The organism is Mycobacterium timonense (genome assembly GCF_025821985.1).
Classification (GTDB): domain Bacteria; phylum Actinomycetota; class Actinomycetes; order Mycobacteriales; family Mycobacteriaceae; genus Mycobacterium; species Mycobacterium avium.
This window is the reverse complement of sequence record NZ_JACKSY010000040.1, coordinates 1-56,842: the sequence shown is the minus strand read 5'-3', so window position 1 is coordinate 56,842 and position 56,842 is coordinate 1. Positions and strand designations below refer to the sequence as shown.

General features: G+C 68.2%; 49 protein-coding genes, 1 tRNA gene and 2 pseudogenes (1 of these 52 cut by a window edge). 20 read left to right on the top strand and 32 right to left on the bottom strand.

The genetic code is table 11. From position 1 onward, the window contains the following. From H7I87_RS11415 to H7I87_RS11395, 5 genes are all read right to left on the bottom strand, one after another. On the bottom strand, positions 1–486 hold the 5' portion of the coding sequence (locus H7I87_RS11415) for a class I SAM-dependent methyltransferase (RefSeq protein WP_033726793.1). It extends 153 nt beyond the left edge of the window; only the first 486 of its 639 coding nucleotides appear in the window; it begins with the start codon at positions 484–486; its stop codon lies beyond the left edge, outside the window. Continuing rightward, complete coding sequence (locus H7I87_RS11410) at positions 483–1,415, bottom strand: class I SAM-dependent methyltransferase (RefSeq protein WP_033719659.1); 933 nt, start codon at positions 1,413–1,415, stop codon at positions 483–485. The genes H7I87_RS11415 and H7I87_RS11410 overlap by 4 nt, the downstream gene beginning before the upstream one ends. A 131-nt stretch (positions 1,416–1,546) precedes the next feature. Then, positions 1,547–1,828, bottom strand: coding sequence for a hypothetical protein (locus tag H7I87_RS11405; RefSeq protein WP_215728668.1), 282 nt, complete (start codon positions 1,826–1,828; stop codon positions 1,547–1,549). Between the two features lie 232 nt (positions 1,829–2,060). Further along, complete coding sequence (locus tag H7I87_RS11400; protein ID WP_033726792.1) at positions 2,061–2,390, bottom strand: STAS domain-containing protein; 330 nt, start codon at positions 2,388–2,390, stop codon at positions 2,061–2,063. After that, on the bottom strand, positions 2,390–4,957 hold the full coding sequence (locus H7I87_RS11395) for a SpoIIE family protein phosphatase (RefSeq protein ID WP_031344075.1): 2,568 nt from the start codon (positions 4,955–4,957) through the stop codon (positions 2,390–2,392). Before H7I87_RS11395 ends, H7I87_RS11400 begins: the two co-directional genes overlap by 1 nt. 196 nt (positions 4,958–5,153) lie before the next feature. Between H7I87_RS11395 and H7I87_RS11390 the strand changes: the two genes are divergently transcribed. The 4 genes from H7I87_RS11390 (at position 5,154) to H7I87_RS11375 (ending at position 9,521) form a co-directional block, all read left to right on the top strand. Continuing rightward, on the top strand, positions 5,154–5,351 hold the full coding sequence (locus tag H7I87_RS11390; RefSeq protein ID WP_023871010.1) for a hypothetical protein: 198 nt from the start codon (positions 5,154–5,156) through the stop codon (positions 5,349–5,351). Beyond that, on the top strand, positions 5,348–6,043 hold the full coding sequence (locus H7I87_RS11385) for a Type 1 glutamine amidotransferase-like domain-containing protein (protein WP_023861420.1): 696 nt from the start codon (positions 5,348–5,350) through the stop codon (positions 6,041–6,043). The genes H7I87_RS11390 and H7I87_RS11385 overlap by 4 nt, the downstream gene beginning before the upstream one ends. 98 nt (positions 6,044–6,141) lie before the next feature. Beyond that, complete coding sequence (locus tag H7I87_RS11380; RefSeq protein ID WP_033719657.1) at positions 6,142–7,884, top strand: MFS transporter; 1,743 nt, start codon at positions 6,142–6,144, stop codon at positions 7,882–7,884. A 29-nt stretch (positions 7,885–7,913) separates the two neighbouring features. Further along, entirely contained in the window at positions 7,914–9,521 is a 1,608-nt protein-coding gene (locus H7I87_RS11375; protein ID WP_179151724.1) for a bifunctional aminoglycoside phosphotransferase/ATP-binding protein, read from the top strand. A gap of 69 nt (positions 9,522–9,590) precedes the next feature. Here the strand turns inward: H7I87_RS11375 and H7I87_RS11370 are convergent, their stop codons facing one another. Beyond that, the gene (locus H7I87_RS11370) at positions 9,591–10,505 is read right to left on the bottom strand and encodes a TPM domain-containing protein (RefSeq protein WP_033726791.1); all 915 of its coding nucleotides are present in this window, start codon (positions 10,503–10,505) and stop codon (positions 9,591–9,593) included. Positions 10,506–10,711: 206 nt separating this feature from the next. Here H7I87_RS11370 and H7I87_RS11365 point away from each other — a divergent pair, with 206 nt between their 5' ends. The 4 genes and pseudogenes from H7I87_RS11365 to H7I87_RS11350 form a co-directional block, all read left to right on the top strand. Beyond that, a complete protein-coding gene (locus H7I87_RS11365) occupies positions 10,712–12,118 on the top strand; it encodes an aldehyde dehydrogenase family protein (RefSeq protein ID WP_033725964.1) in 1,407 nt (468 codons plus the stop codon). Positions 12,119–12,191: 73 nt separating this feature from the next. After that, the gene (locus tag H7I87_RS11360) at positions 12,192–12,404 is read left to right on the top strand and encodes an antitoxin MazE family protein (protein WP_019684433.1); all 213 of its coding nucleotides are present in this window, start codon (positions 12,192–12,194) and stop codon (positions 12,402–12,404) included. A gap of 2 nt (positions 12,405–12,406) precedes the next feature. Continuing rightward, a pseudogene (locus H7I87_RS11355) lies at positions 12,407–12,619 on the top strand (type II toxin-antitoxin system PemK/MazF family toxin); the annotation flags it as partial. A gap of 2 nt (positions 12,620–12,621) precedes the next feature. After that, positions 12,622–12,804 (top strand): annotated as a pseudogene (locus H7I87_RS11350) (TetR/AcrR family transcriptional regulator); the annotation flags it as partial. Positions 12,805–12,950: 146 nt separating this feature from the next. Here H7I87_RS11350 and H7I87_RS11345 read toward each other — a convergent pair. From H7I87_RS11345 to H7I87_RS11320, 6 genes are all read right to left on the bottom strand, one after another. Next, positions 12,951–13,024: transfer RNA gene (locus H7I87_RS11345), tRNA-Ile, on the bottom strand. 78 nt (positions 13,025–13,102) lie between these two features. After that, a complete protein-coding gene (locus tag H7I87_RS11340) occupies positions 13,103–13,483 on the bottom strand; it encodes a DUF732 domain-containing protein (RefSeq protein ID WP_003878254.1) in 381 nt (126 codons plus the stop codon). Positions 13,484–13,765: 282 nt separating this feature from the next. Continuing rightward, positions 13,766–14,188, bottom strand: a complete 423-nt coding sequence (locus H7I87_RS11335) for a hypothetical protein (protein ID WP_009976328.1) — start codon at positions 14,186–14,188, stop codon at positions 13,766–13,768. Between the two features lie 254 nt (positions 14,189–14,442). Continuing rightward, positions 14,443–15,309 carry a carboxymuconolactone decarboxylase family protein gene (locus H7I87_RS11330; protein WP_033719651.1) on the bottom strand — a complete coding sequence of 289 codons (867 nt, stop codon included), beginning with the start codon at positions 15,307–15,309 and terminating at the stop codon, positions 14,443–14,445. A gap of 40 nt (positions 15,310–15,349) precedes the next feature. Continuing rightward, a complete protein-coding gene (locus H7I87_RS11325) occupies positions 15,350–16,723 on the bottom strand; it encodes a metallopeptidase TldD-related protein (protein WP_033725898.1) in 1,374 nt (457 codons plus the stop codon). Then, on the bottom strand, positions 16,720–18,237 hold the full coding sequence (locus H7I87_RS11320) for a TldD/PmbA family protein (protein ID WP_033725896.1): 1,518 nt from the start codon (positions 18,235–18,237) through the stop codon (positions 16,720–16,722). Before H7I87_RS11320 ends, H7I87_RS11325 begins: the two co-directional genes overlap by 4 nt. A 58-nt stretch (positions 18,238–18,295) precedes the next feature. On the opposite strand from H7I87_RS11320, the gene H7I87_RS11315 reads away from it, so the two are divergent. Genes H7I87_RS11315 through H7I87_RS11305 form a run of 3 tightly spaced genes read left to right on the top strand, consistent with a single transcriptional unit; the run spans position 18,296 to position 21,331 of the window. Then, positions 18,296–19,180, top strand: coding sequence for a carbohydrate ABC transporter permease (locus tag H7I87_RS11315; RefSeq protein ID WP_033726789.1), 885 nt, complete (start codon positions 18,296–18,298; stop codon positions 19,178–19,180). Then, positions 19,167–19,994, top strand: a complete 828-nt coding sequence (locus H7I87_RS11310; protein WP_011724590.1) for a carbohydrate ABC transporter permease — start codon at positions 19,167–19,169, stop codon at positions 19,992–19,994. The genes H7I87_RS11315 and H7I87_RS11310 overlap by 14 nt, the downstream gene beginning before the upstream one ends. Next, positions 19,991–21,331, top strand: coding sequence for an extracellular solute-binding protein (locus H7I87_RS11305; RefSeq protein WP_011724589.1), 1,341 nt, complete (start codon positions 19,991–19,993; stop codon positions 21,329–21,331). Before H7I87_RS11310 ends, H7I87_RS11305 begins: the two co-directional genes overlap by 4 nt. 5 nt (positions 21,332–21,336) lie before the next feature. On the opposite strand, the gene H7I87_RS11300 is transcribed toward H7I87_RS11305, so the two are convergent. From H7I87_RS11300 to ddaH, 3 genes are read right to left on the bottom strand one after another with little or no spacing between them, the layout of a single operon-like run. After that, positions 21,337–22,788 carry an amino acid permease gene (locus H7I87_RS11300; RefSeq protein ID WP_023861415.1) on the bottom strand — a complete coding sequence of 484 codons (1,452 nt, stop codon included), beginning with the start codon at positions 22,786–22,788 and terminating at the stop codon, positions 21,337–21,339. 28 nt (positions 22,789–22,816) lie between these two features. Further along, complete coding sequence (gene rocD, locus H7I87_RS11295) at positions 22,817–24,055, bottom strand: ornithine--oxo-acid transaminase (RefSeq protein ID WP_023865662.1); 1,239 nt, start codon at positions 24,053–24,055, stop codon at positions 22,817–22,819. Continuing rightward, the gene (gene ddaH / locus H7I87_RS11290) at positions 24,052–24,921 is read right to left on the bottom strand and encodes a dimethylargininase (protein WP_033726788.1); all 870 of its coding nucleotides are present in this window, start codon (positions 24,919–24,921) and stop codon (positions 24,052–24,054) included. The genes rocD and ddaH overlap by 4 nt, the downstream gene beginning before the upstream one ends. A 121-nt stretch (positions 24,922–25,042) precedes the next feature. Between ddaH and H7I87_RS11285 the strand changes: the two genes are divergently transcribed. After that, the gene (locus H7I87_RS11285) at positions 25,043–25,489 is read left to right on the top strand and encodes an Rv2324 family transcriptional regulator (protein ID WP_023881427.1); all 447 of its coding nucleotides are present in this window, start codon (positions 25,043–25,045) and stop codon (positions 25,487–25,489) included. Between the two features lie 24 nt (positions 25,490–25,513). On the opposite strand, the gene H7I87_RS11280 is transcribed toward H7I87_RS11285, so the two are convergent. Then, positions 25,514–26,368 carry a CbiQ family ECF transporter T component gene (locus tag H7I87_RS11280; protein ID WP_011724584.1) on the bottom strand — a complete coding sequence of 285 codons (855 nt, stop codon included), beginning with the start codon at positions 26,366–26,368 and terminating at the stop codon, positions 25,514–25,516. After that, entirely contained in the window at positions 26,365–28,398 is a 2,034-nt protein-coding gene (locus H7I87_RS11275) for an ABC transporter ATP-binding protein (protein WP_425270882.1), read from the bottom strand. Before H7I87_RS11275 ends, H7I87_RS11280 begins: the two co-directional genes overlap by 4 nt. A 109-nt stretch (positions 28,399–28,507) precedes the next feature. On the opposite strand from H7I87_RS11275, the gene H7I87_RS11270 reads away from it, so the two are divergent. The 3 genes from H7I87_RS11270 to H7I87_RS11260 all read left to right on the top strand — a co-directional run bounded on the left by H7I87_RS11270 (position 28,508) and on the right by H7I87_RS11260 (position 33,379). Then, entirely contained in the window at positions 28,508–28,996 is a 489-nt protein-coding gene (locus tag H7I87_RS11270; RefSeq protein WP_003872472.1) for a MarR family winged helix-turn-helix transcriptional regulator, read from the top strand. Between the two features lie 69 nt (positions 28,997–29,065). Beyond that, a complete protein-coding gene (locus H7I87_RS11265) occupies positions 29,066–31,378 on the top strand; it encodes an ATP-binding cassette domain-containing protein (protein WP_033726787.1) in 2,313 nt (770 codons plus the stop codon). 48 nt (positions 31,379–31,426) lie between these two features. Beyond that, a complete protein-coding gene (locus H7I87_RS11260) occupies positions 31,427–33,379 on the top strand; it encodes an acyl-CoA dehydrogenase family protein (RefSeq protein ID WP_023881352.1) in 1,953 nt (650 codons plus the stop codon). On the opposite strand, the gene H7I87_RS11255 is transcribed toward H7I87_RS11260, so the two are convergent. Together H7I87_RS11255 and H7I87_RS11250 are read right to left on the bottom strand one after the other, a co-directional pair. Beyond that, positions 33,369–34,787 carry a nitrate/nitrite transporter gene (locus H7I87_RS11255; RefSeq protein WP_033726822.1) on the bottom strand — a complete coding sequence of 473 codons (1,419 nt, stop codon included), beginning with the start codon at positions 34,785–34,787 and terminating at the stop codon, positions 33,369–33,371. The genes H7I87_RS11260 and H7I87_RS11255 overlap by 11 nt on opposite strands. 228 nt (positions 34,788–35,015) lie before the next feature. Next, positions 35,016–35,480 (bottom strand): LppP/LprE family lipoprotein, encoded by a 465-nt coding sequence (locus H7I87_RS11250; protein WP_003872476.1) that lies wholly within the window; start codon positions 35,478–35,480, stop codon positions 35,016–35,018. 332 nt (positions 35,481–35,812) lie between these two features. Here H7I87_RS11250 and H7I87_RS11245 point away from each other — a divergent pair, with 332 nt between their 5' ends. Continuing rightward, positions 35,813–40,030 (top strand): bifunctional nitrate reductase/sulfite reductase flavoprotein subunit alpha, encoded by a 4,218-nt coding sequence (locus H7I87_RS11245; RefSeq protein ID WP_033726786.1) that lies wholly within the window; start codon positions 35,813–35,815, stop codon positions 40,028–40,030. A 165-nt stretch (positions 40,031–40,195) separates the two neighbouring features. Then, positions 40,196–40,441 (top strand): hypothetical protein, encoded by a 246-nt coding sequence (locus tag H7I87_RS11240; RefSeq protein WP_009976307.1) that lies wholly within the window; start codon positions 40,196–40,198, stop codon positions 40,439–40,441. An 18-nt stretch (positions 40,442–40,459) separates the two neighbouring features. Here the strand turns inward: H7I87_RS11240 and H7I87_RS11235 are convergent, their stop codons facing one another. From H7I87_RS11235 to H7I87_RS11185, 11 genes are read right to left on the bottom strand one after another with little or no spacing between them, the layout of a single operon-like run. After that, positions 40,460–40,960 (bottom strand): CAP domain-containing protein, encoded by a 501-nt coding sequence (locus H7I87_RS11235; RefSeq protein WP_016705470.1) that lies wholly within the window; start codon positions 40,958–40,960, stop codon positions 40,460–40,462. 3 nt (positions 40,961–40,963) lie between these two features. Then, positions 40,964–41,539, bottom strand: a complete 576-nt coding sequence (locus tag H7I87_RS11230) for an Rv1363c family protein (protein ID WP_009976305.1) — start codon at positions 41,537–41,539, stop codon at positions 40,964–40,966. Further along, complete coding sequence (locus H7I87_RS11225) at positions 41,536–42,147, bottom strand: Rv1363c family protein (RefSeq protein WP_033726785.1); 612 nt, start codon at positions 42,145–42,147, stop codon at positions 41,536–41,538. Before H7I87_RS11225 ends, H7I87_RS11230 begins: the two co-directional genes overlap by 4 nt. A 14-nt stretch (positions 42,148–42,161) precedes the next feature. Beyond that, complete coding sequence (locus tag H7I87_RS11220) at positions 42,162–43,631, bottom strand: MCE family protein (protein WP_023881345.1); 1,470 nt, start codon at positions 43,629–43,631, stop codon at positions 42,162–42,164. Further along, positions 43,631–44,752: an MCE family protein gene (locus tag H7I87_RS11215; protein WP_019733921.1), complete on the bottom strand. Its 1,122-nt coding sequence runs from the start codon at positions 44,750–44,752 to the stop codon at positions 43,631–43,633. The genes H7I87_RS11220 and H7I87_RS11215 overlap by 1 nt, the downstream gene beginning before the upstream one ends. Continuing rightward, the gene (locus H7I87_RS11210; protein ID WP_019733922.1) at positions 44,749–46,083 is read right to left on the bottom strand and encodes an MCE family protein; all 1,335 of its coding nucleotides are present in this window, start codon (positions 46,081–46,083) and stop codon (positions 44,749–44,751) included. Before H7I87_RS11210 ends, H7I87_RS11215 begins: the two co-directional genes overlap by 4 nt. Then, complete coding sequence (locus tag H7I87_RS11205; RefSeq protein WP_023898581.1) at positions 46,080–47,258, bottom strand: MCE family protein; 1,179 nt, start codon at positions 47,256–47,258, stop codon at positions 46,080–46,082. The genes H7I87_RS11210 and H7I87_RS11205 overlap by 4 nt, the downstream gene beginning before the upstream one ends. Then, positions 47,255–48,283, bottom strand: a complete 1,029-nt coding sequence (locus H7I87_RS11200) for an MCE family protein (protein ID WP_019733923.1) — start codon at positions 48,281–48,283, stop codon at positions 47,255–47,257. The genes H7I87_RS11205 and H7I87_RS11200 overlap by 4 nt, the downstream gene beginning before the upstream one ends. Next, positions 48,280–49,548, bottom strand: coding sequence for an MCE family protein (locus H7I87_RS11195; RefSeq protein ID WP_023881340.1), 1,269 nt, complete (start codon positions 49,546–49,548; stop codon positions 48,280–48,282). The genes H7I87_RS11200 and H7I87_RS11195 overlap by 4 nt, the downstream gene beginning before the upstream one ends. Positions 49,549–49,551: 3 nt before the next feature. After that, positions 49,552–50,400 (bottom strand): ABC transporter permease, encoded by an 849-nt coding sequence (locus tag H7I87_RS11190; RefSeq protein ID WP_003872489.1) that lies wholly within the window; start codon positions 50,398–50,400, stop codon positions 49,552–49,554. Then, complete coding sequence (locus H7I87_RS11185; RefSeq protein ID WP_009976294.1) at positions 50,397–51,164, bottom strand: MlaE family ABC transporter permease; 768 nt, start codon at positions 51,162–51,164, stop codon at positions 50,397–50,399. The genes H7I87_RS11190 and H7I87_RS11185 overlap by 4 nt, the downstream gene beginning before the upstream one ends. Before the next feature lie 395 nt (positions 51,165–51,559). Here H7I87_RS11185 and stf0 point away from each other — a divergent pair, with 395 nt between their 5' ends. From stf0 to H7I87_RS11170, 3 genes are all read left to right on the top strand, one after another. After that, the gene (gene stf0, locus H7I87_RS11180) at positions 51,560–52,363 is read left to right on the top strand and encodes a trehalose 2-sulfotransferase (protein ID WP_003872491.1); all 804 of its coding nucleotides are present in this window, start codon (positions 51,560–51,562) and stop codon (positions 52,361–52,363) included. A 117-nt stretch (positions 52,364–52,480) separates the two neighbouring features. After that, positions 52,481–52,639, top strand: a complete 159-nt coding sequence (locus tag H7I87_RS11175) for a hypothetical protein (RefSeq protein WP_009976293.1) — start codon at positions 52,481–52,483, stop codon at positions 52,637–52,639. Continuing rightward, complete coding sequence (locus H7I87_RS11170) at positions 52,636–53,769, top strand: YeiH family protein (RefSeq protein WP_003872493.1); 1,134 nt, start codon at positions 52,636–52,638, stop codon at positions 53,767–53,769. The genes H7I87_RS11175 and H7I87_RS11170 overlap by 4 nt, the downstream gene beginning before the upstream one ends. Positions 53,770–53,792: 23 nt before the next feature. Here H7I87_RS11170 and H7I87_RS11165 read toward each other — a convergent pair whose 3' ends face one another. Next, positions 53,793–55,805: a family 2A encapsulin nanocompartment cargo protein cysteine desulfurase gene (locus tag H7I87_RS11165; protein WP_033726784.1), complete on the bottom strand. Its 2,013-nt coding sequence runs from the start codon at positions 55,803–55,805 to the stop codon at positions 53,793–53,795. Continuing rightward, on the bottom strand, positions 55,792–56,715 hold the full coding sequence (locus H7I87_RS11160; protein WP_003872495.1) for a family 2A encapsulin nanocompartment shell protein: 924 nt from the start codon (positions 56,713–56,715) through the stop codon (positions 55,792–55,794). Before H7I87_RS11160 ends, H7I87_RS11165 begins: the two co-directional genes overlap by 14 nt. Positions 56,716–56,842 lie beyond the last annotated feature (127 nt).

The window sequence follows — 56,842 nt, the reverse complement described above, 5'->3', positions numbered from 1 at the left end:
GCTGTCGGCGGATGCCTGCAGCAGCGGTCGCCGGGTACTGAGCGCCGAGACGGCCACCAACCCCCCGGGGGCCAGCACGCGATGGAATTCCCGCAACGCCGCCGGCTGGTCGAAGAAGTGAAACGCCGACGTCGTCACGACGGCGTCGAGCGCACCGTCGTGAAACGGGAGCTGTTCGGCCGGCGCCCGCAACCACTGCACCCGGTCCGATTTCGCCCGCGCCTGGTTGAGCATGCCATCGGACATGTCCACGCCGTAGATCTCGTCGGGATCCAGTTCGCGCTGGATCCGCTCGCTGAGTACCCCTGTGCCGCAAGCGATGTCGGCGATTCTGCGCGAACCGTGGTTGCGCAGCTGGGCTATCACCTCGTTGTGCGGAGGCCGGTACACCCACTGCTGCAGGAAGGGCAGGTCATACGCCGGCGCCAGGAAGCTCCACATCCGCGTGACGACGTCGTTCAGCCCTCGCCGCTGCGGTGCGGTCATTTGGCCAGCACCGAGCTGTAGTAGATGGTGTCGGCCACCGACACGGAGTCGTTGGTCTGCGGGATCGCCTCGAGTCCGGCGTCGGCCAACAGCTGACTCATCGGAACGCCGACCGACCGCCAGCCCAGGCCGTCCAGGTAGACGGCGACATCGTTGCGCTCGCCCTGATACCCCAGATCGCCGAATTCCAGGTCGAAGCCGTGCTCCCGCCATTTCGCGGTGGCCCTGCGCATCATCTCTTGAGCCTTCTCGGTGTCTACCTCTGACATGTCCGGAATAGCTTCGCACGCCAGCCGGCTGCCCTCGGCGCTGAGTGCGGTGATGTTGTCCAGCAGGCGGTCCTGGGCCTCCGGCGGCAAATAGCCGAACAGCCCCTCGGCGATCCATGCGGTGGGCTGGCCCTTGTCAAAACCCGCTTCCACCAAGGCTTTTGGCCAGTCATCGCGCAGGTCGACGGCGACGGTGCGCAGCGTGGCCTGCGGGGTCGCGCCCAGCTTTGCCAGCGTGGCGGTCTTGAATTCGATCACCTGAGGCTGGTCGATCTCGAACACCGTCGTACCGGCCGGCCAGGCCAACCGGTAGGCGCGCGCGTCGAGGCCGGAGGCCAGAATCACCGCCTGCCGAATCCCGGCCTGCGTCGCGCCCTGGAAGAAGGAGTCGAAGAAGCGGGTACGGGCGGCCATCGCCACGGGCATGTGCTCGAGCTTCCAACCGGAGTCGTGGTCGTCGACGTCGGCGGCGACGAGGTCGCCGGTGACCCAGCGGGTGAAGAAATCCACCCCGACGGCGCGAACCAGCGGTTCGGCGAATCGGTCCTCGATCAGCGGGTTGTCGGCGTTGGTCGCGATGGCGCGTGCGGCGGCCACCATCGTGGCGGTGGCGCCCACACTGGTGGAAAGGTCCCAGGTGTCGTTGTCTGTGCGTGGCATGCGGCTATTACCCCCTCGAGTCACCGGTTACTTAGCTGATATAACGACCGGCCGGCGCGATGAGTTCCCGCGCGCCGCCGACCAGCTATTTCGCCGGTCCGGGGTGGCGTTGCCGCAGCTGGGTGACGGTATCAGTGCGGGCCGGGATGCCCCGGGGCGCCCGGCCCCCCAGGTGCGCCGGGTCCGCCCGGTCCACCGGGCCCGCCCGGTCCCCCGGGTCCTCCCGGTCCGCCGGGTCCGTTCGCGGCCGGCAGCAGGAACACGCATTGATTCAGTTCGACGCTCCAGCCCCAGCCCGGGGCGCAGTCCCCGTCGGCGCGGCTGATCCCCGGCGTCGCGACCGCCGTCGCCGGCAACCCGATCGATACGAGGGCGAACGCGCCGACCAGGCAGCGCCGCAGGTGATCTCTCATCGCCGACTCCACTTCGTCTTCCGGGCGGGCGGTGATGACTCGTCGTAGGTCGGACCCGCGTAACTCATTGTGCGGCAATCGACCTGTCGGCGGGCCGGATTGGCGGGCCGAACGATCGTGCGGTGGTCCGCCCGCTGACGACCGAGTAGACCAAATCCCGCTCGGGCCGCGGCAATTCACACGGCGATCGCGGGCTTGGCGGATTCGCGGCCGCCTTGCGCTGCAACATGTTTCAACAAGGTGCCGGCGGCGAGGGTGCGGCTTCGACGGTGGTCAGCTCGGTCAAACCGCTGACCCTGAAGACGGGCATCAGGACCGGGTGCGCGACGAGCGCGATGTGGTCGGCGTGTGCGGCCAACGCATTGATGGCGGCGCTGTCCACATACTCCACGGCGCTGAGGTCGACGAGCACCGCGCCGTCACTCCCGGTGACCTCCGCGGTGGCGGTGGCCAGCGCCCGGTGGAATGCGTCAATGTTGCTCAGGTCGATTTCGCCCACTGCCACCAGCACCGGGTTGCCGTCGCTACCACGGCCGGTGTCCAGTGTCAGCGGGGTGACCATCAGGTGATCCTGGCGGAGAGCTGGACGGTGGTTCCGCCGGTGTCGGACCGAATGTCGACATCGTTCATCAGGCTTTTCATCAACGGGATGCCCCGCCCCCGATGCGGATAGGACGTCGCTTGGGGAACCTTCCATGTGCCGGTGTCGGTGATCGTCAACCGGACCTGATCGCCTAATGCGGTGGCGCCCAGCCGAATTGTGCCCTGCGGACTGTGCCGGTGTCCGTGTTCGATGGCGTTGGCGACGGCCTCCCCGGCGGCGACCAATACGTTCAATGTCTGCTCGGGGTCCAGCCGGACACGGCGCAGCCAGTTGCGCAACGCGGTGCGAGTGGGCGCCAGCTGGTTGACGTCGGCGGGGAAGTTCAGCTCCAGCGGCGCCGGATGCCGGTACAGCAGCAACACCACGTCGTCCTGGTAGCCGCCGCTCGGCGCGACGGCGGACATGATCCGGGTCGCCAACTCGTCGAGGGACGAGCCGCGGGCATCCTGCGCGACGGTGGCGACGCGGTAGATACCCCGATCCAGCGGGCTGCGGCGACGTTCGACCAGCCCGTCGGTGTACAACAGCAGGGTCGCGCGCGCCGGTATGGTCACCCGGGCCTCCGGGCGGGGCCAGTCCCGTCGGATGCCCAATGCGATGGTGTGGCCCTCGTCGAGTATCTGGGTGCTGCCGTCGCCGTGCACCACGATGGGCGGCGGGTGCCCGGCGCTGGAGTAGACCAGTTCCCCGGTGTCCGGGGTGAGCACCGCGCACACGGCGGTGGTGCATTGCGCGCCGGGCAGCCGCGCCGCGAATCGGTCCAGACCCGCGAGAGCCGCAGCGGGACTTGGGTTTTCGATCAGCAGGGCGCGGCAGGCGCTGCGCACCTGACCCATCACCGTGGCGGACGCGAGCCCGTGGCCGACACAGTCGCCGACGACCAACGCAACCCGCCCGTCCTCGAGGTCGACGATGTCGAACCAGTCACCACCGACCTGCAACGGCCGGGTGGCGGCCTGATAGCGCACCGCGAATCCGTTGGGCAGATCGGCTGGACCGAGGATCGCGTGCTGCAGAGCCAGTGCGGTTTCGCGCTGCTGGTCGACCTGGTGCACCCGTTGCAGGCCCTGGCCGAGGCGGCCGGCCAGCACGGTGAGCAGGGTCTGGTCTTCCAAGGTGAACGAGCGCTCATCGGTCAGGTCGATCCAGACGACCAGCACGCCGTCGGGATGCTGCAGGGCGATGCCCGCCGTCCCGGGCTGCGTGGTGTTCGGGGTGAGCAGGTCGCCGTCGCGCAACGCGCCGAGCGCCTGGTGCATGTGCGACGGCAGATCGGCCCACTGCGTGGGCTCGCCGACCGAAACGACCTCGGGCGGACCGAACGCCGTTTCCGTAGCAGAGGTGTGGCTCGGGAAGGTGACGGCCAGCACCCGGCGGGCGCGCCACAGCCGGCGCAGTTCTTCAGCCGCGGCGCGTACCGCCTCGTCGACCGTATCCGCTTGGGCCAGTTCCTGATTGAGCGCGTGTTGGCGGCCCGCCGCCAGTGCCAAGGCGATGGCGGCGTGCCGGGCGAAGTCACTGACCAGGTCGAGGTAGTCGTTGCCGAACGGCGGTTGCTGCGGGTCGCGCGCGACGGCGATGACGCCGAGCACCGCGCCGTCGGCAATCAGCGGTATCACGATCGCCGAGCGTTCGCCGACGTCGGTGAATCCCTCGATCGGGTATTGGAAGGAGTCGGTGATCAACGGCAGGCCGCGCCGCGCGACACCGCCGGTGGTTGAGCCGTCCATCGGAACCTGCCGGCCGATCACCTGCGAGGCATAGCGGCCCGCGGTGGCGGACACCACCAGGGTGTCGGCCTCCCGGCCGGGCGACTCGGGCTCTCGCGGGACCAGCAAGATCGCCTGCTCGGCGCCGGCCAGCTCCAGCGCCCGGTTCACGATGAGCTGCAACGGACCTGTCTGCGGATCACCGGACAGCAGCGCGGTGGTGATCTCGCGACTGGCCTTCGTCCATTTCGCCGATTCGCGCTCGCGCTCGAAGAGTCGCGCGTTGTCGATGGCGGCGGCTGCCGCCGTGGCCATGGCGCGCACCGCGCCTTCCTGCGAGTCGGTGAACACGCGCCCTTGCCGGTCGTCCGCCAGATAGAGGTTGCCAAAGTTGGCTGCCCGCACCGTGATCGGTATTCCCAGCAGCGCCCGCAGCGGTGGGTCGTGTGCCGACAGGTGGGCGCTGCGCGCATCAACGCTCACATCGTCGATGCGAAGACCGTCGCCCACCGCTAGCTCGCCGAGCTGCCGGGCCGTGTCCGCGTCGAGGCCGGCATGCACGAACGAGAGCAGTCCGCCGTCGGAGGCGCGGGAAGAGAGCACGGCGTAGCGGGCGCCGGTCAGCTCCATCGCCGCTTTCAGGACGCGACGCAGCGTGACGTCCAAGTCCAGATCGGAGCCGATTTCGACGATGACCCGCACCAGTTGTTCCAGCTGGTCGCGCGCAGCCATCAGCTCGTCGAGCTGGGTGTGCATGCGGTCCAGTTCGCGCCGGTCCCGCCGGTTGGCGGCGGAGTCATCCCGGTCGCTGTCCATGGATACCAAAGTAAACGGTCGGGTGCGTGGCCATGTCGGTGCCGCAACTCCCGGCACCATGCGGCCAGTGCCGGTCACCGTGCGGCGCCTTAGCCGTTCGGGCGCCATCCGGGCAGGTCACTGGCGGCTTTACCGGATCTTGACCAGGTATTGAATTGCGCCGCCGACGATCATCGAGATGAGTACCCTTTTACCGGTGGAGCTGGGGGTTTTGGGGCCTCTCCAGGTCCGGCGGCACGGCACGCCGGTCTTGACCGAATCGGAGGGCCTCGCCGGATACCTCCCGAGCTTGTGGCACCTCATGCCGGACCTCAGCATCTATATCGAGGCGGCGGACCTCGACGCCGCGCTCGCGAGGCTCGAAGAGCTGACCACCAAAGAGCAGCGAAAGTGACGGCACCACAACGTCAACCGCTGTACCTGCTGGCCGACAGTCAGTTGCTGTTCTGGAAGCGTCACGACCGACCGCTCTTGCAGGCGGCTCTCGACGGGTTGGCAAGAGACAAGCCGCTGAGCGCGGCCTACATCGGCGCATCGAACGGTGATCGCCCCGAGTTCTACGACATCTTCGCGGCGGCGATGGAGGCGATCGGCGTCACCGAGCGCCGCATGATCGCGTCGTCGTTCGGCCCGGCCGACCGCGCCTTCCTTGACGGCGCCCACCTGATCGTCCTGGCCGGCGGCGACGTGCAGCGGGGCTGGAACACCTTCGAGAGAACCGGCATGAAGGACGCGATTCTCGATCGGTACGCCAAAGGTGCTGTGCTGGTGGGCATTTCGGCCGGTGCGGTCCAGCTCGGGCGCTACGGCATCATCGGGACACCCCCGGCGCACCGACTGCTCGACGTCTTCAACCTGGTGCCCGCGGTCATCGACACGCACGACGAGCGAACCGGCTGGGCGCGGCTGTCGCGGGCGATCCAATCGCTCGAGGGAGCCGCCCTAGGTGTCGGAATCCCCTCCGGCGGCGGCGCCGTCGTCCACGCCGATGGCACCCTCGAGCCCGTGCGCCGTCCCGCACACGAATTCCGCGTCGTCAACGCTCACCTCGCGCACAAACTGTTGCCCGTCGGAACCGGCGACTGACGGTCCGGAGAGAGACGCCTGCAAACCCATTTGTTTGTATGGCTAACATAATGCCTTTGGACCGATGTAGGCGACGACTGATGATGACCGGGATATAGATGGCCGACAGCCCTGCCGCGACGAGCCCGACGCTGGTCGCCAAGCAAACCAATGTCCGCAGGCTCCGATGGGACCGCGACCACCCCCGCTACAAGTGGGTTGCCCTCTCCAACACGACCCTGGGAATGCTGCTGGCGATGATCAACTCGTCGATCGTGTTGATCTCGCTGCCGGCCATCTTCCGCGGCATCGGATTGAACCCGCTGGCGCCGGCCAACATCGGCTATCTGCTGTGGATGCTGATGGGCTACCTGGTGGTCACCGCGGTCCTGGTGGTGTTCGTCGGGCGACTCGGCGACATGTTCGGCCGGGTGCGCATCTACAACGCCGGCTTCGCGGTGTTCACCGTCGCGGCGATCGCGCTGTCGTTCGACCCGTTCCCGCTCACCGGCGGCGCCGTGTGGCTGATCGGCTGGCGCGTGATCCAGGGCGTCGGCGGCGCCATCCTGATGGCGTTGTCGGCCGCCATCCTCACCGACGCGTTCCCGAGCAACCAGCGCGGCATGGCACTCGGCTTCAACATGGTCGCCGCGGTGGCCGGCTCGTTCCTCGGCCTGCTGTTCGGGGGGCTGCTCTCGGAATGGGACTGGCGGGCGATCTTCTGGGTCGGGGTGCCGGTCGGCGTCCTGGGCACGGTGTGGGGCATGCGCTCGTTGCATGAGCTGGGCGTGCGCACGCCGGGCCCGTTGGACTGGCCCGGCACCGTGACGTTCGGCGTGGGATTGACCGTCGTCCTGGTCGGCATCACCTACGGCATTCAGCCCTACGGTGGCCATCCGACGGGCTGGACGAACCCGTGGGTGCTGGGCTCGATCGCGTTCGGGCTGTTGCTGCTGATCGTGTTCTGCCTCATCGAATTGCGCGCACCGCAGCCCATGGTCAACGTCCGACTGTTCCGGTCCGCGGGGTTCGGGATGGGCAACCTGGCCAACCTCATGTCGTCGAGCGGCCGCGGCGGCCTGCAGTTCATGCTCATCATTTGGTTGCAGGGCATCTGGCTGCCGCTGCACGGCTACCGCTTCGAATCGACGCCGCTGTGGGCCGGCATCTACATGCTGCCGACGACGATCGGCTTCCTGATCGCGGCGCCGGTCGCGGGGTGGTTGGCGGACCGGTTCGGTGCGAGGCCGTTCGCCGTCGCCGGGATGCTGCTGATGGCCGTCACGTTCATCGGGTTGCTGATGATCCCGGTCAATTTCGACTACCGGGTGTTCGCGCTGCTGATTTTCCTCAACGCGCTGGGCGGCGGCCTGTTCGCGGCGCCCAACACCGCCGTGATCATGTCGAGCGTGCCGCCCCGGGACCGGGGAGCCGCATCGGGTGTTCGGTCGACCTTCTTCAACGCCGGTTCGGCGCTGTCGATCGGCGTGTTCTTCTCGCTGATGGTCGTCGGCCTGGCCGGCACGCTGCCGCACGCGCTGAGCAGCGGGCTGCAACAGCAGGGCGTGCCCGCGGCGGTGGCTCAGGACGCCGCCGCCCTGCCCCCGGTGGGCAGCCTGTTCGCGGCGTTTCTGGGCTACAACCCGATCGCCGAATTGCTCGCACCGTCGCATGCACTGCAACAACCCGGCGTCAATGCCGCGACGCTGACCGGCAAATCGTTTTTCCCCGAGCTGATTTCGGGTCCGTTCCACGCGGGGCTGGTCGTGGTGTTCGTCGCGGCGGCGCTCATGATGGTCACCGGCGCGTTGGCATCGCTGGTCAACCCCGGCCGCTACGCCGACGACGTCGAGGAGGTCTGAGCGCCGGGTAGTGTTCGTGGGGCGAGACTATGACGCACGCCTTCGACCCCACCGGACCCGACGGACAGCCGCGGATCGTCGCGGATCTTCTGCGACCCGACGCGTACGACCCGCCGGCCGACGACCTGCGCCTGCACGAGACGCACAGCTCGTGGGTCATACTCGCCGGCCCCTACGCCTACAAGCTGAAGAAGCCGGTGAACCTGGGCTTCCTCGACTTCACCAGCATCGAGCAACGCCGCGCCGACTGCGACGAAGAACTGCGGCTCAACCGGCGGTTCAGCCCGCAGGTGTACCTCGGCGTCGTCGACATCACCGAGCAGAACGGCCACTACCGGGTCGGCGGCGAGGCCGGGTCGGGCGAGCCGGCCGTGTGGATGCGGCGGCTGCCCGAAGACGGCATGCTGCCGGCCAAGCTGGCGGGCGGCGATGTCGACACGCGGCTCGCCCGCCGGATCGGTCGCACCCTGGCCAAGCTGCACGGCCGGGCCGAAACCGGTCCCGACATCGAGGCGTACGGCAGCCCCTCCAGCGTGATCGCGAACTGGCAGGAGAATTTCGACCAGATGGGCCCGTTCATCGGGCGCACCATCTCCCCAGCTATCAATGACGAAATCCGTTCCTATGTCCAGGAATTCGTCGGCCAGCAGGCCGCCCTGCTCGAGCGGCGGGTGACCGAGGGGCACGTGCGCGACGGTCACGGTGATCTGCACGCCGCCAGCGTCTGCATCGCCGACGGTCAGATCGTGTTGTTCGACAGTCTGCAGTTCGCGCCCCGCTATCGCTGCGCCGACCTGGCTTCGGAGGTGGCGTTTCTGGCCATGGATTTCGAGTACCACGGTCGCGGCGATTTGGCCTGGGCGTTCGTAGACTCCTACGTCCGCGCCAGCGGCGACGACGAGCTGCCCAGCCTGCTCGACTTCTACATGTGTTACCGGGCCTACGTGCGCGGCAAGGTCCGCAGCCTGCGCCTGGCCCAGACCGAAAAGGTGCCCGGCGGTGAACAGGCAGCGCTCATCGCCGAGTCGCGCGGGTATTTTGACCTGGCGTGGGCGCACGCGGGCGGCCTGCCCCGTCCGCTGATGGTCGTCACCATGGGGCTGCCGGCCAGCGGCAAGACCACGCTGGCGCGGGCGCTCGCCGGCCGGCTCGGGCTGGTGCACCTCTCGTCGGACGTGGCCCGCAAGAGGATGGCGGGCATTCCGCCGACCCGCCGCGGCAGCGACGAATTCGGTTCGGGGCTTTACGATCCCGCGATGACGCGCAACACCTATGCCGCGTTACGCCGCGACGCCGCCCGTTGGTTGCGCCGCGGCCGCGGCGTGGTCGTCGACGCGACGTTCGGCAATCCGGGTGAGCGCGCCCAGCTGCGGCAGCTTGCCCACCGGCTCGGCGTCGACCTGCACGTCGTGCTGTGCGACGCGGACGACGACACCCTGATCGCGCGGCTCAAGCGGCGCGCGACCGAGCAAGGCGTCGTCTCGGACGCGCGGATCGAGCTGTGGCCGCAGCTGCGCGCCGCGTTCACTCCCCCCGATGAGCAGGCGTCGGTGCTGCGGGTCGACGCGACCCGCGATACGGAGGAGACCGTCGAGCAGGCGCTGGGCCTGCTGCGCGCCCGCTACCGTTCGTCGTGACGCCGAACGTGGGGTTGTTGCGCGGATCCGGCCGATTTTCCGCAACAACTCCACGTTCGACGGTTCAGGTCATCGCTTGGATGCGGCACCCCGGCGTCGCGTCGTGCGGTGGGCGCCCAGCACGTCGTCGTTCGCCAGGTGTTGCGCCTCTGCCGCCAACGTCGATGCCCGGTTGGCATGGGCGATCGCCTCCGTGTCGTTGCTTGCCTGCTTGGCGTGCGCGGCCGCCAGGTGCCGGGTGGCCTCGTCGAGGCGGCTGCGAGCGTCGGCGCCGACGCTGTCGTGATGCCGGGCGACGTAGTCGGAGATTTGGCGCAACCTGGCCTCGGCCGTCGACAACGCCTCCCCCAACGAACGATCCTGCGGACCGCCGGGGCCGACTCCGCGAGCGGCGCGCCGGCGGCGCCGCGCCCGATAGAGCACCAGCAGCAGCACGACGACGACCACGACGGCGATGACGGCGATCGCGATCGGCAGCCAGGCCCGCTTGGCCGGGCTCGCGGGGTGAGACACGCTGAGTGAGGTGTCCAGACCATCGGCCGCGGCGATGGCGGCGATGGCCCAGTTCTTCGCACTGACTGCCGGCCCAATCTTGTTGGTGCGCAGGCTGTTCAACTCGTCGGCTGTCGGGTTCTGCAGCTGCCGCGGGGGGTTGAGTGTGAACAACTTGGTGTTGGTGGCCACGGCCAGCAGCACGTCGCGGTCGCCCATGCCGCTTTCGCTGCGGGTGCGGTCGGCCCAGTTGTCGGGTTTGAACTTGTTGAAGTTGTCGACGTAGACCACCCACAGTTGAATGTGTCGATCGCGGTACAGCCGATCGATGGCCGAGCTGACCGCCGCCCGATCCGAATCCGTCAGCACCCGGTTGCTGTCGGTGAGGTGATCGGTGAGCTTGGTCGGCGGTTGCGCGCCGGCCGGGGTCGCCCACAGCAGCCCGGCTGTGAGGATGGTCAGGACCGCAGCGAACAGGCGAACAACCCGCATAGGGGTAATCTAGCCGCCATTTTGCGGCGGGGCTCCACCTGCCGGGGCGCGGCCGGCGCATCCGTTTCGGCACGCTGATGACCTGCAGGATCCGTCCGGACGCCACGCTCATCGAGCGCTCGCACGTGCTGGACACCCGATGGTTAAGCGCGTAACCTCTGTCGCGCGACGACAGGATTTCCGCCGACGAAGGGCCCCGACGAACCGTGAGTACCACCATTCCCGTCTTCAACCCGTCCACCGAGGAGCAGATCGCCGAGGTCCCGGATTCCGACCAGGCCGTCGTCGACGCCGCGGTGGCGCGGGCGCGCGAGACCTTCGAGTCGGGCGTGTGGCGCAAGGCGCCCGCGTCGCACCGGGCCAACGTGCTCTTCCGCGCCGCCCGCATCATCGAGGAACGCAAGGACGAGCTGGCCGCGCTCGAGTCCCAGGACAACGGGATGAACCTGACGGCCGCCGGCCACATCATCCCGGTCTCGGTCGACATGCTGAAGTACTACGCGGGCTGGGTCGGCAAGATCCACGGCGAGTCGGCCAACCTGGTCTCCGACGGTCTGCTCGGCACCTGGGAGACCTATCACACCTTCACCCAGCTCGAGCCGGTCGGCGTCGTCGGCCTGATAATCCCTTGGAACGGGCCGTTTTTCGTCGCGATGCTCAAGGTCGCGCCGGCGCTCGCGGCGGGATGCAGCGCCGTGCTCAAGCCCGCCGAGGAGACGCCGCTGACCGCGCTGAAGCTGGAAGAGATCTTCCGCGAGGCGGGTCTGCCCGACGGCGTGCTGAACGTCGTCACCGGCTACGGCGAGACCACCGGGGCGGCGCTGACCGCGCACCCCGACGTCGACAAGATCTCGTTCACCGGGTCGACGGAGGTGGGGCGGCTGATCGTCAAAGCGGCCGCCGGCAACCTCAAGCGGCTGACGCTCGAGCTCGGCGGCAAGTCGCCGCTGATCATGTTCGACGACGCCAACCTCGACAAGGCGATCATGGGAGCGGGCATGGGCCTGCTCGCGGGCTCGGGGCAGAACTGCTCGTGCACCTCGCGCATCTACGTCCAGCGCGGCATCTACGACCAGGTGGTCGAGGGCCTCGCCGAGTTCGCCAGGATGCTGCCGATGGGCGGCAGCGATGACCCCAATTCCGTTCTGGGACCACTCATTAGCGACAAGCAACGGCAACGCGTGGAAGGCATCGTCAACGACGGGGTGGCCGCCGGCGCCAAGGTGATCACCGGCGGCAAGCCGATGGACCGCAAGGGCTACTTCTACGAGGCGACGATCATCACCAACACCACACCCGACATGCGGCTGATCCGCGAGGAGATCTTCGGGCCGGTCGGCTGCGTCATCCCGTTCGACGACGAGGACGAAGTGATTGCCGCCGCCAACGACACGCACTACGGGCTCGCCGGGGCGATTTGGACCGAGAACCTGTCGCGTGCACATCGGGTCGTCAATGAGCTTCGCGCAGGCCAGATTTGGGTGAACTCCGCGCTCGCGGCCGACCCCTCGATGCCGATCAGCGGGCACAAGCAGTCCGGGTGGGGTGGCGAGCGCGGCCGCAAGGGCATCGAGGCCTACTTCAACACCAAGGCCGTCTACATCGGGCTGTGATCGGCTGGGTGGGTGCTGTTGTGTCCGAGCGATGGCAACCCGCAGGTAGCGCCGTTATATGTAACATGAGCGAATGTCACTCGGTCGTGAGCGCGTTCGCAGGCACAGGGAACGGCTGCGCCAACGAGGCCTGCGGCCGATCCAGCTCTGGGTTCCCGATGTGAACGCCACGGAGTTCGTCAGAGAAGCGCACCGCCAATCGGCGCTCGTGGCTGCCAGCGAACAGGATCGTGACGACCAGGCCTTCGTCGATGCCGTCTCGGCCGACTGGGACGACGCCACATAGACGTGCGACGAGGCGACATCTACATGGCCGCGGCACGCGGCGCTTATAGCGGCAAACCCCGGCCAGTCGTCGTCGTCCAAGACGACCGATTCGACGCAACGGCATCGGTGACGGTGGTGCCCTTCACCACCAGTGACGTTGACGCGCCACTATTTGGGATCGTTGTTCAACCGTCGGAGACAACCGGCTTGGCGGAGACCAGCCGGCTGATGATTTCGCCGAATTGGCCCGGCGGGCCGGTGCGGCCGATCCCCAATTGCTGGGCAACCAACTCGCTGTGCTCTATGAGGGCGCGGCCGCTCTGTCCACCTCGCTCAACGACCCCTCCCCCTGGGCCCATGCTCGGGCCGCCGCGCACACGCTGATCGACCGCGCCGTATCACGCGACGACGGAGATTGAGTTTGGCCCCTCACCGACGCTCAACTCCCTCATCGAGAGAGTGTCAAGGATCAGCCGAAGTAACTGTCAAGCATCAGCCGAAACACCGTCGCCCATCACCCGAAGCCGATACGTCAACCATCAGCCGAGGTAAAACACGCTTTTCGTGGGGCGGGCGGGGCTCGAACCCGCGACCAACGGATTATGAGTCCGCGGCTCTAACCAACTGAGCTACCGCCCCGACGTGATTGCTCCGTAGGAAACGGTAGCCCAAGCCCGAAGTCGGCGTCCCGCGGCAGCCCAGCGGGGCAGCCCGCAATCAGGCCGCCGGCGGCGCTGGCTGCCCGGCCTGAGCCTTGATCTTGGGGATCAGGTCCGGCGCGTAGACATAGATCGCCGACTCGACCTCCCACTCGGCCTGGTCCGGGGACAACGGCGTCGTGTTGGTGACCATGTTCACCAACTCCTTCGCCTTTCCGTACGGATTGGGATTCGACCGGACCTGATCGGCGAACCACCGACCCTCCGCGGCCTCATGGCAGTCACTGAAGTCGGCATTGTGAACCATCTTGTTCTGCGCCAACAGGTTGATGTACTGGTCGTCGGCGGGAGTCAGACTGCACGCCGCCGCGGCGGGTGGCGCCGACAGCACCGCCCCACCGAACACGGCCGCCCCCAACATGATTCCGGCGGTTCCCACCGCCAGCCCGGCCCCCTGTGCTCGTGTTCTTGCCATTTCTCCAGATACCCCCTCTGGTGGAATGTCCCTTCTTCCCTTGACGCACTGTGGATCGGATACCACCGACCGCGAGCGCGAGAAACACCGGCTCTTACGAACAATGGGTGAACAACGAATACCGAAAAGAGCTATACGACAGGGTATTTGAACCAAACAAAAGTGCTGAACCTCAGAGCGTCGTGCGGACGTCCGCGAAATCCAAGGCGAGCAAAGGCATTGGCGGTCCGTGCTCCGCCACGACGATCAGCCCTCGGTGGGCCAGTTTGCCTTCGAGGCCTGGTCTTTGATCTTCGGGATCAAGTCGGGCGCGTACACATAGATGGCCGACTCGACCTCCCACTCGGCCTGGGCCTGGCTAAGCGGCGTGGTGTTGGTGATCATGTTCACCAACTCCTGCGCCTCGCCGAACGAATTGGGATTGGACCGGACCTGATCGGCGAACCACCGACCCTCTGCGGCCTCGTGGCAATCGCTGTAGTCGGCGTTGTGAACCATCTTGTTCTGCGCCAGCAGGTTGATGTACTGATCGTCCTTGTCGCTCAGGTTGCAGGTCGCCGAAGCCTGCGGCGCCGACAACACCGCGGCGCCGAGCATCGAGGCCCCCAGCGCAACGCCGGCAACCCACACCGCTGGCACCCGCAGCTGCGAGCGTGTCCCGGTGGTCATCTGCGAACCTCCCTCTGCGCACCAATGCGATTGCTTGCGACGCACGCCCGGCGTCAAATCGTCGACATATTTGTTCATATAAGAGTCGGTGACCGCGCTTAAGTTAGCCAATGAGCCCAGCACAAAGCGGTAACGGACGCTTGCGCGGCGGTGTACGAATAGTTAACATTTCGTGCCTTCTGCGCGAGGCGCCAAGGCCACCCAACCGTGGCGAAACCGCGCCTCAACCCGCGCCGAGGCCGTCGCCCGCTCGGTCAGCTAAATACCGTCTGACCGTCGGCGCCGATCAGATACCGCTCCGTACCGTTTTCGACCCGCGGCGCGTCGGCGGCCAGGGAGACGGCGACCTTGTTGCTGGCATTGCGCATGATGTCGAAGGTGAGCTCGACGGCCTCGGCCTCGGAGAACCGGGAGCGCACCTCGGCGACATCGTCGGCGACGAGGTGCGCAGGCGTCCAAATTAACGCATCGGTGTAGCGCAGCGCTGCCTTTGCGCGCTCGTCCAGCAAACCCGACGATTCGAAGCGCTCGATCTCCTCGTACAGCGTTTCCGAACCGCCGGCATCCAGCGCGCTGCCCTCGCGAAGCGAGTTGCACAGCCTGCAATGGTGCTGAGCCGCGCCCCTCAGCCGAACCAGCTCGGAGGTCACCGGGTCCAGGGCACGCATTCGCGCCACCGCGATTAAAAAGTCGTTGAACACCAGATCCAACGGGTCGCTGCCGTAGTCCCAGCTGATCGACCCCGACAGCCAGCCCAGATACCGCGAGCCGACCCCGAGCGCTTCCAGTCCGGCGCGCACCCGGGGGACGAAGTCGGCGATGTACATCTGCACCACTACCCCAAAAGTCCTGTCCCCCAGCTGCTTTGACAGCCGAGACCGTTGCGCGTGGGTGATCGCCGAGACGTCGGCGCTGAATTGTTCGGCGAACTCGGCGACGGAGGCCTCGGTTTCCGATTCCGGTTCGCCCACCTCCATGGGCGCGGGCAACGGCGGCAGCGACGACGTCTGCGCGCACACCCGCCGGATCAACGCCGCGACGCGCGCCTCGGACGGTGAGCCCGGAAACACCGCCACCAACCGGGTGAGCTGGTCTTCTCGAAGCGAAACCGGAGCCGCCATCCGTCACACGCTAGAACGCGCGCGGCCCGGCGGCAATCGACTACTGGGCCTGGCTCACCGAGGACATGTGGAAGTCGGGGATGCGCAGCGCCGGCATCGCGGCGCGGGTGGCCCAATCCCCCCACTCGCGGGGCAGCGTCTTCTCACTGACGCCGGCCTCGGTGGCCCGTCGCAGCAGGTCCAGCGGACTCTCGTTGAACCGGAAGTTGTTGACGGCCGCGGTGACCTGCCCGTCCTCGATCAGGTAGACGCCGTCACGGGTCAGGCCGGTGACCAACAGCGTGGCGGGCTCGACGACCCGGATGTACCACAGCGTGGTCAACAGCAGGCCGCGCTCGGTGGCCGCGATCATGTCGGCTTGGCTGGCCGTCCCCCCGGTCATCACCAGGTTGTCGGCGGCCACCGCGACGTCGGCGTCGTATTTGGCGGCGGCGGCCCGCGGATAGGCCAGCGCGGTGATCACCCCGTCGCGGATCCAGTCGACGTGGTCGATCGGCATGCCGTTGTCGAACACCGACACCGTTTCCGAGGAGCTGCTCACCGCGACGAACGGCGTGCAGATCAGCCCGGGCGCCCTCGGATCGGAGAACAGCGTCAGCGGCAGGTCGGTGAGCCGCTCGCCCACCCGGGTCCCGCCGCCGGGCGCCGAGAACGCGGTCCGGCCCTCCTGTGCGCCGCGGCCGGCCATCGACCAGGCCATGTAGATCATCATGTCGGCCACCGTCGACGGCGGCATGATCGTCTCGTAACGCCCCGCCGGCAACTCCACGCTGCGCCGCGCCCAGCCCAGCCGCGTCGACAGTTGCTCGAGCAGCGAATCGGTTGGCACATCGACGAAGTCGGGTGTCCCCACACCCGCCCATGCGCTGGCGTCGCCGCGCTTGGCGTTGATCTCCACCGCCCCCGTGGGTTGGGTGAAGCGCCGCCGCAACCCGGTCGAGGTCGCCACGAAAGTGGTCGAAACACTGTGGTGGGCAAAGCCGTAGAGCCGATCGGTGCCGCGGAAACCCCGGCCGAGCGAGTCGGCGAGGTCGGCGAAGATCAACGGCCCGGTGCCGGGCACCGGCGCGTCCCAGTCGGCGGGTTCCCCGGCGTCGGCGAGCAGCGGTGCGGCGTCGCCGGCCTCCGGCGCCGACGCGGCGGCCTGCTGCGACGCCGCGACCAGCCCGGGCAGCACCCGCGGGTCCGCCTCGGCCGACACCACCGTTCCGATCCGCGCGTCGGACCCGCGACGCACCACCGAGATCACCGTCACGCTCCGGCTCACCGAAACCCCGTTGGTGGTCATCGAATTGCCCGCCCAGCGCAGCGTCGCCTCGACCTTGTCGGTGACCAGCACCATGGTCTCGTCGGCGCCGCCCAGCTTGGCCGCCTCGTCGAGCACGACGTTGACGACATGCTGCGGGGTGATCATCGTCCGCCCTCGGTCCGGGTGTTCAGCACATTGACGCCGCGGAACAGCGCGGACGGGCAGCCGTGGCTGACGGGCGCGATCTGGCCCGGCTGGGCCTTGCCGCAGTTGAACGCCCCGCCCAGCCGCCAGGTGGCCGGGCCGCCCACCGCCTCCATCGAATTCCAGAAATCGGTCGTGGTGGCCTGATAGGCGACGTCGCGCAGTTGGCCGTCCAGTCGCCCGCTGCGAATCCGGTAGAACCGCTGGCCGGTGAACTGAAAGTTGTAGCGCTGCATGTCGATTGACCACGACTTGTCGCCGACGATGTAGATGCCGTCCTCGACCCGGGCGATCAAGTCGTCGGTGCTGATCTGTTCGGGGGCGGGCTGCAGCGAGACATTGGCCATGCGCTGGATGGGCACGTGATGCGGCGAATCCGCGTACGAGCAGCCGTTGGAGCGCGGGTGTCCCAGCCGCCGGGCGAACACCCGGTCCAGCTGATAACCGGTGAAAATCCCGTCGCGCACCAGATCCCAGCTTTGCGCGGCCACCCCCTCATCGTCGTAACCGATGGTGGCCAAACCGAATTCGACGGTCCGGTCCGCGGTCACGTTCATCACCGGCGACCCGTACCGCATGGTGCCCAGCTTGTCCGGTGTGGCGAACGACGTGCCGGCGTAGGCGGCCTCGTAGCCGATGGCGCGGTCGTATTCGGTTGCGTGTCCGATCGATTCATGAATGGTCAGCCAGAGGTTGGTCGGGTCGATCACCAGGTCGGTGGGCCCGGGAACCACTGTGGATGCCTTGACCTTCTCGGCCAGCAGGGACGGCAGCTGCGCCAGCTCGTCGGTCCAATTCCACACCTCGTCACCGGCCAGGGCCTCCCAGCCGCGACCCATCGGCGGCGCCAACGTCCGCATCGAGTCGAAGCTGCCCGCCTGGGCGTCCACCGTCACCGCTTCCAGCGAGGGCAGCACCCGCACCCGCTGCTGGGTGATCGACGAGCCGAACGTGTCGGCGTAGAACGTCTGCTCCTTGACGGCGGTCAGCAGCGCCGACACGTGATCGATGCCGTCGGCCGCGAGCAGCCGCCCCGAGTAGTCGCCCAGCACGCCGATCTTGTCGGTGGCCGAGACATCGAACGGGTCGATCCGGTAGCTCGACACCCACGTGGCGTCCCGGTAGACGGGTTCGGGCGCCAGCTCGACCCGCTCGCTGCTCAGCGTGGCCAGCGTGGTGGCCACGTGCACGGCGCGGCGGGCGGTCTCGGCGGCCACCGACGGCGCCAACTCCGCGTGCGACGCGAATCCCCAGGTGCCGTCGACGATCACCCGCACCGCCAACCCGACCTCGCGATTGATCACCGCGGTTTCCAGCTCGCCGTCGCGCAGCTGGATGATCTCGGTGATGAGCCGGTGAACCCGCAGGTCGGCATGGCTGGCCCCGGCCGCGGTGGCCGCGGACAGCGCCGCGTCGGCCAGTTCGTGGCGCGGCAGGTCCAGGAAGTCGGCATCGATCCCCCGGTTCGGTGTCACGGCTCCACCGTAACGGCCGGTCCCCACAAACCGTGGCAGCGCCCGCTTTAATTACCCCATGGCCAGCGCCGAACGCCGGATTGCACCGCGGTCCACCGCGTTGGGCTACGCGCTGCTGGCGCCGAGCTTGTTCGGTGTGCTCGCGTTTCTACTGCTGCCCATCCTGGTGGTGATCTGGCTGAGCCTGTGTCGGTGGGATCTGCTGGGCCCGCTGCGCTTTGTCGGCCTGTCCAATTGGCGGTCGGTGCTGACCGACGCCGGGTTCGGCAACTCGCTGATGGTCACGGCCGTCTTCGTGGCCATGGTGGTCCCGGCGCAGACGGCGCTGGGTCTGCTGGCCGCCACCATGCTGGCCCGCCGGCTGCCCGGCACCGGGCTGTTCCGCACCGTCTATGTGCTGCCGTGGATTTGCGCGCCGCTGGCCATCGCGGTGCTGTGGCGCTGGATCCTGGCGCCCACCGACGGCGCGGTGAGCGCGGTACTAGGGCACAGCATCGAATGGCTGTCCGACCCGAGCTTTGCACTGCCGCTGGTGTCGGCCGTCGTGGTGTGGACCAACGTCGGGTATGTCTCGTTGTCGTTCCTGGCCGGCCTGCTCGCCATCCCCGAGGACATTCACGCGGCGGCACGCACCGACGGCGCCAACGCGTGGCAGCGGTTCTGGCGCATCACCATGCCCATGCTGCGACCGACGACGTTCTTCGTGCTGGTGACCGGGATCGTCAGCAGCGCACAGGTTTTCGACACGGTGTACGCGTTGACCGGCGGCGGTCCCGCCGGCAGCACCGACCTGGTGGCACACCGCATCTACGCCGAGGCGTTCGGCTCGGCGGCCATCGGCCGGGCGTCGGTGATGGCGGTGGTGCTGTTCGTGATCCTGATCGGCGTCACCCTGGTTCAGCATCTGTATTTCCGGCGGCGGATCAGCTATGACCTCACCTGACCGCGCTCGCGCCAACATCGCGATCTACGCCGGCCTGCTGGTGGGCGCGTTGATCACGTTGGCGCCGTTCACACTTGGCTTGCTGACGGCGTTCACCTCGGCGCATCAATTCGTCACCGGCACCCCGTTGCAGCTGCCGCGACCGCCCACCCTGTCCAATTTCGCCGACCTGGCCGGGGCCGGGTTCGGCCGCGCGGGCGCGGTGACGGCGTTGATGACGGCGGTCATCCTGGTCGGCCAGCTGACGTTCTCGGTGCTGGCCGGATACGCGTTCGCGCGCTTGCGGTTTCCCGGCCGCGACGCGCTGTTCTGGGTCTACATCGCGACGCTGATGGTGCCGGGCACGGTCACCATCGTGCCGATGTATCTGATGATGGCCCAGCTGGGCCTGCGCAACACGTTCTGGGCGTTGGTGCTGCCGTTCATGTTCGGCTCGCCGTACGCAATCTTCCTGCTGCGCGAGCACTTTCGCATGATTCCGAACGACCTGGTCAATGCCGCCCGGCTGGACGGCGCCCACACCCTGGACGTGATCGTGCACGTGGTGATCCCGTCCAGCCGGCCGGTGCTGGCCGCGCTGGCGTTGATCACCGTGGTCTCGCAGTGGAACAACTTCATGTGGCCGTTGGTGATCACCAGCGGGCACAAGTGGCGGGTGCTCACGGTGGCGACCGCCGATCTGCAGACCCGGTTCAACGCGCAATGGACGCTGGTGATGGCGGCGACCACCATCGCGATCGTCCCGCTGGTCACGCTGTTCGTCATCTTCCAGCGTCACATCGTCGCCTCGATCGTCGTCTCGGGACTCAAGTGACCCGGCCTCGCTTCTCCACGCTGGTCGCCGGGGCGGTGGCGCTGGTCGCCGCGTTGCTGGCCGCGGCGGCGGTGCTGCTGGATTATTCCGGGCAGCCGCACGGCGACAAAACGATCGTGACGGTGCGAGTCTGGGGCGACGAGCTCGCCGAGGCCTACCGGCAATCGTTCGCGGCATTCACCCGTGCCCATCCCGACATCGAAGTGCACGTCAACATGGTCGCCTACTCGACCTACTTCAACACCCTGCGCACCGACGTCGCCGGTGGCAGCGCCGACGACATCTTCTGGCTGTCCAACGCCTACCTCGCCGCCTACGCCGACAGCGGCCGACTGCTGAATATCCTTGACACACTTGGCACTAACGCGGCCGCGGACTGGGAGCGACCCGTCGTCGAGCAGTTTACCCGGCACGGACAGCTGTGGGGCGTGCCGCAGCTCACGGACGCCGGTATCGCCTTGTACTACAACGCGGACCTGCTCGGCGCGGCCGGCATCGACCCGGCCCAGCTGAACAGCCTGCGGTGGAACCCGGCCGGCGGGGACACGTTGCGCCCGCTGCTGGCCCGGCTCACCGTCGACGCCGACGGAAACCGCGGCGACACCCGGGGATTCGACCCGGGCCGGGTGCGGCAGTGGGGCTACAACGCGGCCAACGACCCGCAGGGCATCTACCTGAATTACATCGGTTCGGCCGGCGGTGTCTTCCAGCGCGGCGACGAGTTCGCCTTCGACAATCCCGCCGCGGTGTCGGCGTTTCGCTACCTGGTCGACCTGATCAACCGCGACCACGTCGCGCCCCCGGCCGCCGACACCAACGACAACGGCGACTTCTCCCGCAACCAGTTCCTCGCCGGCCGGATGGCCCTCTTCCAATCGGGCACCTACAACCTGGCGCCGGTGGCCCGCGATGCGCGCTTCCGGTGGGGTGTGGCGATGATGCCCGCCGGGCCGGTGGGCCGGGTGAGCGTCACCAACGGCATTGCCGCAGCGGGCAACGCCGCGACTAAGCATCCCGGGGCGGTGCGCCAGGTGCTGGCCTGGATGGGCAGCAGGCAGGGCAACGAATACCTGGGCCGCTACGGCGCGGCCATTCCCGCGGTGACCTCGGCGCAACCGGTGTACTTCGGCTACTGGGCCGCCCGCGGCGTGGACGTGACACCGTTCTTCGCGGTGCTCAACGGGCCGCGCATCGCCGCCCCGGGCGGGGCCGGCTTCGCCGCCGGCAACGATGCGCTGCGGCCCTACTTCGACGAAATGTTCTCCGGCCGCGGCGATGTCGCCACGACACTGAGGCGGGCTCAGGCGGCGGCCAACGCCGCCGCCGCCCGCCGGTAAGCCGGTCAGCGCTCCTGGCCGGACGGGTCGACCGCCGCGTCGTTGAGTGCGCTATGGTGACGGCCCCAGACGAAGTAGAAGATCAGCGCCAGCAACACCCAGCCGCTGAACGCGATCCAGGTGTACCAGTGCAAGCTCGCCAGGATGTACCCGCAGGCCATGATCGAAAGGACGGGCGTGACAGGGTAACCCGGGACCCGGAACCCGCGCGGCAGGTCGGGCTCGCGCACCCGTAACACGATCACCCCGACGGAGACGACGACGAACGCGGTGAGCGTGCCGATCGAGACCATGTCGGCCAGGTTTTGCAGCGGAATGAACGCGGCGAGCGTGGCGGCGGCGACCGCGACGATCACGGTGTTGTTCACCGGCGTCATGGTGCGCGGGTTCACCCTGGCGAACCGCGGCGGCAGCAGCCCGTCCCGGCCCATGGCGAACAGGATGCGGGTGATGCCGTACATGGTGACCAGCGTGACGCTGAAGATCGAAATGACCGCGCCCGCAGCCAAAATGGTGCTGGCCCAGCTGCCGTGCGTGACATGGTCGAGGATGGTGGCGAGCCCGGCCTCCTGCTGACCGCCGAAGTCCTGCCACGGCTGCGTCCCCAGCGCGGCGAGCGCGACGAACACGTACACGCCGGTGACGGTCAACAGCGCGGCGATCAGCGCGCGCGGCATGGTCTTCTGCGGGTTCGTCACCTCGTCGCCCGCGGTGGACACCGCATCGAGGCCGATGTAGGAGAAGAAGATGGTGCCGGCGGCCGTGCCCACACCGGCGACACCGAACGGCGCGAAGTCGTCGAGGTGGTGCATGTCGAACGCGGTGAAGGCAAGGATCCCGAAGACGACGAGCACGCCGAGCTTGACCATCACCATGATCGCGTTGACCTTGGCCGATTCGCTGGCCCCGCGGATCAGCAACAGGGCGCACATCCCGATCAGCATGACCGCCGGCAGATTGACGTAGCCGGGTTGCGCGTCCCACGGTGCGGCCGACAAGGCATGCGGCAGTTGGAATCCCACGACATTGCTCAGCAGCTTGTTCAGGTAGCCGCTCCAGTTCACCGAGACCGCGGCGGTGGCCACCCCGTATTCCAGCAGCAGGCAGGCCGCCACGCCCATCGCGACCACCTCGCCCAGCGTGGTGTAGGCGTAGGAATACGACGAGCCCGAAACCGGTACCGCCGAAGCCAATTCGGCGTAGCACACGGCCGCCAGCCCGGCGGCGACGCCGGCGAGCAGGAAGGAGACGATGACCGCGGGGCCGGCCTCGGGGACGGCCTGGGACATGACGAAGAAGATGCCGGTGCCGATCGTCGACCCGACCCCGAACATGGTCAGCTGGAAGGTCCCGATGCCGCGCCGGAGGTGATCGGCGGTGCCGGGGGCCACGTGTGCGCCCACCACCGGGCGCCGTCGCAGCAGCTGTGCTCTCAAGCCGATCGGCGTGGCTGGCAATTGCCCCTCCTGTTGCCGGGTCAGCTGATTATGAAGCAGCCTCCCGCAACACCGCAGCAAGCTGGCCGACCGCCCAGTCGATCTCCTGCGCGGTGACCACCAGAGGCGGCGCGAAGCGCAAGGTCGCACCGTGCGTGTCCTTCACCAGCACGCCCCGCTCGGCCAGCCGCAGGCTCATCTCCCGGCCGCTGCCCAGCGACGGGTCGATGTCCACCCCTGCCCACAACCCCAGGCCGCGCACCTCGTCCACTCCGTGACCGACCAGCGCCCGCAGCCGCCGCTGCAGGTGCGCGCCCAGCGCGGTCGCGCGAGCCTGGTACTCGCCGCGGGCCAGCATGGACACCACGGTGGTGCCGATCGCGGCGGCCAGCGGGTTGCCGCCGAAGGTGGAGCCGTGCTCGCCGGGATGCAACACACCCAGGATCTCCCGGTCGGCCACCACCGCCGACAGCGGAACCACCCCGCCGCCCAGGGCTTTGCCCAGCAGGTAGACGTCGGGCACCACCCGCCACCGGTCGCAGGCAAACGTGTAACCGGTACGCGCCAGGCCGGATTGAATCTCGTCGGCAATCATCAGCACGTTGTGCTCGCTGCACAGCGCGCGGACGGCCGGCAGGTAGTCGTCGGGCGGGACGACGATGCCGGCCTCACCCTGGATCGGCTCCAGCAGCACCGCGACGGTGTTGTCGTCGATCGCCTGGGCCAGCGCGCCGGCATCCCCGAACGGCACCGAGCGGAATCCCGGCGTGAAGGGGCCGAACCCGTCCCGCGCCGCGGCGTCCGAGGAGAAGCTGACGATGCTGATGGTGCGGCCGTGGAAGTTGTTGTCCGCCACGATGATATTGGCCTGGCCGGCGGGAACCCCCTTGACCTCGGCCCCCCACTTGCGGGCCACCTTGAGGCCGCTTTCCACGGCTTCGGCGCCCGAATTCATCGGCAGCACCATGTCCTTGTCGCACAGGTAGGCGAGCGCCGCGCAGAACGGCCCGAGCTTGTCGGAATGGACCGCGCGGCTGACCAGCGTGACGGTGTCCAGCTGCGCATGGGCGGTGGCGACGATCTCGGGGTGGCGGTGGCCGAAGTTCACCGCGGAATAGGCGGACAGACAATCCAGGTAGCGGCGGCCGTCGACATCGGTGATCCACGCCCCCTGCGCGCTCGCGGCGACGATCGGTAACGGCGAATAGTTGTGCGCGGCACGCTTTTCCGCCAGCCTGATCGCAGAATCCACGCGGGTCGCGGTGAGCTGCCCGTCCAGAATCGTCATGGAAACACCTCCAATGTGCAGCACTTGACGGAGCCGCCGCCTTTGAGCAGCTCGGACAAATCGACGCCTATCGGCTCAAACCCCGCCCGGCGCAATTGTGTTGCGAAACCCGTTGCGGCAGAGGGCATTACCACATGTAACCCGTCGGAGACGACGTTAAGGCCCAACACGTGCGCGTCGGCCGGGCCGACCACGATGGCATCCGGGAACAGCGCACCCAGTTGCCGCCGGGCCGTGTCGCTGAACGCGGGCGGGTAGAACGCGATCGTGCGGTCGTCGAGCACCGCCAACGCGGTGTCGAGATGGTAGAAGCGCGGGTCGACCAGTTCCAGCGACACGACCGGCGCGCGCAGCGCGGCCGAAATCTCCGGATGCGCCCGGCGGTCGGTGCGAAACCCCCAGCCGGCCAACACGATGTCGCCGACCTTCAGCAGATCGCCCTGCCCCTCGTTGACGTGGCGGGTGAGCAGCGGCCGATAGCCCAGCGAGCGCATCCATTCGGCGTAGGCGCGGGACTCGCCGGCCCGCTGCGCGAACCGAAACCTGGCCACGATCGCGACGTCTCCCGCGATGAACCCGCCGTTGGCGGCATAGACCATGTCCGGCAGCCAGGCCACCGGCTCGATCACGTCCACCCGGTGGCCGAGCCGTAGATAGGTGCGGCGCAGTGCCTCCCACTGGGCCTGCGCGCGGCCGGCGTCGACGGGTGTGGTGACGTCCATCCAGGGGTTGATCGCGTAGTCGACCGCGAAGAAGGACGGTCGCGTCATCGCATACCGGCGGACGCTGGGCAGCCGGTGCACCCGGCCGGTGCGGGCGGCCGATCGGGGCACCGGGCGGGCTGCCCGCACGTATTGATCCGTCATCCATCAACGGTATTTGCGGGCCCCTAGACAATCAAACGACTATCATTGCGTGTCTGCCGTCGATTTATTGCGCTATAGTCGGATATTCGATGATTTGTTGTCTCAGCACCGGGGAGGCGTCATGGATCGCCTGGACGACACCGACGAGCGCATCCTCGCCGAGCTGACCGAGCACGCCCGCGCCACCTTCGCCGAAATCGGCGACAAGGTGAACCTGTCGGCGCCGGCGGTGAAGCGCCGCGTCGACCGGATGCTGGACAGCGGGGTCATCAAGGGCTTCACCACCGTCGTCGACCGCAACACACTGGGCTGGAACACCGAGGCCTACGTTCAGGTGTTCTGCCACGGCCGCATCGCGCCCGACGAGCTGCGGGCGGCCTGGGTGGACATCCCCGAGGTGTTCAGCGCCGCGACGGTGACCGGCACCCCGGACGCCATCCTGCACGTATTGGCCCGCGACATGCGGCATTTGGAGGTGGCGTTGGAACGGATCCGGTCCAGCGCGGACGTCGAACGCAGCGAAAGCATAGTCGTGTTGTCCAACCTCATCGACCGGATGCGGCCCTAGCGGGCGCGCGCGGAACCGGGCGGCCTACTGGAAGGGGATCATCGAGTCCAGCGCCACCCCGATGGCGCCGGCGGCGACGGTGATGGCCAGGGTCACCCAGTCCGCGAGTTTCGGTCGCGCCGGGGCGGCCGACAGCTGCCCGATACCGCCCCGGGCGGTGATCGCGTCGCCCATCTCGTCGGCGCGTCGCAACGTCACGACGATTGCCGCGGTGAGCAAGTCGATCATGTCCCGGGCCTGCTGACGGCGGCGGGCCCGGCGGCTGCGCGGTGTCTGGTTGGGGCGCAGTCGACGGGCCGCGTAGAGTACCTGGAATTCTTCGATCAGCATCGGGAAGGCGCGCAGCGCCAGCGCCAGCGCGACGGCCCATTCGTCGCTCGGGATGCGCAGCCACCGCAGCGGGCGTCCCAAAGTGGCCAGGGCGGGCCCCATTTCGGCGACGTTGGTGGTCCACGACAGCATCGCGCCCAGCCCGATCAACACGATCGACAAGGCGGTGACGCGCAGGAAGTGCAGCGTTCCACCCAACCCGATGTGCAGCCCGGCGATCGAGACCACCGGACTCCCGGCACCCAGCGCGGCCGTGATGCCGCCCACCGCCAGCACGATCCAGATCCAGCGCCGCGGCGAGGGCAGCGCGCCGCGCGGAATGTGGGCCAGCCGGGCCGCGGCCACCAGCAGGGCCAGCATCAACCCCACGGTCACCCACCCCGGAAAGAACGTCAGCAACACCGAAACACCCAGCACCACAAGTAGTTTGGTGCCGGCCCACAATTCGTGGATTTTCGAGGTGCCGGGCACCGGGACCAGCAGCACCACCGGTCGCGGCGGCCGCCGAGTCCGGCCGGCCGCCGACTTGGTGTCCGAGGGCGCGGTCACGGCATTCCCCCCGCCGCGGTGGACGCCGTTTGCAGGGCTCCGTCGCGCAGGTACAGCGACCGCGGGCACAGCTCCTCGAGCCCGACGGTGTCGTGCGAGATCACCACCACCGTCAAACCCCGTTCTCTGCGCAGGTTTTCCAGCAGCCGCAGCAGGCCGCGCTGGCTGCCGATGTCCAACCCGGCCAGCGGCTCGTCGAGCACCAGCGCGCGCGGGGACCGGGCCAGCAGGCCGGCCAGCACCACCCGGCGCATCTGGCCGCCGCTGAGTTGGTCGATGCGCCGTTTGCCCATCGCCGGATCCAGTCCGACCGAGATCAGCGCCTCGGCCACCCGGTCCTGGTCGGTGGGCGAAAAGCCGGCAGCCGACGCCACTTCGGTGTCCACGTGATCGCGCATCAACTGCAGCCGCGCCGACTGGAACGACAGCGCGACCTCGCCGACCCGCTCGTGGGTGGGCCGGCCGTCGATCAGGCAGCTGCCGCTGGTGGGAGTGGTCAACCCGGCCATGATCCAGGCCAGCGTCGACTTGCCCGAGCCGTTGCCGCCGTGGATCAACAGCCCGTCGCCCTGTTCCACCACGAAGCTGACATCGCGCAGGGCGACCTTGGACCACGGTGTGCCACTGGCGTATTCGTGGCTGACGTCGATGAGCTCCAGCACGGGCACCCCCGAACCGTGCTGGACGGCGACGGCCGGCGCGGCCGCGGCGTTGGTTTCGGCGGCGACGGCGTTGTCCGGTGAGTCGCTGAGCTTGATGACGCGGTCGGCGGACGCGGCCTCGTTGTCGTAGTGGGTGATGTGCACCAGGGCGGTCTGATGCCGTTTCGCGAGACCAGACAGGATGCCCAGCAACGCATCTCGGCCCTGCTGGTCCACCATGGTGGTGACCTCGTCGGCGATCAACAGCTTCGGGTCCCGCGCCAGCGCCGCCGCCAGCGCCAGCCGCTGCAACTCGCCGCCGGACAGGCTTCCGGTGTCGCGTTCGGCCAGCCCGTCCAGGCCGACTTCGCGCAGCAACCGGTGCACATCGATGTCGGTGCCCGGGGGCAGACCCCACACCACGTCGTCGGCGACCCGGGTGCCCAGGACTTGACTTTTGGGGTGCTGCAACACAATTGCCGTGCCGCCGACCTCGCCGAGTCCCACCGCGCCGGGCCGGTGCACGGTGCCCGACGTCGGTTGCCGGCCGGCCAGGATCAGCATCAGGGTGGTCTTGCCCGAGCCGTTGGCGCCGGTGACCGCGACGTGTTCGCCGGCCTGGATGTCCAGGCTGACCTCGCGCAGCGCGTCCTGCTCGGCACCCGGATAACGGAACCGCACGTTCTCCAACCGCACCGGAACCGGCCCGATGGCGGCTTGCCCGTCGTCGGGAGGGTCCAGCTTGTGCACGTCGGGGATCTTGCGCATCCGATCCAGCAGCCGAGACAGTGCCGACCAGCTGATGAACGAGACGACGACGACCAACAGGATCATGTAGGGGAAGATCAGCAGCGGCCAGTGCTGCAGCCCGTCGGCGACGTACCGCTTCAGCCCTGCGCCCACCCCCTGCAGGTGCATCCAGTTCAGGAAGGTCGCAACGCCGTTGGCGTTGGCCGTGATGACGTCGAAGAACAGATGACGCAGCCGGGTCAGCACCGCCAACACCGCGACCCATCCGGCGCCCCACAGCACGCCGGCGATCAACGACAACAACGCGACCGTCGGCGTGCCGCGACCCTTGCGTTTGACGATTCCGCACAATCCGCCGACCCAGGCGCAGTCGACGAGCATGAAAAGGCTGCCCAGCCCGGCGATCAAGAACGCGATCACCCCACCGGCTACCGTCGCGGCCATCAGCGCGCGGGGGCGGTAGCGGTAAGCCAGCAATCCCATGGGCACGGTGCCCAGCACGCCCAGTCCCTGAGCGAATGGGATTACCGCGGCGAGGATCTCGATCGCCGCACACAGGGCCCCCATGACCGCGGCCTGTGCCAACTCATTCGGCCGCAGTGCCCCTGGTCCGGATGGCCGAAAACGCAGCAAGGTCACTTGGGCGATTCTGCCAGCCCGCCGCGGGAGTGTCCGCTGAAGAAGGTGTTCCGCACGGCACGCGCCCACGCTGAGGCCACGCTTAGCAAAGCTATGCAACCATGGAGACATGGACAACGTCGTCGACACCGCAAAGCTCGAGGGAGGGCAGGGACTGGGGGCCGACCTGCTCGCCGTGGTCGCGCGGCTCAACCGGCTGGCCACCCAGCGCATCCAGATGCCGTTGCCGGCAGCGCAGGCCAGGCTGCTGGCAACCATCGAAGCTCACGGCGAGGCCCGGATCGGTGACCTGGCCGCCGTCGACCACTGCTCGCAGCCGACGATGACGACGCAGGTGCGCCGACTCGAGGAAGCGGGCCTGGTCACCCGAACGGTCGATCCCGGCGATGCGCGCGCGGTGCGGATCCGCATCACCGCCGAGGGCAGGCGCACCCTGAACGCGGTGCGGGCCGACCGGGCCGCCGCGATCCAACCGCAGCTGGCGCTGCTCGACGCCGAAGACCGGCAGGTGCTGCGGCAGGCGGTCGACGTGTTGCGACGGCTGCTCGACAACGCCTCCCTCGCGTCCTCGCTGGCGGGCCGGCGCCAGACGTCCTGAGGCTGGTGGCCGGACCTGGCGCGAGGGTAGACACGTAGTCGAACTGACCGGTGACGAAAGGGTGGGGCGATGCCGACCGAGGCTTCGGCGCTTCCGGCCTCGCTGACCGTATGGGCCGGACCGAGCAGGTACGTCTTCGCCCCCGGTCGCGACGTGGTGGTGGGCTACGGCCCCGGCTGTGACATCCCGCTGGAACGCCTCGCCCCGCAACCACCCCCGGCGCCGCGCGTGGACGTGGTGCTGCGCTTCACCGGCGCCCACTGGGTGGCCATCGACCTGAGCCACCGCGGCATCTTCCTGGACGGATCCCGGGTCCCGACGGTCGAGATCCGCGACGGCCTGGCCATCACCATCGAAGATCCCCGGCACGGCCCGCGGCTGGTTTTCCAGGTCGCCGACCCGGGACACTCGGCGGCGCGGCCGCCGAATCCCCCGGGCGCGCCGCCTGTTCCGCCGGGCCGGCCGACCGCCCCCGACCCCAGGGTGCCGACCCAAAGCGCCACCCAGCGCATGCTCGCAGCCGCGCCGCCACCCGTTCCACCGCCTCCCCCTCCCGCTCCGCCGCCGGCCCCGCCCGCGCCGGCGCCCGAGCCGCCCAAGGGCCCGGGCCTGATCGAGCGGATGATCACCTCCAAGCTGCGCGCCCAGCGCCCGTCGTTCCGCACCGACGAAGCCAACTCCACCCATCGGCTGCCGCTGCGCACCGCCGCCCGCACCACCGGCGTGGTGGCCTATCAGCTCGGGCTGTCCGTCGACGGGCACGAGACGCTGTCGGGCATCTCATTCACGGCGAAGCCCGGCACCATGACCGCGGTCATCGGACCCTCCCCGGCGCGCAATGCCGCGCTGCTGGCGCTGCTGGCGGGCACCCGGACGCCCAGCTCCGGGCGCGTCACCGTCGACGGACACGACGTACACGCCGAACCGGCGGCCATGCGCGCCCGCATCGGAGTCGTCTCGCGCGAGGAGCGCCTGCACCGGCGGCTCACCGTCGAACAAGCGCTGCGCTATGCCGCCGAATTGCGGCTACCGCCGGAGACTTCGGCGGAGCAACGCGACCGGGTGGTCGGCCAGGTGCTCGACGAACTCGACCTGACCGCCCACCGCGACACCAGGATCCGCAAACTCGCGCCCGAGGTGCGGCGCTGCACCGCCCTGGCGATCGAGCTCGTCACGCGACCGAGCCTGCTGGTGGTGGACGAGCCGACCGCCGGGCTGAACGCGGCGCAGCAGCGCCACGTGATGGCCGTGCTGCGCCGCCAGGCCAATCTCGGCTGCGTCGTGGTGGCGGCGATCTCGTCGCGCACGTCGCTCACCGACGTCAACATGTGCGATCAGGTGTTGGTGCTCACCGCCGCCGGCAAGGTCGCCTATCTCGGGACGCCGCTGCAGGCCGAGTCCGCGATGGGCAGCGCCGACTGGTCGGCGGTGCTGGCCCGGGTCGGCGCCGATCCGGACGGCGCCCATCGCGCGTTTCGGGCGCGGCCGCAATCCGCGGCGCCGACCATCCCGCCGGAGGTCGCGGCGCCGTGGGCGCCGCCGGCCGCGCTGCCGGTTCCCCGGCAGGTGCGGTGGGTGGCCCGCCGCGAGATCCGGCTGCTGCTCGCCAATCGCCTCTACTTCGCATTCCTGGCGCTGCTGCCGTTCGTGTTGGCCGGACTGACGCTGCTGATCCCCGGCGATTCGGGCCTGGCGCGGCCCGCGCCGAGCAGTGCCAACGCGCACGAGGCCATCGAAATCCTGGCTCTGCTCAACGTTGCCGCGGTGATCATCGGGACGGCGCTGACGGTTCCGGCCATGGTCCGGGAGCATCGCGTCTACCGCCGCGAACAGCAGGTCGGGCTGTCCGCGCCGGCCTACCTGGCCGCCAAAGTCGCCGTGTACGCGCTGGCCGCGGCCCTCTGGGCGGCCGTCATGTTCGCCGTCGTCATCGCCGTCAAGGGCGCTCCGGTGTACGGCGCCGTCGTGCTGCACGACGCCACGTTCGAGCTCTACGTCGCCGTGGCGGTCACCGCGATGGTGTCCGCGGTGATCGGCCTGGCGCTGTCGGCGCTGGGCAAGTCGCTGGGCGAAGTCCTGCCGCTGCTGGTGCCGGTGATTCTGGCCGCGGTGCTGTTCAACGGAAGCCTGGTGCAGCTGGTCAGCATGTGGGGGCTGCAGCAGATCAGCTGGCTCGTCCCGGCCCGGTGGGGTTTCGCCGCGTCGGCGTCCACGGTGAACCTGCGCCGGATCGACCCGCTGGCCGCCAACGCCCAGACCTGGACGCACTACAGCGGCTGGTGGGTCTTCGACATGGTGATGCTCGTGCTGTTCGGCGTCGCCGCCGCGGGCGTGACCCTCTACCGGTTGCGCTCACCCGGGAAGATCCGTTCGGCGACATGAATTGTCGTCGTTGTTCCGGCGACGCGACGCGCACGTTACGGTCGGTTCATGGCGCCAGAAACGACAAGCACAGCCGAACATCTGCGCAACGCACTGGACGGGCGTTGGCGTGACGTCAGAAACCGGATGCGGGAGACGCTGAGCGAGGACCTGTTCCGTCCCCACTACACCCCCAACACCGTGATCGCCCGCACCAAGGTGGCCGAGCAGATGCGGATCATGGCGGCGTTCGGCGCGGCCGCCGACGGCTTCCGCAAAGAACACGGCGGCACCGGCGATGTCGGCGCGGCGATCACCATGATCGAGATGCTAGCGATGTCGGACCTGTCGTTGATGGTGAAGGCCGGGGTGCAGTGGGGCCTGTTCGGCGGGGCCGTGGAGAACCTGGGCACCGAGCGCCATCACGAGACCTACGTGCCCAAGATCATCAGCCTGGAGTTGCGCGGTTGTTTCGCGATGACCGAGACCGGGCACGGCAGCGACGTTCAGTCGCTGGAGACGACCGCCACCTACGACCCGGCGACCGAGGAGTTCGTGATCGACTCCCCCACCCCGTCGGCCCGCAAGGACTACATCGGCGGGGCCGCCGAAACCGCCACGGTGGCAGCGGTATTCGCGCAACTGATCACCACCGAAGACGGCAAGCCGCTCAATCACGGTGTGCACTGCCTCTTGGTGCCGATCCGTGACGCCGACGGCAACGACCTGCCCGGGGTGACCACCTCGGACTGCGAATACAAGGGCGGCCTGCCCGGGGTGGACAACGGGCGCATCGTGTTCGACCACGTCCGCGTGCCCCGGGTCAACCTGCTGAACAAGTACGGCGACGTGGCCCCGGACGGCACCTACAGCTCGCCGATCGAGAATCCCAACCGCCGGTTCTTCACCATGCTGGGCACGCTGGTTCGCGGCCGGATCACGGTCGGCGGCAGCGCCGGTGCGGCGGGCCGGGTGGCGCTGGACATCGCCACCCGATATGCGTTGCAGCGCAAGCAATTCACCACCCCGGACGGCGACTCCGAGGTGCTGATCATGGACTACCTGGTGCACCAGCGGCGGTTGTTCCCGTTGATCGCCAAGTCCTACGCGCTGCAGTTCGCGCAGAACGAACTGGTCAGCAAGTGCCACGACATCCAGAGCGCCGACGATCCCGATGCCGACGAGCAGCGCGAACTGGAAGCGCGCGCGGCCGGGCTGAAGGCCGCCAACACCTGGCATGCGACGCGGGCGATCCAGGAGTCCCGCGAGGCCTGCGGCGGCGCAGGCTATATGGCCGAGAACCGGCTGATCGCGCTGCGCGGCGACACCGACGTGTTCACCACCTTCGAGGGCGACAACCACGTGCTGACCCAGCTGGTGGCCAAGGAGCTGCTGACCGCCTACGCCGACGACATCAAGAGCATGAGTCCGGTCGAATGGGTTCGCTTCGCCGCCAACGCCGTTGGCAATCGCGTCATCAAACGCACCGCGGCCGAGACGATCATCCAGACCATCGTCGACGCCCGGCAGGACAGCGAGGAAGAGGGCAGCCTGTTCAACCGCGGCACCCAGATCAAGATGTTCGAAGACCGCGAGGAGTATCTGCTGGCCTCGGTGGCGCGGCGGCTGCAGGCGAAATCGAAAGAGATGTCCGAATTCGACGCGTTCAACTCGGTGCAGGACCATGTGTTGCACGCGGCCAGCGCGCACATCGACCGGGTGGTGCTGGAAGCGTTCGTCGCCGGCATCGACGGCTGCCCCGACGAGCAGGCCCGCGAGCTGTTGGGCATCCTGTGCGACCTGTACGCGCTGTCGGTGATCGAGGACGACAAGGCCTGGTACATCGAGCACCGCTACCTGTCCACCGAGCGCGCCAAGGCGGTCACCCGGGGCATCAATGACCGCTGCCGGGCGCTGCGGCCGCACGCCCAAACCCTGGTCGACGGTTTCGGGATCCCCGAGCGGCTGCGCTACGCCGAGATGCTGCACCCGGAGAACCTGTCGGAGGCCCTCACGAGCTGACCGGCTGCTCGGCCATCGGCTGCCAGTCCGGCGCGGTGCGCGGCTCGGGCGCCCGGCGTGGGCGCACATATCTGGCCCAGGTCAGGGCCGCCGCCGCGACGTAGCACAGCATGAAGGCGCCGAACGCCGGCGTCGAGCTGCCGGTGCTGGCATAGGACTGGCGCAGCGCCAGGTTGATCACCACGCCGCCCAGCGCGCCGAACGAGCCGGCGAAGCCGATCAGCGCCGCCGACCGGGCCCGTTCCCAGTGGCGTCGTTCGGTGTCGCCGAGCTCCAACGCCCGGCTGCGCTGCGCGAAGACCGACGGGATCAGCTTGAACACCGATCCCTTGCCGACGCCGCAGCAGATGAACAACGCGATGAAGCCGGCGATGTAGCCGGCGGTCGTGTACAGCGACACCGGGGCGCCGGACGGGCGGGTCAGGTCGTCGTGCGTGCTCACCGCGACCAGGAAGCCGCCCGCAACGATCATGGCGGCCAGCACGGTCAGGGTGACCCGGCCGCCGTCGAAGCGGTCCCCCAGCTTGCCGCCGACCACCCGCGCCATCGATCCGAGCAGCGGCCCGGCGAAGGCGATCTCGGCGGCGTGCAGCGCGGCCTGCCCGTGCGTCTGCCCGCCGGCGATCAGGTTGTGGGCTATCACCTGGCCGAAGGCGAACGCGAATCCGATGAACGAGCCCGAGGCGCACATGTACAGGAACGAAATCGTCCAGGTGTCGGGCACCGTCAGCACCGAGCGCACGTGACCGACCTCGACGGAATGGTCCAGGTTGTCCATGAACAGCGCGGCGCCCACCCCGACGAGCGCCAGCAGCACCACATAGACGGCGCACACCCAGTACGGCGCCTGGTTACCGGCGGTGGCCAGCACCACCAGTCCGACCGCCTGGATGCCGGCCGCGCCGAGATTGCCGACGCCTCCGGTGAGACCCAGCGCGAACCCCTTGCGCCGCTGCGGGAAAAACGATTCGACGTTGGCCAGCGCGGCCGCGTAGTTCCCGCCGCCCAAGCCGGTCAGCGCCGCGCACACCAGATACGGCCACAACGGCAACCCTGGGTGAGCCAGCAGCACGATGGCCGCGAGCGTGGGGATCAGCAGCACCAGCGACGACAGCACGGCCCAGTTGCGACCGCCCAGCCGCGCGGTGCCCATGGCGTACGGGATGCGCACCAGCGCCCCGACCAGTGCCGCGGTGGCGCCCACCAGCAGCTTGTCGCCGGTCGTGAAACCGTAGCGGGCCTGCGGCATGAACAGCACCATCACCGACCACAGGTACCAGATGGAAAAGGCGACGTGCATGGTGGCGATCGACCAGATCAGGTTGCGCCGGGCGATGAGCTTGTTGCCCGCTTCCCAGGCCACCAGATCCTCGGGATCCCAATGCGCGATGCGTCGCGTCCGTGCCATCAAACCCGCCTTCTGCCGATTGGCACCCACGACACGTCGCCCGACCACCGCACCGGGCACCGGTTGTCAAGGATGCCAGCGCTTTCCGAGTAAAGCGGCATTTCCCGGTAAGAACTCACTGAGGGCAAGCTGTGAGTTCCCGCGGGCCGGCGCCCCGTGGCCGTCCGCTGTGTCATGGCGATCACCTTGTTGCCCAACGACATTGGGGCGATCGCGAGCCCGCGGCCGTTATTGATTCGGGATCTTGCCGATGGTTTGCAGTTTGCCGTCGGGCCCGATCCGGAACTTCACCGTTCCGATCCCGGTGGGACAGCACAGCTGATCATTTCCCTTCTGCCACTGGTATTGAACGGTGACGGTGTCATCCGAGGGCGGTAGCACGGTTATATACGGCTTTGCGTTCGGGGTGGCGGTGCCCAGCGGCGTGTTGTGGTCGAAAAAGAGCAGTTGTTGGGGAGTCGACTCGCTGGCGATGGTGGGGATGATCTGCACCCAGTGCAACCGGCAATTGCGGGTGTGGCCGCGCCCGATCTCTACCCAGATGGTGCCGGGGATCGCGATGGGAACCGCGGTGATCGCCTGTCGCACAGTGTCGGCCGTCGGCCCGTCGGAGGCCTTGCAGGTGTCCGGCCGGGCCTGTGGCGGCGCCGGTGGCTTCCAGCCGCAACCGGAGGCCAGCAAAACCAACACCATCACAGTGAGCCGACGCACGCGGTGAGCTTAGCGAAGACTGTGAATGTCCCGTCGGTTTGGTCAAAAAGCCCGTTCGAAGAAGCGTGGCGCGGGCAGCGGTGAGTACCCTCAGCCGGGGCAGATGGTCAACGATGACCTGCGGTAACACGATCCCAAGCCCTGAATCTCCCCGGCGATTTCACACCGGCGTGCCTGCCGTTGAGAGGAAGAAGTAAACGGGGGGAAATTTCGGGCAGCGGTGCCGAAACATGGCTGCCCCACAATGAACTCACTCGTTAGCGAGCTAACCCGTGCACACTCGACGGAGGGACGTAAGCGTGGCCAGGGAGTCCATGGCGCCGGAGAACGCCGTGAACACCATGTGCGCTTACTGCGGCGTCGGCTGCGGCATGGTGTTGCAGATCACAACCGATCCGCAAACCGGGCGCCGTCACGTCGCCAAGTCGGTTGGCAACAAAGAACATCCGGCCAACTTCGGCCGCCTGTGCACCAAGGGGGCCACCACCGCCGACCTGCTCGCCGCGCCGGGCCGGATGGACTCGGCGCATGCGCGGGCCGGCCGCGGCGAACCGCTCGAACCGATCGGCACGGATCAGGCGATCACCCGGTGCGCGAAACAGTTACGGGCGATCATCGACGAGCACGGCCCGGACGCGTTCGCGATGTACGTGTCCGGCCAGATGTCGCTGGAGGCGCAGTACCTGGCGAACAAGCTGACCAAGGGTTTCATCGGCACCAACCAGATCGAGTCGAACTCGCGACTGTGCATGGCCAGCGCCGGTTCCGGCTACAAGCTGTCGCTGGGCGCCGACGGACCACCGGGTTCCTACCAGGACTTCGAACACGCCGACGTGTTTTTCGTCATCGGCGCCAACATGGCCGACTGCCACCCGATCCTGTTCCTGCGCATGATGGACCGCGTCAAGGCGGGCGCGAAACTCATCGTCGTCGACCCGCGCCGCACCGCGACGGCCGAAAAGGCGGACCTGTTCCTGCAGATCGCCCCGGGGACGGATCTCGCGCTGCTCAACGGCCTGTTGCACCTGATCGTCGAAAATGGGCACACCGACCGCGAATTCATCGCCGAGTTCACCGAGGGCTGGGAGGTGATGCCCAGCTTCCTGGAGCAGTACACCCCCGACCGGGTCAGCGAAATCACCGGCATCCCCGCGCAAGACATCCGCGCGGCGGCTCAGCTGATCGGCGAGGCCGACAACTTCATGAGCTGCTGGACGATGGGCCTCAACCAGAGCACGCACGGCACCTGGAACACCAACGCCATCTGCAACCTGCACCTGGCCACCGGGGCGATCTGCAAGCCGGGCAGCGGCCCCTTCTCGCTCACCGGTCAGCCCAACGCGATGGGCGGCCGCGAAATGGGTTACATGGGACCGGGTTTGCCGGGCCAGCGGTCGGTGGCATCGGCCGCCGACCGCGAGTTCGTCGAAGACGTGTGGGGTGTTCCCCGCGGAAGGCTGCGCACCGAGGTCGGCACCGGAACCATCGACATGTTCTCCCGGATGGCCGACGGGCAGATCAAGGCATGCTGGATCATCTGCACCAATCCCGTTGCCTCCGTTGCTAATCGGAAGACCGTGCTGGCCGGGCTGGAGCGCGCCGAGTTGGTGATCGCCCAGGACGCCTACCTCGGCACGGAGACCAGCGAATACGCCGACGTGTTGTTGCCGGCGGCGCTGTGGGCGGAGACCGAGGGGGTGATGGTCAATTCCGAGCGCAACATCACGCTGTCCCAGCCGGCGGTCGCGGCGCCGGGTGGGGCCATGCCCGACTGGCAGATCATCGCCCGGATCGCTTGCGAGATGGGGTTTTCCGAGGCGTTCAGCTACAGCTGCGCCGAGGAGGTGTTCGAGGAGATCAAGCGGTTCTGGAACCCGAAGACCGGCTACGACCTGCGCGGTGTGAGCTATGAGCGGCTGCGCCGGCAGCCGCTGCAGTGGCCGTGCCCGCCGCAGAGCACGGCCGACCGCAACCCGATCCGCTACCTCAATGACGGCGTCAGCCAGACACAACTGGTCCGCGAGGACGGCACCGTGCCGCGGCTGGCCTTCCCGACGCCGAGCGGCCGCGCGGTGTTCTTCGCCCGTCCGCACCTGCAGCCCGAGGAAATGCCCGACGACGACTACCCGTTCCTGTTGAACACCGGGCGGCTGCCGCACCAGTGGCACACCATGACCAAGACCGGCAAGGTCGCCAAACTCAACAAGCTCAACCCCGGCCCGTTCGTCGAGATCCATCCCGACGACGCCGCCCGGCTGGGCATCGGCGAACACGACCGCGTCGAAATCGCTTCCCGCCGCGGCCGGGCCGTGCTGCCCGCCGTCGTCAGCGACCGGGTGCGGCCCGGCAACTGCTTCGCCCCGTTCCACTGGAACGACGCCTTCGGCGAGTATCTGTCGATCAACGCGGTCACCAACGACGCGGTCGACCCGATCTCGAACCAGCCCGAATTCAAGGCGTGCGCGGTCACCCTGACGAAAGTCGCCGTCTCCCACCCCGATTCGGCCATCGGAACCGGCCCTTCGGCGGGCCACGACACACCGGAATCCGCGCCCACGGAGGTACGAGAAATCAGCGTGTCACAAGTCGATGCCCTCGGCGAATTGCTGGGCGTGGCAACGTCATTCAAGCCGGAATTCAACGAGCTCGGCCGCTCGTACCTGGCCGGGATGCTGACCGGACTGCGCTCGGACGTCGGCCGCCGCGCCGGTGGCGTGCCCACGCTGCCACCGAGCGCGCCCTTCGATTCCCGCACCCGACTGTGGGTGGACGGCCTGCTGGCCGGGTTGTTCTCCCGCGCCGACGCATCCCAGCAGGCGGCGCTGCCCGAGCCGCCCCAGCCGGCCGCGCCGGCCGGTGCCACACCCGCGCCCGAGCGGGCCCCGGTCGTGGTGCTGTGGGCGTCGCAGACCGGCAACGCCGAGGAGCTCGCCGCCGAGGTCGCCGCGCAACTCGCGGCGGCCGAGCTGCCGGTCGCCCTGCACAGCATGGACGACTTCCCGGCGGCCGAGCTGGCGGCGACGCGGGAACTGCTGCTGATCACCAGCACCACCGGTGACGGCGACGCACCCGACAACGGCTCCGGCCTGTGGCGCGCGCTGACCGGCGACGCTGCACCGCGATTGGGCAACACCCGCTACGCGGTGCTCGCGCTGGGCGACTCCAACTACGACGACTTCTGCGGTCACGGACGCAAACTCGACGCGCGGCTGGCCGAGCTGGGCGCGACCCGAATCGCCGAACGCGTCGACTGCGAACCCGACTACGAACAGGCCGCGGCCAAGTGGGTCGCTGACGTCATCGAGGCCCTGACCCGCACGCCCACCGCGGTGGGCGGCGACGGCGGCGGGACCGTCTCGGCCCGCACCTCCCCGGTGGCGGCGCCGTCCCGCCCGCACGCGCCCGCGCCGCACACCTACAGCAAAAAGCACCCGCTCATCACCGACATGGTGCGCAACACCACGTTGAACGGGCCGAAATCCACCAAGGACGTGCGGCATCTGGTGTTCAACCTGCCGGAAGACGCCGTCAGCTACGAGGCCGGTGACGCGCTCGGGGTGTGGCCGCGCAACAGTGACGAGCTGGTCGACGAGTGGCTGGCGGTCACCGGCCTGGACGGGCAGACCCCGGTCGAGGTCGGCGAGCACGGGCTGATGTCACTGCGTTCGGCGCTCACCGAGCGCATCGAGATCGCGCACATCAGCCGGGATTTGGTGCGTTTCGTGCAGGAGCGTACCGGCGACGCCAAACTCGCCGAGCTGTTGAAGCCGGAAAACAAACGCGCACTGGCCGATTGGACGTGGGGGCGGCAGTCCATCGACCTGCTGGCGCAGCTGCCGGTGTCCGCCTCGGCCCACGAATGGCTCAGGGTGCTCAAACGCCTTCAGCCGCGGCTGTATTCGATCTCGTCGAGCCCCAAGGCCTGCCCGGGCGAAGTGCACCTGACGGTGTCGCCGGTGCGCTACAACTTCCAGGGCGTGCCGCGCCGCGGGGTGTGTTCGACTTACCTCGCCGCCCGCTCCCCCGGCGATCGGGTGGCCGTCTACCTGCAGCCGTCGAGCAACTTCCGCCCGCCCAGCGACCCGGACACCCCGATGATCATGATCGGGCCGGGCACCGGGATCGCACCCTTCCGCGGCTTCCTGCAGGAGCGGCGCGCGCTCGGCCACCGCGGCCCCAACTGGCTGTTCTTCGGCGAGCAGCACGCCGCCACCGACTTCTACTACCGCGACGAGCTGGAGCAGATGCGCGAGGACGGTTTTCTCACCGAGCTGGACCTCGCCTTCTCCCGGGACCAGCAACACAAGGTCTACGTGCAGCACCTGATGCGCAACCGCGGCAAGCAGCTATGGAGCTGGCTGCAGGACGGCGCCCAGCTGTACGTGTGCGGCACCGCCGACCCGATGGCCAAGGACGTCGACCGGGCGCTGTGCGACATCGCCGGCGAATTCGGCAATCTCGACCCGGACGCGGCCAAGGCCTACGTTCAGTCGCTCAGCGCGGACAAGCGCTACCACCGCGACGTCTACTAGCCCGCACTAGCCCGCACTAGCCGCGACGACGTCGAACTCGTAATACGGCGGAAACATCGCACACCCACCGCTGAAACATGCGCATCGCACCATGCACTCAAAAGGTCGCGCACCTGAAGGAGTGACGTAGTCGTGGCTCGGGAGTGTGATGGACCCGATCGGGTCGTGAAGAAGAACTGTCCGCTGCAGTGCCCCCGGCGATACGGCGGGGTGGCCGAGAATGCGGCCGGTGACCAGGTGGACTGGGCGGGCTTGCCGGTCAATCTGGACTTCGCGTTCTCGCGGGATCAACGCGACAAGGTCTACGCCCAGCACCTCAAGCGCAGGCACGGGACACAGTTCGGCACCTGGCGGCGCGGCGGCCAGGTGTGCGTGTGCGAGCTGGCGAGCGAGTCCGTTTCCAGCGGGTAGCCGCCACCGATCGCGCCGCTACCGCCGGGCCGGATCGGGCTGGCCGTAGACGGCGACCACGACGGTGCGGTCCAGGCTGTTGTCCGACCACACCCCGATGGAGGTGTTGGCGCAGTCCCGGATGATCGCCATGTCGTCCGGGTTGGCATACCACTGGTTGACCAGCTCGAGGCTGCTGATCGCCATCGCCGGGTTGATGGCCACCGTCTCGGCGGCCCTGCCGCGAAAGCCGGCGGCATTGGCCCGGTCCTGCGGCGTCGATCCGTCGGAACCGATGTCGTCGTTGATGTTTCGGTTGTTGATCATGTCCTCGGCGTGCCATTCGGCGGCCAGGGTGAGTGCGTTGTTCCTGACCACGTCGTTGGTGCAGCCCGCCTGGTGCTGCAGGGTGTAGACGGCGGAGACGACGGCGCTGTTGAGCCGCTTGTTGTCGGCGTGCGCGGCGGGCACCGGCAGCGCCGCCGACACGACGACCGCGCCCGCCATCAGGCGGGCGGCGCGGCTCACCGATACCGACACGCCTCACACCGGTTCGAAGCGGGACACCAACCAGCGGCCGTTGACCTTGTCCAAGGTCATCCGGACGACGGGCTGGGTGTCGGTGGGGGCGCCGTCGCCGATGGTGACGGTTTGGTCGACGAAAACCAAAGCCACCGCGTGGTTTTCGGCGACCGAGACCGATGCCGCCGCGTTGACCCTGGCCGCGGACGAGATGTGCTTCTCCTTGGCGCCGGGAATGACGACCTGGCGGGTCAGCTCGGCGTAGGCATCCTTGAACTCACCGGTCAGCCGGTCACGCGCCGCGGCGAGGTCCTTGTCCACCGAATCCGCCCGGTAGGACAGCAACGCCACCGCGTCCTCACGGGCGGCCTGCACTGACTGGGCGCGAGCCTGGGCGAGGTCGTCGGCGGATCCGGCCGACCACCTCAGGTAGCCGGCGCCCAACGCCAAGACCAGCGCCAGCCCGGGCAGTATGCCGTAGCCGAACACCCGCGGCCAGGCGATCGAGGGTTTGCCCCGCGACGACGTTGGTTGCGGGTCGGTGTCCGACTCCCGGATATCGGCGGCGGTCCGGGCCGTCTCGCTCGGCGCGGTCACGGGACGAACACCACGTTGGAGACCTTGGCGTCATCGCCGACGGATCGGACCTCGATGCGCATCCGCCATTCCCGCGGCGGCTCGTCGCCGCCCGCGGTGTGCGACTTCACCGCGACCGCCACCAGCACCTGGGCGGAGTCGCCGCGCTGCGACTCCAGTCCCGCATCGGTGACGGTGCCTTCGGATTTCGATTGCGCCGCCTTGACCACCTCCGCGAACGGTTTGGACCGCTGCTCGAACTCGTCGCGGAACGCGCCGGTGGCCGAATCGAGGATCCGCTGCACGTCGCGGTCGACCTGGGTGTAGTTGATGGTGGTGAGGTTGACCGCGCCCTGACGGGCGGTCGCGACGAACAGGTTGCGCCGCGCCTGGGCGTCGTGCTGCTGATAGGCGCGGTAGCCCAGCCAGCCGCTCAACCCGGCCAACGCCGCCACCATGACCGCGCCGACCGCCAACACCGTCGCCGCCCGCGACAGCCGTCGCCGCCGGGCGAGTTCGCGCCAGCGCGCGACCCGGCCCTGGTCTTGATCGTCTCCCTCGTCGGTGTCGAGTTGTGTTGCTGCGTCGGACTTTTCCTCGGCGGAGGGGGTATCAGATTCGTCGGCCATGATGCTCGAACTCCTCAGGGTTGCGGAACCAGAAGTGATTGCCAGCTTTTGGCGCGTGGGTGCGCCAGATCGGACTCGGTGTAGCGGCGGCCGTCCGGCCCGATGTAATCCCCGGTGGCCGGATCGTAGGGTGCCACCGCGACGGGCGGGGGTGCCGGGGCGGTGCCCCGCGGTGGCGGCAGCCGCGGATCCTGTCCCGGCGGATACTGCGGCACGCCTTGACCACTGGTGGTGGCATTGGGGTCGCCCTTCCAGTTGTAGCCGTCGTTGAGTGGCACGTATTCTTCGTCGCTTTCGCACAGTTCGACGGTCGGTGCGCGTTTCCACGGCTTGCTCTCACAGGGGATGTTGCGCACGCCGCGGACGTTGAATTCCGAGTCCTGCGGCACCCGGCAATACAAGTCGGCGGCCGGTCGGTCCGGCGCGTCGACACTGGCGGGCGAACGGCGTTGCGCCGGAGGCAGATAACCCGTCGTGCACGGCGGCGGCAGGTTGAGGTTGAGGTTGAAGTCCAACTGGGCGCCCCGGTACTCCTGCTTGGTGTTGGAGCTGGGCACGATGATCGCCGCCATGGCCGCGATGCCCTGCGGCAGCAACACCAGCAGTTGTTCGATGTCGTGGCGGTAGACGACGGCGATGTCGCCCAGGCTCACCAGGTTGGCGAACAGCACCGGCAGGGCGGGCGTCACCCGGTCCAGCAGGGCGCGCCCCTCCTCGACTCCGGAAGCGCCGTGCGCCAACAGGTCTCGCACCGCGGCATCCTGCGCCTTGAACTGGGCCATGAGGGCCGCGGTGCGCTCGGCCCAGGTGGCGATCGCCCCGGAGGTCTGGACCTGTGAGTTGAGCACCGCCGGAGATTGATCGATCAGCGCGGCGAGCGGGTCGACGGTGTGGCCGCCGGCGACTGCCAGCGCGGTGGACCCGTCGACGATGCGGGACAACTCGGGGCCCAGTCCGCCGACCGCCCGGTTGGTCTCGTCGATCACCGTGCGCAGGTTGTCACGGGGAATCGCTTGCAGCGCACGGTTGGTCATGTCGAGCAGCCGCCCGATGTCCACGGGTACCTCGACGCGGCCGGCGGTGATGACGTCGCCGTCGCGCAGCGTCCGGGACTGGTGGTCGCCGGTGCCGGGCCGCGGGGTCAGCTCGATGTACTGCTCACCGATCGCCGAGCGGCTGTGCACCGACGCCTGGACGTCGAAGGGCACCTCGATCCCCGACCGCATAGCCAGCACCGCGCGCACTCCGGTCGCGGTGACGTCGACCGATTTGACCTGGCCGACGTCGGTGCCGCGGTAGGTGACCACCGAGGTCTGGTAGAGCCCACCCGATTGCGGCAGGTCGACCGTGACCCGGTACTCGCCGATCCCGAACAGGGTCGCGGGCAGCTTCATGAAGTTGAATGCCATTGCGCCGCAGGAAACAACGGTCACCAGCGCCAGAATCGACAACTGGATCCAGGTCCGGCGGTTCAACCGAAGCATCAGTATCCCCCGAAATGGTAGGGATAGGTCAGCGGGTTGCCGCCGGTGACGGGGCTGGGCTGCATGCCGATGGTCCGGCCCCACTGCAGTTCGAGCTGGGTGAGGTTGCCTTCCCAGCGCGAGCCGGTGAAAAGCCCTTGGTCGATGCGGCTCAGCGTCAAGTCGACGATCAAGGTGAGGTTGGCGTAGTCGCCGCGGAACCAGTTCCGCACCGTCGACGCCGGCCAGGGGTAAGTCGCCAGGCCGTCCAAGCCGCGGGTCAGCGAGGGTCCGGCGTCGGCCAGCGACCGCAGCACCGGCGCGATGTTGCGCAGGTTGTCCACCAGGGATTGCTTGCTCTGGTGGATGGTGTCGGCCGCGATCGCGCTGAACTTGCCGACCCGGTCGATGGTGTCGGCGATCTTGGTGCGCTCTTGCGCCAGCACGGCAAGCGCTTTGGGCACCGACGTCAACGCCTTGTCCACCACCGGGTCGGCGGCGGCGACCTGACCGGCCAGGGCATTGAGATTCTCGGCGGCGGCGATGATGTCGTCGGTCTGCTCGTTGGTGTGCGCGATGAACTCGTCGATCTGGCTCAGCAGGCTGCGCATGTCGGCTTCCCGGCCGGCGAAGGCCTTCGCCACCGCCTGGGTGATCTCCTGCAGCTGCCCGATTCCGCCACCGTTGAGCAGAATCGACACCGAGGCCAGCGTCTGCTCGGTGGTGGGGTACAGGCTCGCCCGGGACAACGGGATGACCGAGCCGGCCGTGAGCCGGCCGACGGGCGGCTCGTCTTTGGGTGGTGCGAGTTCGATGTGCATCGACCCGAGCAGGCTGGTCTGGCCGAGCTTGGCGGTCGAGTTGGCCGGCAGGTGCACGTCACCGTCGATGCGCATGGTGACCAGGGCGTGCCAGTCCTGCAGTTCGATCTTGGTGACGTTGCCGACGTTGACGTCGTCCACCCGGACGCGGGTGTTTTCCTGGATGGTCACCACATCGGGCATCTGCGCCTGGATGGTATAGGAGCCCGGTCCCCCGCCCGCGGTGCCGGGCAGCCGCAGCGAATTCAAGCCGCGCCAGCCGCACCCGGAAAGCGCTGCCGCGCAAGCCAACACGAGTGCTGCGACGACCGCGCGTCTCATGACGGCCCCGTCGGCAGCATCAGGTCCCGCAGCACCTGCAGCGAGTTGCTCGTCGGGTTCGGCGGCGGGCCGGGTTCGGCGGGCGGCTGATCGGCGGGCGCGGGCTGGCCGGGAGGCGCCGGCGCCTCGGGGGGCGGGCCGCCGTCCGGGGGCGTGTACCCGGGCCGCAGCCAGTCCTCGCTGTAGGTGATCTCGCTGGGCCGGGCCTGGGTACCGACGAACGGGTTGATCCCCGCCGGGATGTAGTTGTAGATGCGGTTCTTGATGATCGGGTTGAGGTATTGCAGGCACAGTTTGGATACCCGCGCCAGCCGGGCCCGCGACGCCGCTTCGATTGAGCTGCAGATGAATTGGGGAATGTCGGCGAAGTTGTTCAGCGCCAGGATGCCCGTCATCGCGCTCTGGGCCGGCTGGTAGATGTTCAAGAAGTTCTGGAACACCGTGGGGGCGATGTGCAGGATCTGCTTGACGTCACCGCGACTGTCGTTGAGCGCGGTGGTGATGGAGCCCAGGCGGTCGACCGTGACACCCATCGCCTCGCGGTTCTCCGCCAGGAAATCGCGCACATCGGTCAGCGCCCCGTCCAGCGACTTCAGCGCGCTGCCCACCTCGTTGGGGGTGTTGGTCAGCAGGGTCGTCACGGCGGCCAGGTTGGTGTTGAACGAGGCCAGCAGGTCGCTGCGGGAGTACAGCGCGGACACCAGCAGTTGCAGGTTGCGCACCGTGCTGAAGATGTCGTCGGCGTGGTCACCGAGCGCCGAAATCGCTTCGGAGAGCTTGAGTACCGTGTCGCGGGCGGTGTCCCCCTGGCCGCGGAGATTGTCGGCGGCCGAGTTGACGAATTCGCCGACCGAGTTCACCCCGCCCGCGGTGGTGGGCTGCAGCGCGTCGGTCAGTTTCTCCAGCTGCTTGCGGAAATCGTCCCACTCCACCGGAACCGCGGTGCGGCTCAGCGGGATCGCCGCGCCGGGGCTCAATGTGGGCCCACCGGAGTATGCCGGCACCAGCTGGATCGCCCGGGCGGTCACCAGCGATGGCGACAGCACGGCGGCGCGGGCAGCGGCGGGGATCGCGTACTTCTTGTCGACGGAGAACGTCACTTTCGAGCCGGCGGATTGGGGTTCGATCTTGTCGACCGCGCCGACGGCGACGCCGAGGATGCGGACCTCGTCGCCGACGAACAAGCCGTTGGTCTCCGCGAAATACGCCGCGTAGCTGTTCTTTTCGACGGCCCGCCACAGCTTGCCGCCGACCAGCACGCTCGCCACGGCCAGCGTCAGGACCAGGCTCAGCGCGGTCGCCTTGCGCAGGGTGTCTCGAGTGATGGTCATGGCTGATCGAATTCGTGGGGCGAGGGCGGCGGGATGGTCCGCACCGGTGGCGTGGACGGCGGCGGCGACGGCGGCTGCGACCACAGCGGCACCGGCGCGTTCTCCGGCGGCACCGGCGGAGTCCCCGTCGGCGGATCCACCACCTCCGAGGGCAGCTTCTGATCGGGGTCCAGGAAACGGTCGTACATGTCCGCGTCCAACACCGGTCCACCGAACTGGCCGGGCACCAGGTTGGCCACGTAGGCCTTGAAAAACGGCCCCGAGCCCAGGCATTCGCCGAACGACATCGCATACCGTTTGAACTTGGGTAGCGTTTTCTGCAGCTCCTCCTTGCGGTTGTCCAGGATCTCGAGCACACCGTTGAGCTTGTCCAGCGCGGGTTTGAGCTGGGTTCGGTTGTCGTTGACCAGCCCGCTGATCTGATGCGACACCGCGGTGAGGTGGTTCATCAACGCATCCAGCGAATCCCGTTCGTCCAGCAGCGCGGCCAGCAGCGCGTTGGAGTTGGCCACCAGCCCGGCGATCTGCTGGCTGCGCCGGCCCAGCACCGCCGAGACGTGATTGGCGTTGCCCAGCAGGCTGCGCAGCTGCGCGTCGCGGCTGTTGAGGGTGTCGGAGAACCGGGCGACGCCCTGCAGCGCGGGCTTGAGGTTCTCTGGTGTGGCTTTGAGGGTGTCGGCCAGCGTGGTCAGGGCCGCGGAGAGTTGGGTGGTGTCCAGGCCGCTGATGGTGGTGGTCAGATCGCCCAGGGCGTCGGGCAGATCGTAGGGCGAGGTGGTGCGTTCCAGTGGAATGACGCCCGAGAGCCGCCCGTCCCCGCGCGGGGTCAGCTCCAACATCTTGGCGCCCAGGATCGTTTCGGTTTTGATCGCCGCCTCGGTGCGATCGCCCAGGACGACGCCCTTGCGGACGGTGAATCCGATCCGCACCTTGGTGCCTTCCAGGCGCAGGTCCGAGACCCGGCCCACGCCCATGCCGGAAACCCGCACCGCGTTGCCGGGTTTGATGCCGCCGGCCTCGGAAAAGTAGGCCGCGTAGTCGTCGGTGTTCTTGATGAACGGCAGCTTGTTGTACTGGAAGGCGACGACGGTGACGCAGGCCAGGATGACGGTTCCCAGCACGCCCAGCATCAAGGGCCGTTGCGGGGCGGGTGATTTGGGTAGCTTCCACGTCATTTCGGTGTGCACCGCCCGCTGGGCTGACCCAGCAATTTGACGAAGATCGGGTTGCCGCCTTTGCCGTTGAGCTTCAGCAGCACTTCGCAGAAGTAGAAGCCGAAGTAGTCGCCGTTGAGGCCCTGGCGGGCCAGCACCTGGTAGATGTCGGGCAGCTCCTTGAGCAGGTTGTCGACGTAGTCGCGGTCGGAGAGCACCTGCCCGGACATCCGATCCGTTTGCTGCACAACGTCTTTGAGGGGCTGGCGGGACTGGGAGAGCAGGTCGGTGATGGAGCCGGCGGCCGCGTTGATGTAGGCGAGCCCGGTGGAGATGTCGTCACGGCGCTGGGCCAGCCCATCGACCAACTGCGCCAGTTTGTCCAGGCCGTCGGAGAATTCGTGGTCGCGGGTGGCGAAGGTGCGCAACACGGTGTTCAGGTTGGTGATGAGCTCGCCGATGAGCTGGCTGCGCCCGGCCAGGGTCGAGGTCAGCATCGAGGTCTGCGACAGCACCGAGGCCAGGGTGCCGCCCTGTCCCTGGAAGATGCGCAGCAATTGGCCGGACAGGGCGTTGACCTGATCGGGGTCCAGCGCCCGGAACAGCGGACGGAACCCGCCGATCAGGGCGTCCAGGTCGAGCGCCGGCGAGGTGCGCGCCAGCGGAATCGTCGCGCCCGGCGGCAGCCGGCGCGGCGAGCCCGGGCCCTCCTCCAGCGCCAGAAAGCGGTCGCCGATCAGGTTTTCGTAACGCACCACCGCCTTGGTGCCCTCGCTGAGCCGCACGCCCTTGTCGACCGCGAAGCCGACGGTGACGGTGCCGTCCCGGTGCAGGGTGAGATCGCCGACCTTGCCGACCTCCACCCCGGCGATGCGCACGAAGTTGCCGGACTTCAGGCCGGAGATGTTGGTGAACACCGCTTGGTAGCCGGTGCGGTCCTCGAAGCGCAGCTGACCGAACACCGCGATGAGGGTGAAGGTGAACAGCAGGCAGACCGCGGTGAAGATCGCCACCCGCCAGGCGATGCTCGACAATTTCCTTCTCATGGCGGCGGCTGCCCTCCCCGCCAGAAGTAGCGCGGCGCTTCGGGCGGGTTCTTGGTGGTCGGGAACCAGTTGGCCCACCACGGGTTACCCGCGGCCACGTTGGTACGGATTTCGTTCGGCGCGGCTCCCCAACCGGTGTCGGTGACCAGGGCTCGCACCGGGAAGTTGGCGCTGGGGTCGGGCAGCGAACCACAGCTGGGCCTGCCGCCGGGGCCGCCGGTCGCGTTGACCTTGGGCAGGTGTTTGGGATAGCGGTACGGGTCATCGCCGAACAGCAGAGCGGCGTCCAGGATCACCGAATATCCGTTGCCGCCCAGGGCATCTCGGCCGCCGTGGTCGACGTACCACTGGGCGCCCTGGAACAGGCAGGTGTAGGTCGGGGAGTATTTCTGCATCAGCGCGATGGTGGGATCGAGCAGGTTCATCGCTCGCACGATGTTGGATTCGTTGGCTCCGATGACGTTGATGCCGGTCTGGCTGAAGCCGACGGCCGACAGCAGCAGCGAGTCGAGCGAGCGCTGGTTGTCGGTGATGGTGTTGCTGGTGGTGCTCGCCGAGTCGAGAATCGACAGGATGTGTTGCGCCGCGTCGGAGTAGACGGCGGTGGTCGCCCCGAACAGCCGCCAGTCCTCACCGACGGTGTCCATGCGTGAATTGACGGTGCGCAGAAGGCTATTGGCGTCGGTGATGGCTTCGCCGATCCGCTCGCCCTTGCCGCGCACCGACTGGGCGAACGCGGACAGGATGGCGTTGAGCTTGGCCGGGTCGAGCGCCTGGACGACCGCCTGCAGGTTCTCGAAGACGGTGTTCACCTCGACGGTGACGTTGCGTGAACGCAGCACCGCGCCCGGCTTGAGCGGGCTGGCGCTGGGCCGCTCGGGAACGATCAGGTCGACGAATTTGGAGCCGAAGGCGGTGGTCGATTTGATCTCGGCTTCCAGGTTGCTCGGCAGATATCGGAACGGGCCCGGCTGGATCTTCAGCTGCAGCCGGGCGGTCTTCACGTCGGTGCCGATGGAGGCGACCTGCCCGATCTGCACACCGCGCAACTTGACCTTGGCGCCGTCCTCCATCACCAGTCCCGCCCGGTCGGACACCAGCGTGAGCGGGACGAAGGTCTCGAACTTCCCGGAGAAGGAGGCCGCGGTCAACGCGACCAGTCCGCCGATGACGATGAACAGGGTGGGCGCCCACCAGACGGGGTCGATCCCGTTGCGCTGGTTTCCGCCGCGCCGGATGAGGCCGCTGCTGCTGTGTTTGCTCATCGGCTATCCCGACAGGTTGAAGTTGCCGGACTGCCCGTACACGGACAGCGAAATCATCAGGCACACAAAGGCGGTGACGATCATCGACGACCGCACCGACCGGCCGACCGCCTCCCCCACGCCCGCCGGGCCGCCGGTCGCGGTGAACCCGTAATAGGTGTGCACCACCATCACACCCGTGGCCATCGCCAGCGCCGAGAAGAACGACCACAACAGGTCGTTCGGGCGCAGGAAGGTGGAGAAGTAGTGTTCGTAGACGCCTTTGGATTGGCCGTAGACGTAGATGGTGAGCAGCTTCGCCGCGATGAACGACATCAAGACGGCGACGGCGTAGAGCGGGATGACCACCAGGATGCCGGCGATGATGCGGGTCGACGCCAGGTAGGTGACGGCGCGGATGCCCATGACTTCCAGCGCATCGATCTCCTCGTTGATGCGCATCGCCCCCAATTGCGCTGTCGCGCCGGCACCGATCGTGGCCGCCAGCGCCAGGCCCGCCGTGCAGGGCGCGATCATCCGCACGTTCAAAAACGCCGAGAGGAATCCGGTCAACGCCTCCACGCCGATGTTGGACAGCGTGTCGTAGCCCTGGACCGCGACCAAGGCTCCGGTGGTGAGGGTGAGGAAGCCGATGATGCCGACGGTGCCGCCGATCACCGCCAACGCGCCTGTGCCCATGCCCATCTCGGCGATCAGCCGCAACAGCTCGCCGGGATAGCGCCGTATCGCGTCGGCAATGGCCGTCAGGGATTGGCCGTAGAACACGGTCTGCTCCCCCAGCTTGCGGGTCGACTCGACGAGCCTGGGCCCCAGCGCAGCGAACCGCGACGGCTCGCGGGCGATCTCGGTCATTTGGCCGTCACCTTCACCCCGAGCGCGGTGGTCAAAATGTTGATGAAGAACAGCGCCATGAAGGAGAACACCACCGTCTCGTTCACCGCGTTGCCGACGCCGGTGGGGCCGCCGCCCACCGATAGACCCTTGTAGCAGGCGATCAGTCCCGCGGACAGACCGAACAGGGTCGCCTTGATCAGCGAGATCACCACCTGCGGCAGCCCGGTGACCAACGTCATGCCCGCGACGAAGGCGCCCGGCGTGACGTGCTGGACGAAGACCACGAAGATGTAGCTGCCCGTCAATCCGGTGACGGCGACCACCGCGTAAAGCATGACCGCCACGAAGGTGGCCGCGATGATGCGCGGAACCACAAGTGCCTGAACGGGATTGACGCCGATCACCTTCATCGCGTCGATTTCCTCGCGGATGGTGCGCGCGCCCAGGTCGGCGCACATGGCGGTCGATCCGGCGCCCGAAACGACCATCGCCGTGACGACCGGCCCCACTTGGGTGACCGACGCCAGCCCGGCCCCCGCGCCGGACAGGTCGCCGGCGCCGATCTCCACCAGCAGAATGTTGAGCACGAAAACAATCAGCACGGTGTACGGAATCGACAACATGATGGTCGGAAAAATGGAAACCCGTGCCACGAACCAGATCTGTTCGAGAATTTCCCGCCACGCCCACGGCCCGCGAACCGCGGCGGCCAGCGCCTCGGCGCTGAGCAAGAAGAATTGGCCGAGCGCCGTCATGGGCTTGGCGATGGCGGTCGCGTTCACGGTGCTCGCCCGCTCATTCGCTGACTCAACCCGACCCCCATATTTCGTAACACGGTTTATCCGTTCGTAATCACCTGGCTCCCAAGCAAACAGCGCTGTTTACATGCGGCACTCACGTGTGCTTCGCGCATAGTTCAGCGAATCTACGGCCACGACCTCGTCCGCCGTCAGGGTTGCAATCAACCAGAAGAAATGTGGGCGGGGACCGGACGGATGGTTTCACCCGCCGTCCGGAATAGTGCTGCACGCAACGCTTCTACGACGAGCGTCAGGATTCGCCGCACCGCTGTCGTGGGCAAGGTTTTGCGTCGGCGTGACCACAACTTCGGCCGTCCAGGAACAGGTGGGCATCAAGTCGAGGAATAAGAAGTGCCGGTTGTGGATACACTCTGCCGGTGACAAACAGCCCGTCGTCATACCTGGTGTTGGCGTCGCAGCGCAGCGGCAGCACGCTGCTGGTCGAATCGCTGCGGGCCACCGGCGTGGCCGGCGAGCCTCAGGAGTTCTTCCAGTACCTGCCGTCCACCAGCCAGGCGCCGCAGCCGCGGGAATGGTTCGCCGGGGTCGACGACGAGTCGATCCTGAGCCTGCTCGATCCGCTGGACGCGGGCACGCCGGACCTGGCTCCGCCCGAGATCTGGCGCAGCTACATCCGCACGGTCGGCCGGACCCCCAACGGGGTGTGGGGCGGCAAGCTGATGTGGAACCAGACCCCGCTGCTGTTGGACCGTGCGAAGAACCTGCCGGATCGCAGCGGCGACGGGCTGCGGGCGGCCATCCGCGATGTGATCGGCGAGGAGCCGCTGCTGATTCACGTCTACCGGCCGGATGTGGTCTCGCAGGCGGTGTCGTTCTGGCGGGCGGTGCAGACGCGGGTCTGGCGGGGCCGGCCCGACCCGGCGCGCGACGCGCGCGCCACCTATCACGCCGGGGCGATCGCCCACGTCGTGACGATGCTGCGCGCCCAGGAAGAGGGCTGGCGCAATTGGTTCGCCGAAGAGGACCTCAAACCCATGGAGATCCCGTATCCGGTGTTGTGGCGCAACCTGACTCAGGTGGTCGCCGCCATCCTCGAGCAGTTGGGGCTCGACCCACAACTGGCGCCCGAACCGGTGCTGGAGCGCCAGGCGGACCACCGCTCCGACGAGTGGGTGGACCGCTACCGCGCCGACGCGGAGAAATACGGTCTGCCGACCTGAAATACGGCGGAGCTAAATTCAGGCCGAGCCAATCGCTTGGATGCGGCGGGCGCGACCGCCACGATTCCGTCAGCAGGCGTCCCGCGTGGGCCGCCACCGGTTGCTCGAGGAGCGGACATGGTGAGTGACAATCGCGGCGATCACGAGGCGCCCGATCGTGGGCAGGACTGGGCGGCGCGGCTGGCGTCGGTTTCGGTGGATTGGTGGGCCACCGCGGTGGCGGGCGTGATCGTCGCGCTGGCGGTGGCCGACGTGCTCCCGAAGATTCCGTGGTGACCGGCGTGAGCACCGTTCGCGTCGCACCCGACGAAACAGACGAAACAGCGGACGCCACCTTCACCAGCACCCGCCCGCTCGACTACCTGCCGGGCATCCTGCTGCTGATCGGCGTGGGGGTGTTGGGCAAGTACGCCCAGATCTGGTGGAACGCGCTGGCCAAACACGAGCACTGGACGGTGCCCGACATCGAATATGTGTTGTGGGCCATCGTGATCGGGCTGGTGATCACCAACACCGTCGGGCTGCACCCGATCTTTCGGCCCGGCGTGCTGACCTACGAATTCTGGCTGAAGGCCGGGATCGTGGCGCTCGGTTCGCGATTCGTGTTGGGCGACATCGCCAAGCTGGGCGGGATCAGCCTGGTGCAGATCCTGGTGGACATGACCATCGCCGGGACGATCATCATCGCCGTGGCCCGCTGGTTCGGGTTGTCGGGCAAGCTCGGTTCGCTGTTGGCGATCGGCACGTCCATCTGCGGGGTGTCAGCCATCGTGGCGGCCAAGGGCGCGATCCGCGCGCGTAACTCCGACGTCAGCTACGCGATCGCCGCGATTCTGGCGTTGGGCGCGGTGTCGCTGTTCGTGTTGCCGCCGCTAGGGCATGCGATCGGGCTGACCGATCACGAATTCGGTTTGTGGGCAGGGCTTTCGGTGGACAACACCGCCGAGACCACCGCCACCGGATACCTGTACTCCGAGCACGCCGGCAAGATCGCGGTGCTGGTCAAGTCGACCCGCAACGCGCTGATCGGTTTCGTGGTGCTGGGTTTCGCGCTGTTCTGGGCGGGCCGCGGGCAGGCCGACGAGATCGCCCCGGGGGTTCGGGCCAAGGCCGCCTTCATCTGGGCCAAATTCCCGAAGTTCGTGCTGGGCTTCCTGGTGGTCTCGGCGATCGCCACCGCGGGCTGGCTGACCAAGGGCCAGACCGCCAACCTCGCCAACGTGTCGAAATGGGCGTTCCTGCTGACCTTTGCCGGGGTGGGGCTCAACACCGACATCCGCCAGATCGCCCGCACCGGGTGGCGCCCGCTGGTGGTCGCGGTCATCGGGTTGACCGTGGTCGCCACCGTCTCGCTGGGCATCGTGCTGCTGACCTCGCGCGTATTTGGTTGGGGCGTAACCACTTAGGGTTTAACCGCCCGGCCGGCGGTTCAGCCGACGTTGGCGCCGCCCTCGGCGATCCGGCGCACCGCGCGCAGGAACACGTCGATCTCCTCGAACGTGTTGTAGAAGGCGAACGACGGGCGCACGGTGGCCTCGAGTCCCAGTCGGCGCAGGGCCGGCTGGGCGCAGTGGTGGCCCGCGCGCACCGCGATGCCCTCGGCGTTGAGCGCCTTGCCCACCTCGAGCGGTTCGTGGCCCGCCAGCACGAAGGACAACACGCTGGCCTTCTCCTGCGCGGTCCCGATCAGGCGGACCCCGGGGATGTCGGCCAACCGCGGTGTCGCGTACTCCAGCAGGGCGTGCTCGTAGGCGGCGATCCGCTCGACGCCCAACCGTTGCACGTAGCGCAGCGCCTCGGTCAGCCCGACGGCGTCGGCGATGTTGCCGGTGCCGGCCTCGAACTTCGTCGGCGGCCCCTGGTACAGCGAGCGTTCCAGGGTGACGTCGGCGATCATGTGGCCGCCGCCCTGCCACGGCGGGGTCTCGGTGAGCGCCTCCTCGGTGCCGTAGAGCGCACCAATCCCGGTGGGGCCGTAGATCTTATGGCCGGAGAAGACGAAGAAGTCGGCGCCGAGTTCGGCGACGTCGATCGGGATGTGCTGGATGGACTGGGCGCCGTCGATCAGCACCCGGGCGCCGTAGCGGTGACCCAACTCGACGATCTTGTCCACCGGCACCACGGTGCCCAGGGCGTTCGACACGTGGCTGGCCGCGACCAGCTTGGTCCGCGGGCCCAGCAGCTCCTCGAATTCGCTCAGCAGCAGGTTGCCCGCGTCGTCGATCGGCGCCACCTTCAGGATGGCACCGGTCTTTTGCGAAATCAGCTGCCAGGGAACGATGTTCGCGTGGTGCTCCAGGTGGGTGATGACGATCTCGTCGCCGGGCTGCAGATGCTTGGCGCCCCACGCGTGGGCCACCAGGTTGATCGCCTCGGTGGTGCCCCGCACGAACACGATGTTGTCCGAGCTGGGCGCGCCGATGAACTCGGCGACGGTGTCGCGGGCCTCCTCATAGGCGTCGGTGGCGCGGGCCGCCAATTCGTGTGCGGCGCGGTGAATGTTCGAGTTCTCGTGGGCGTAGAAGTGCGACAGCCGGTCGATGACCACCTGCGGCTTCTGCGTCGTCGCCGCATTGTCGAACCAGATCAACGGTTTTCCGTTGACCGTCTCCTTCAGGATCGGGAAGTCCGAGCGAATCGCGGCGACGTCGAAAACCTCGTGCTCGTCGCGAAACTGCGGCACCGGATCGGTTTTGGTCAGGAAGTGGTAGTCATGCTCGTCGCCGGCCGGCGCATCGGGTGCGGGTGCGTCGGACCAGCCCAGGTCGGCGACCGAGGGCGCCTCGGGCAGCCACGACGGCGCCGTCGCGGCCCGCGGCACGAGGGGGACGGGCGGCGCCGTCCCGGCCTGCACACCGGGCGCGGTGGACACGATGCCGGTGGGCACCGCGAACGCGCTCAGGTCGGCGCCGTAGGCGGTGGCCGCGGCGGTCGTGTCGGGCACCTGGCCGCGGGGGGCGGGCGGCGCGCTCTGCGGCGGCGCCTCCGGCCCGGCGGGCGTCGGAGCCCCGAGATAGATGTCGGCGACCCCCAGCTGCGGCACCCATGACGAATACACGTCGCTGGTGCCGGCGGCCGCCCGCCCGGCCGACGTGGCCGCCGTGGCGTCCGGCGCGCTGCCGCGCGGGGCGGGCGGCGCCGCCTGCGGGGGTGCTTCGGGGGCGGGAGACGCCGGGGGCGGCAGGTAGACGTCGCGCCCACCGACCTGCGGAACCGGTCCCGGGTACACGTCGGCCGTGCCGGCGGCGGTCCGCCCGGCCGAGGTTGCCGCCGTGGCGTCCGGCACGCTGCCGCGAGGTGCCACCGGCGCCTGCTGCGGCGGGCTGTCGGGGCCCGGGCGGATGCTGGCCGCATACAGCTGGCTGGCCAGCGCGGCGAGTTCCGCGGCGCTGATGGGCAGGTCGCTTTCGGCGTCTACCGCTCGGTACTCACTTGTACTCATGGAACTGATCCACCGCGACGTCGTCGAGCACGGCGAGCGCGTCATCGGTCAGGACGGCCAGGGAGGTGTACAGCGTGACCAGGTAGGTCGCGATCGCCGACTGGTTGATGCCGGTGAACCGCACCGACAGCCCCGGCGCCTGCTCCCCGACCAGGCCGGGCTGGAACAGCCCGACGACGCCCTGACGTTCCTCGCCGGTGCGGACCAGGATGAACTTCGTCTTGCCGTCCTCTACCGGCACCTTGTCCGACGGGATCAGCGGAATACCGCGCCAGGTGATGAACTGGGCGCCGAACAGGCTCACCACCGGCGGCGGCACCCCCCGGTAGGTGGCCTCGCGCCCGAACGCCGCGATGCCCAGCGGGTGGGTCAGGAAGAAACTGGGCGTCTTCCACACCTTGGTGATCAGCGCGTCGAGGTCGTCGGGCGTGGGAGCCCCGGCCAGCGTCTGGATCGTCTGCTCCGGCGTCGCCTGGGCCAGCAGCCCATACTCGGGGCTGTTGATCAGCTCCAGCTCCTGGCGCTCCTTGATGGTCTCGATGGTCAGCCGCAGCTGCTGGGCGATCTGGTCGTGCGGGCTCGAGTACAGGTCGGAGACCCGGGTGTGGATGTCGACCAGCGTGGAAATGCTGCGCAGCGTGTACTCGCGCGGGCTGGTCTCGTAGTCCACATAGGTCTGCGGTAGCGGCTCTTCACTGCCGGCGCCGGCCTCGGCCTTGATGGCGACCTGCTCGGGATTGACCACCCGGTTCACCCGGTAGATGCCCGCCTCCACCGGAACCCAGTTCAGCAGGTGCAGCAGCCAGCGCGGCGTGATCGTCGAGAGCTGGGGGACGGTCTTGGTTGCGTTGGCGAGTTGCCTGGCAGCCAGATCACCAAGTGCTTGAGACTCATTTTGAGCCGACGTCATCGTGATCCTTAAGTTCGTAGGTGCAGTTACTTCGTGTTGTTACGTTGTGCTGTGACCCCGGGTGGGGCGGGTGAGGCTGCATCGCTCTTGCCGGCCTGATGGTGCGGCTTGAAAGGACTGGCCGCCC

What these genes read in the sequence shown, in the direction of transcription:
- H7I87_RS11410 (WP_033719659.1), bottom strand. Translation starts at nt 1,415, where the DNA reads ATGCCACGCACAGACAACGACACCTGGGACCTTTCCACCAGTGTGGGC.
- H7I87_RS11405 (WP_215728668.1), bottom strand. Translation starts at nt 1,828, where the DNA reads ATGAGAGATCACCTGCGGCGCTGCCTGGTCGGCGCGTTCGCCCTCGTA.
- H7I87_RS11400 (WP_033726792.1), bottom strand. Translation starts at nt 2,390, where the DNA reads ATGGTCACCCCGCTGACACTGGACACCGGCCGTGGTAGCGACGGCAAC.
- H7I87_RS11395 (WP_031344075.1), bottom strand. Translation starts at nt 4,957, where the DNA reads ATGGACAGCGACCGGGATGACTCCGCCGCCAACCGGCGGGACCGGCGC.
- H7I87_RS11380 (WP_033719657.1), top strand. Translation starts at nt 6,142, where the DNA reads ATGGCCGACAGCCCTGCCGCGACGAGCCCGACGCTGGTCGCCAAGCAA.
- H7I87_RS11375 (WP_179151724.1), top strand. Translation starts at nt 7,914, where the DNA reads ATGACGCACGCCTTCGACCCCACCGGACCCGACGGACAGCCGCGGATC.
- H7I87_RS11370 (WP_033726791.1), bottom strand. Translation starts at nt 10,505, where the DNA reads ATGCGGGTTGTTCGCCTGTTCGCTGCGGTCCTGACCATCCTCACAGCC.
- H7I87_RS11360 (WP_019684433.1), top strand. Translation starts at nt 12,192, where the DNA reads ATGTCACTCGGTCGTGAGCGCGTTCGCAGGCACAGGGAACGGCTGCGC.
- H7I87_RS11335 (WP_009976328.1), bottom strand. Translation starts at nt 14,188, where the DNA reads ATGACCACCGGGACACGCTCGCAGCTGCGGGTGCCAGCGGTGTGGGTT.
- H7I87_RS11330 (WP_033719651.1), bottom strand. Translation starts at nt 15,309, where the DNA reads ATGGCGGCTCCGGTTTCGCTTCGAGAAGACCAGCTCACCCGGTTGGTG.
- H7I87_RS11325 (WP_033725898.1), bottom strand. Translation starts at nt 16,723, where the DNA reads ATGATCACCCCGCAGCATGTCGTCAACGTCGTGCTCGACGAGGCGGCC.
- H7I87_RS11315 (WP_033726789.1), top strand. Translation starts at nt 18,296, where the DNA reads ATGGCCAGCGCCGAACGCCGGATTGCACCGCGGTCCACCGCGTTGGGC.
- H7I87_RS11310 (WP_011724590.1), top strand. Translation starts at nt 19,167, where the DNA reads ATGACCTCACCTGACCGCGCTCGCGCCAACATCGCGATCTACGCCGGC.
- rocD (WP_023865662.1), bottom strand. Translation starts at nt 24,055, where the DNA reads ATGACGATTCTGGACGGGCAGCTCACCGCGACCCGCGTGGATTCTGCG.
- ddaH (WP_033726788.1), bottom strand. Translation starts at nt 24,921, where the DNA reads ATGACGGATCAATACGTGCGGGCAGCCCGCCCGGTGCCCCGATCGGCC.
- H7I87_RS11285 (WP_023881427.1), top strand. Translation starts at nt 25,043, where the DNA reads ATGGATCGCCTGGACGACACCGACGAGCGCATCCTCGCCGAGCTGACC.
- H7I87_RS11270 (WP_003872472.1), top strand. Translation starts at nt 28,508, where the DNA reads ATGGACAACGTCGTCGACACCGCAAAGCTCGAGGGAGGGCAGGGACTG.
- H7I87_RS11265 (WP_033726787.1), top strand. Translation starts at nt 29,066, where the DNA reads ATGCCGACCGAGGCTTCGGCGCTTCCGGCCTCGCTGACCGTATGGGCC.
- H7I87_RS11260 (WP_023881352.1), top strand. Translation starts at nt 31,427, where the DNA reads ATGGCGCCAGAAACGACAAGCACAGCCGAACATCTGCGCAACGCACTG.
- H7I87_RS11255 (WP_033726822.1), bottom strand. Translation starts at nt 34,787, where the DNA reads ATGGCACGGACGCGACGCATCGCGCATTGGGATCCCGAGGATCTGGTG.
- H7I87_RS11250 (WP_003872476.1), bottom strand. Translation starts at nt 35,480, where the DNA reads ATGGTGTTGGTTTTGCTGGCCTCCGGTTGCGGCTGGAAGCCACCGGCG.
- H7I87_RS11245 (WP_033726786.1), top strand. Translation starts at nt 35,813, where the DNA reads ATGGCGCCGGAGAACGCCGTGAACACCATGTGCGCTTACTGCGGCGTC.
- H7I87_RS11225 (WP_033726785.1), bottom strand. Translation starts at nt 42,147, where the DNA reads ATGGCCGACGAATCTGATACCCCCTCCGCCGAGGAAAAGTCCGACGCA.
- H7I87_RS11220 (WP_023881345.1), bottom strand. Translation starts at nt 43,631, where the DNA reads ATGCTTCGGTTGAACCGCCGGACCTGGATCCAGTTGTCGATTCTGGCG.
- H7I87_RS11215 (WP_019733921.1), bottom strand. Translation starts at nt 44,752, where the DNA reads ATGAGACGCGCGGTCGTCGCAGCACTCGTGTTGGCTTGCGCGGCAGCG.
- H7I87_RS11210 (WP_019733922.1), bottom strand. Translation starts at nt 46,083, where the DNA reads ATGACCATCACTCGAGACACCCTGCGCAAGGCGACCGCGCTGAGCCTG.
- H7I87_RS11205 (WP_023898581.1), bottom strand. Translation starts at nt 47,258, where the DNA reads ATGACGTGGAAGCTACCCAAATCACCCGCCCCGCAACGGCCCTTGATG.
- H7I87_RS11200 (WP_019733923.1), bottom strand. Translation starts at nt 48,283, where the DNA reads ATGAGAAGGAAATTGTCGAGCATCGCCTGGCGGGTGGCGATCTTCACC.
- H7I87_RS11195 (WP_023881340.1), bottom strand. Translation starts at nt 49,548, where the DNA reads ATGAGCAAACACAGCAGCAGCGGCCTCATCCGGCGCGGCGGAAACCAG.
- H7I87_RS11190 (WP_003872489.1), bottom strand. Translation starts at nt 50,400, where the DNA reads ATGACCGAGATCGCCCGCGAGCCGTCGCGGTTCGCTGCGCTGGGGCCC.
- H7I87_RS11175 (WP_009976293.1), top strand. Translation starts at nt 52,481, where the DNA reads ATGGTGAGTGACAATCGCGGCGATCACGAGGCGCCCGATCGTGGGCAG.
- H7I87_RS11165 (WP_033726784.1), bottom strand. Translation starts at nt 55,805, where the DNA reads ATGAGTACAAGTGAGTACCGAGCGGTAGACGCCGAAAGCGACCTGCCC.
- H7I87_RS11160 (WP_003872495.1), bottom strand. Translation starts at nt 56,715, where the DNA reads ATGACGTCGGCTCAAAATGAGTCTCAAGCACTTGGTGATCTGGCTGCC.